The organism is Methanolobus psychrotolerans (assembly GCF_002243045.1).
Taxonomy (GTDB): domain Archaea; phylum Halobacteriota; class Methanosarcinia; order Methanosarcinales; family Methanosarcinaceae; genus Methanolobus; species Methanolobus psychrotolerans.
Genome location: NZ_MBKP01000006.1, coordinates 1 through 57391 on the forward strand (window position 1 = coordinate 1; position 57391 = coordinate 57391).

Annotated in this window: 63 protein-coding genes, 2 tRNA genes and 1 pseudogene (1 of these 66 cut by a window edge); 19 read left to right on the forward strand and 47 right to left on the reverse strand. The window is 42.4% G+C overall.

The window, feature by feature from the left end; all coding sequences use genetic code 11:
• Positions 1-310: 310 nt before the first annotated feature.
• From BB781_RS03070 to mutL, 5 genes are all read right to left on the reverse strand, one after another.
• Positions 311-604, reverse strand: a complete 294-nt coding sequence (locus tag BB781_RS03070; protein ID WP_094227043.1) for an energy-coupling factor ABC transporter substrate-binding protein — start codon at positions 602-604, stop codon at positions 311-313.
• Positions 601-1296, reverse strand: coding sequence for an energy-coupling factor ABC transporter permease (locus tag BB781_RS03075; RefSeq protein WP_094227044.1), 696 nt, complete (start codon positions 1294-1296; stop codon positions 601-603). The genes BB781_RS03070 and BB781_RS03075 overlap by 4 nt, the downstream gene beginning before the upstream one ends.
• Before the next feature lie 286 nt (positions 1297-1582).
• Positions 1583-2164, reverse strand: coding sequence for a cobalt-precorrin-7 (C(5))-methyltransferase (locus BB781_RS03080; protein WP_094227045.1), 582 nt, complete (start codon positions 2162-2164; stop codon positions 1583-1585).
• Complete coding sequence (locus BB781_RS03085) at positions 2161-3177, reverse strand: cobalt-precorrin-5B (C(1))-methyltransferase (protein ID WP_094227046.1); 1017 nt, start codon at positions 3175-3177, stop codon at positions 2161-2163. Before BB781_RS03085 ends, BB781_RS03080 begins: the two co-directional genes overlap by 4 nt.
• A gap of 41 nt (positions 3178-3218) precedes the next feature.
• Positions 3219-5114: a DNA mismatch repair endonuclease MutL gene (gene mutL / locus BB781_RS03090; RefSeq protein WP_094227167.1), complete on the reverse strand. Its 1896-nt coding sequence runs from the start codon at positions 5112-5114 to the stop codon at positions 3219-3221.
• 184 nt (positions 5115-5298) lie between these two features.
• On the opposite strand from mutL, the gene BB781_RS03095 reads away from it, so the two are divergent.
• Entirely contained in the window at positions 5299-6489 is a 1191-nt protein-coding gene (locus BB781_RS03095) for a multidrug effflux MFS transporter (RefSeq protein WP_094227047.1), read from the forward strand.
• A 54-nt stretch (positions 6490-6543) separates the two neighbouring features.
• Here BB781_RS03095 and mutS read toward each other — a convergent pair whose 3' ends face one another.
• Entirely contained in the window at positions 6544-9201 is a 2658-nt protein-coding gene (mutS, locus tag BB781_RS03100; protein ID WP_094227048.1) for a DNA mismatch repair protein MutS, read from the reverse strand.
• Positions 9202-9373: 172 nt separating this feature from the next.
• On the opposite strand from mutS, the gene BB781_RS03105 reads away from it, so the two are divergent.
• A complete protein-coding gene (locus BB781_RS03105; protein ID WP_207205230.1) occupies positions 9374-9706 on the forward strand; it encodes a TM2 domain-containing protein in 333 nt (110 codons plus the stop codon).
• Between the two features lie 31 nt (positions 9707-9737).
• A complete protein-coding gene (locus BB781_RS03110; RefSeq protein WP_094227049.1) occupies positions 9738-10211 on the forward strand; it encodes a DUF2085 domain-containing protein in 474 nt (157 codons plus the stop codon).
• Between the two features lie 17 nt (positions 10212-10228).
• Here BB781_RS03110 and BB781_RS03115 read toward each other — a convergent pair whose 3' ends face one another.
• Complete coding sequence (locus tag BB781_RS03115) at positions 10229-10912, reverse strand: SAM-dependent methyltransferase (protein WP_094227050.1); 684 nt, start codon at positions 10910-10912, stop codon at positions 10229-10231.
• A gap of 103 nt (positions 10913-11015) precedes the next feature.
• On the opposite strand from BB781_RS03115, the gene BB781_RS03120 reads away from it, so the two are divergent.
• Entirely contained in the window at positions 11016-11258 is a 243-nt protein-coding gene (locus BB781_RS03120; protein ID WP_094227051.1) for a type II toxin-antitoxin system HicB family antitoxin, read from the forward strand.
• On the forward strand, positions 11173-11373 hold the full coding sequence (locus BB781_RS16045) for a type II toxin-antitoxin system HicA family toxin (RefSeq protein WP_242492518.1): 201 nt from the start codon (positions 11173-11175) through the stop codon (positions 11371-11373). Before BB781_RS03120 ends, BB781_RS16045 begins: the two co-directional genes overlap by 86 nt.
• Before the next feature lie 135 nt (positions 11374-11508).
• On the opposite strand, the gene BB781_RS03130 is transcribed toward BB781_RS16045, so the two are convergent.
• The 7 genes from BB781_RS03130 to BB781_RS03160 form a co-directional block, all read right to left on the reverse strand.
• Entirely contained in the window at positions 11509-11895 is a 387-nt protein-coding gene (locus BB781_RS03130) for a hypothetical protein (protein WP_129582619.1), read from the reverse strand.
• Positions 11896-12024: 129 nt separating this feature from the next.
• Positions 12025-16248: an alpha-2-macroglobulin family protein gene (locus BB781_RS03135; protein ID WP_094227054.1), complete on the reverse strand. Its 4224-nt coding sequence runs from the start codon at positions 16246-16248 to the stop codon at positions 12025-12027.
• A gap of 141 nt (positions 16249-16389) precedes the next feature.
• Positions 16390-17667 carry a hypothetical protein gene (locus BB781_RS03140; RefSeq protein WP_094227055.1) on the reverse strand — a complete coding sequence of 426 codons (1278 nt, stop codon included), beginning with the start codon at positions 17665-17667 and terminating at the stop codon, positions 16390-16392.
• A 152-nt stretch (positions 17668-17819) separates the two neighbouring features.
• Positions 17820-18086, reverse strand: coding sequence for a hypothetical protein (locus BB781_RS03145; RefSeq protein WP_094227056.1), 267 nt, complete (start codon positions 18084-18086; stop codon positions 17820-17822).
• 286 nt (positions 18087-18372) lie between these two features.
• Complete coding sequence (locus BB781_RS03150) at positions 18373-18786, reverse strand: hypothetical protein (protein ID WP_094227057.1); 414 nt, start codon at positions 18784-18786, stop codon at positions 18373-18375.
• A 78-nt stretch (positions 18787-18864) separates the two neighbouring features.
• Positions 18865-19404 (reverse strand): hypothetical protein, encoded by a 540-nt coding sequence (locus tag BB781_RS03155; RefSeq protein ID WP_094227058.1) that lies wholly within the window; start codon positions 19402-19404, stop codon positions 18865-18867.
• 257 nt (positions 19405-19661) lie between these two features.
• Positions 19662-19955, reverse strand: a complete 294-nt coding sequence (locus tag BB781_RS03160; protein WP_094227059.1) for a hypothetical protein — start codon at positions 19953-19955, stop codon at positions 19662-19664.
• A gap of 298 nt (positions 19956-20253) precedes the next feature.
• Between BB781_RS03160 and BB781_RS03165 the strand changes: the two genes are divergently transcribed.
• The gene (locus BB781_RS03165; RefSeq protein WP_242492507.1) at positions 20254-20688 is read left to right on the forward strand and encodes a hypothetical protein; all 435 of its coding nucleotides are present in this window, start codon (positions 20254-20256) and stop codon (positions 20686-20688) included.
• Positions 20645-21433 carry a winged helix-turn-helix transcriptional regulator gene (locus BB781_RS03170; RefSeq protein WP_164997760.1) on the forward strand — a complete coding sequence of 263 codons (789 nt, stop codon included), beginning with the start codon at positions 20645-20647 and terminating at the stop codon, positions 21431-21433. Before BB781_RS03165 ends, BB781_RS03170 begins: the two co-directional genes overlap by 44 nt.
• 61 nt (positions 21434-21494) lie before the next feature.
• Here the strand turns inward: BB781_RS03170 and wrbA are convergent, their stop codons facing one another.
• Complete coding sequence (gene wrbA / locus BB781_RS03175) at positions 21495-22112, reverse strand: NAD(P)H:quinone oxidoreductase (protein ID WP_094227062.1); 618 nt, start codon at positions 22110-22112, stop codon at positions 21495-21497.
• A gap of 182 nt (positions 22113-22294) precedes the next feature.
• Here wrbA and BB781_RS03180 point away from each other — a divergent pair, with 182 nt between their 5' ends.
• The 4 genes from BB781_RS03180 (at position 22295) to BB781_RS03195 (ending at position 23805) form a co-directional block, all read left to right on the forward strand.
• Positions 22295-22690 (forward strand): hypothetical protein, encoded by a 396-nt coding sequence (locus BB781_RS03180; RefSeq protein WP_094227063.1) that lies wholly within the window; start codon positions 22295-22297, stop codon positions 22688-22690.
• 24 nt (positions 22691-22714) lie between these two features.
• Positions 22715-22921 carry a helix-turn-helix transcriptional regulator gene (locus tag BB781_RS03185; protein WP_094227064.1) on the forward strand — a complete coding sequence of 69 codons (207 nt, stop codon included), beginning with the start codon at positions 22715-22717 and terminating at the stop codon, positions 22919-22921.
• Between the two features lie 15 nt (positions 22922-22936).
• Positions 22937-23482 carry a TOBE domain-containing protein gene (locus tag BB781_RS03190; RefSeq protein ID WP_094227065.1) on the forward strand — a complete coding sequence of 182 codons (546 nt, stop codon included), beginning with the start codon at positions 22937-22939 and terminating at the stop codon, positions 23480-23482.
• A gap of 107 nt (positions 23483-23589) precedes the next feature.
• A complete protein-coding gene (locus tag BB781_RS03195; protein WP_094227066.1) occupies positions 23590-23805 on the forward strand; it encodes a hypothetical protein in 216 nt (71 codons plus the stop codon).
• A gap of 14 nt (positions 23806-23819) precedes the next feature.
• Here the strand turns inward: BB781_RS03195 and BB781_RS03200 are convergent, their stop codons facing one another.
• The 16 genes from BB781_RS03200 to BB781_RS03270 form a co-directional block, all read right to left on the reverse strand.
• A complete protein-coding gene (locus BB781_RS03200; protein ID WP_094227067.1) occupies positions 23820-24929 on the reverse strand; it encodes an SO_0444 family Cu/Zn efflux transporter in 1110 nt (369 codons plus the stop codon).
• A gap of 4 nt (positions 24930-24933) precedes the next feature.
• The gene (locus tag BB781_RS03205; RefSeq protein ID WP_340637506.1) at positions 24934-25182 is read right to left on the reverse strand and encodes an ArsR/SmtB family transcription factor; all 249 of its coding nucleotides are present in this window, start codon (positions 25180-25182) and stop codon (positions 24934-24936) included.
• A 138-nt stretch (positions 25183-25320) separates the two neighbouring features.
• On the reverse strand, positions 25321-26094 hold the full coding sequence (locus BB781_RS03210; protein ID WP_094227068.1) for an energy-coupling factor transporter transmembrane component T family protein: 774 nt from the start codon (positions 26092-26094) through the stop codon (positions 25321-25323).
• Positions 26087-26920: an ATP-binding cassette domain-containing protein gene (locus BB781_RS03215; RefSeq protein ID WP_094227069.1), complete on the reverse strand. Its 834-nt coding sequence runs from the start codon at positions 26918-26920 to the stop codon at positions 26087-26089. The genes BB781_RS03210 and BB781_RS03215 overlap by 8 nt, the downstream gene beginning before the upstream one ends.
• Positions 26905-27720, reverse strand: coding sequence for an energy-coupling factor transporter ATPase (locus tag BB781_RS03220; protein ID WP_094227070.1), 816 nt, complete (start codon positions 27718-27720; stop codon positions 26905-26907). Before BB781_RS03220 ends, BB781_RS03215 begins: the two co-directional genes overlap by 16 nt.
• A gap of 11 nt (positions 27721-27731) precedes the next feature.
• Positions 27732-28274: a biotin transporter BioY gene (locus BB781_RS03225; RefSeq protein ID WP_094227169.1), complete on the reverse strand. Its 543-nt coding sequence runs from the start codon at positions 28272-28274 to the stop codon at positions 27732-27734.
• A 195-nt stretch (positions 28275-28469) separates the two neighbouring features.
• The gene (gene thsA, locus BB781_RS03230; RefSeq protein ID WP_094227170.1) at positions 28470-30074 is read right to left on the reverse strand and encodes a thermosome subunit alpha; all 1605 of its coding nucleotides are present in this window, start codon (positions 30072-30074) and stop codon (positions 28470-28472) included.
• Between the two features lie 232 nt (positions 30075-30306).
• Positions 30307-30717 (reverse strand): hypothetical protein, encoded by a 411-nt coding sequence (locus BB781_RS03235; protein WP_094227071.1) that lies wholly within the window; start codon positions 30715-30717, stop codon positions 30307-30309.
• 159 nt (positions 30718-30876) lie between these two features.
• Complete coding sequence (locus BB781_RS15560) at positions 30877-31032, reverse strand: hypothetical protein (protein ID WP_164997761.1); 156 nt, start codon at positions 31030-31032, stop codon at positions 30877-30879.
• A gap of 184 nt (positions 31033-31216) precedes the next feature.
• Positions 31217-31489: a hypothetical protein gene (locus BB781_RS03240; protein WP_094227072.1), complete on the reverse strand. Its 273-nt coding sequence runs from the start codon at positions 31487-31489 to the stop codon at positions 31217-31219.
• 87 nt (positions 31490-31576) lie between these two features.
• On the reverse strand, positions 31577-33118 hold the full coding sequence (locus BB781_RS03245; protein WP_094227073.1) for a tetrathionate reductase family octaheme c-type cytochrome: 1542 nt from the start codon (positions 33116-33118) through the stop codon (positions 31577-31579).
• 377 nt (positions 33119-33495) lie between these two features.
• Positions 33496-33792 (reverse strand): DUF5658 family protein, encoded by a 297-nt coding sequence (locus BB781_RS03250; protein WP_094227074.1) that lies wholly within the window; start codon positions 33790-33792, stop codon positions 33496-33498.
• 299 nt (positions 33793-34091) lie between these two features.
• On the reverse strand, positions 34092-34901 hold the full coding sequence (locus tag BB781_RS03255) for a hypothetical protein (RefSeq protein ID WP_129582621.1): 810 nt from the start codon (positions 34899-34901) through the stop codon (positions 34092-34094).
• A 294-nt stretch (positions 34902-35195) separates the two neighbouring features.
• A complete protein-coding gene (locus BB781_RS03260) occupies positions 35196-36353 on the reverse strand; it encodes a Fic family protein (RefSeq protein ID WP_164997762.1) in 1158 nt (385 codons plus the stop codon).
• A gap of 308 nt (positions 36354-36661) precedes the next feature.
• Positions 36662-37570, reverse strand: a complete 909-nt coding sequence (locus BB781_RS03265) for a hypothetical protein (protein ID WP_094227077.1) — start codon at positions 37568-37570, stop codon at positions 36662-36664.
• A 92-nt stretch (positions 37571-37662) separates the two neighbouring features.
• A tRNA-Arg gene (locus tag BB781_RS03270) sits at positions 37663-37734 on the reverse strand.
• A gap of 131 nt (positions 37735-37865) precedes the next feature.
• On the opposite strand from BB781_RS03270, the gene BB781_RS03275 reads away from it, so the two are divergent.
• Positions 37866-39050 carry a redox-regulated ATPase YchF gene (locus BB781_RS03275; protein ID WP_094227078.1) on the forward strand — a complete coding sequence of 395 codons (1185 nt, stop codon included), beginning with the start codon at positions 37866-37868 and terminating at the stop codon, positions 39048-39050.
• Positions 39051-39078: 28 nt separating this feature from the next.
• Complete coding sequence (locus BB781_RS03280) at positions 39079-39738, forward strand: undecaprenyl diphosphate synthase family protein (RefSeq protein ID WP_094227079.1); 660 nt, start codon at positions 39079-39081, stop codon at positions 39736-39738.
• A gap of 1 nt (position 39739) precedes the next feature.
• Here the strand turns inward: BB781_RS03280 and BB781_RS03285 are convergent, their stop codons facing one another.
• On the reverse strand, positions 39740-40162 hold the full coding sequence (locus tag BB781_RS03285; protein WP_094227080.1) for a GNAT family N-acetyltransferase: 423 nt from the start codon (positions 40160-40162) through the stop codon (positions 39740-39742).
• Between the two features lie 75 nt (positions 40163-40237).
• Here BB781_RS03285 and BB781_RS03290 point away from each other — a divergent pair, with 75 nt between their 5' ends.
• The 3 genes from BB781_RS03290 (at position 40238) to BB781_RS03300 (ending at position 42931) form a co-directional block, all read left to right on the forward strand.
• Entirely contained in the window at positions 40238-40741 is a 504-nt protein-coding gene (locus BB781_RS03290; RefSeq protein WP_094227081.1) for a DUF5817 domain-containing protein, read from the forward strand.
• A gap of 156 nt (positions 40742-40897) precedes the next feature.
• Positions 40898-42169, forward strand: a complete 1272-nt coding sequence (locus BB781_RS03295; RefSeq protein WP_094227082.1) for an ATP-binding protein — start codon at positions 40898-40900, stop codon at positions 42167-42169.
• 18 nt (positions 42170-42187) lie between these two features.
• A complete protein-coding gene (locus tag BB781_RS03300; RefSeq protein WP_094227083.1) occupies positions 42188-42931 on the forward strand; it encodes an MBL fold metallo-hydrolase in 744 nt (247 codons plus the stop codon).
• Here the strand turns inward: BB781_RS03300 and BB781_RS03305 are convergent.
• The 3 genes from BB781_RS03305 to BB781_RS03315 form a co-directional block, all read right to left on the reverse strand.
• A complete protein-coding gene (locus BB781_RS03305; RefSeq protein WP_094227084.1) occupies positions 42928-43842 on the reverse strand; it encodes a hypothetical protein in 915 nt (304 codons plus the stop codon). The two genes, BB781_RS03300 and BB781_RS03305, sit on opposite strands and share 4 nt — an antisense overlap.
• 130 nt (positions 43843-43972) lie before the next feature.
• Positions 43973-44764 (reverse strand): ABC transporter permease, encoded by a 792-nt coding sequence (locus BB781_RS03310; protein ID WP_094227085.1) that lies wholly within the window; start codon positions 44762-44764, stop codon positions 43973-43975.
• Positions 44761-45654 (reverse strand): ABC transporter ATP-binding protein, encoded by an 894-nt coding sequence (locus BB781_RS03315; protein ID WP_242492509.1) that lies wholly within the window; start codon positions 45652-45654, stop codon positions 44761-44763. The genes BB781_RS03310 and BB781_RS03315 overlap by 4 nt, the downstream gene beginning before the upstream one ends.
• Positions 45655-45806: 152 nt before the next feature.
• On the opposite strand from BB781_RS03315, the gene BB781_RS03320 reads away from it, so the two are divergent.
• The gene (locus BB781_RS03320; protein WP_094227087.1) at positions 45807-46214 is read left to right on the forward strand and encodes a fasciclin domain-containing protein; all 408 of its coding nucleotides are present in this window, start codon (positions 45807-45809) and stop codon (positions 46212-46214) included.
• A 42-nt stretch (positions 46215-46256) separates the two neighbouring features.
• Here the strand turns inward: BB781_RS03320 and BB781_RS03325 are convergent.
• From BB781_RS03325 to BB781_RS03335, 3 genes are all read right to left on the reverse strand, one after another.
• Positions 46257-46334, reverse strand: a tRNA-Pro gene (locus BB781_RS03325).
• Positions 46335-46367: 33 nt separating this feature from the next.
• Positions 46368-47105, reverse strand: a complete 738-nt coding sequence (gene ribB / locus BB781_RS03330; protein ID WP_129582623.1) for a 3,4-dihydroxy-2-butanone-4-phosphate synthase — start codon at positions 47103-47105, stop codon at positions 46368-46370.
• Positions 47106-47130: 25 nt separating this feature from the next.
• The gene (locus BB781_RS03335; RefSeq protein WP_094227088.1) at positions 47131-47802 is read right to left on the reverse strand and encodes a winged helix-turn-helix domain-containing protein/riboflavin kinase; all 672 of its coding nucleotides are present in this window, start codon (positions 47800-47802) and stop codon (positions 47131-47133) included.
• Between the two features lie 170 nt (positions 47803-47972).
• On the opposite strand from BB781_RS03335, the gene BB781_RS03340 reads away from it, so the two are divergent.
• Positions 47973-49235, forward strand: coding sequence for an ABC transporter substrate-binding protein (locus BB781_RS03340; RefSeq protein WP_094227089.1), 1263 nt, complete (start codon positions 47973-47975; stop codon positions 49233-49235).
• A 176-nt stretch (positions 49236-49411) separates the two neighbouring features.
• Here the strand turns inward: BB781_RS03340 and BB781_RS03345 are convergent, their stop codons facing one another.
• On the reverse strand, positions 49412-49594 hold the full coding sequence (locus BB781_RS03345; protein ID WP_242492510.1) for a HepT-like ribonuclease domain-containing protein: 183 nt from the start codon (positions 49592-49594) through the stop codon (positions 49412-49414).
• Between the two features lie 137 nt (positions 49595-49731).
• The gene (locus BB781_RS03350; protein WP_094227090.1) at positions 49732-50034 is read right to left on the reverse strand and encodes a nucleotidyltransferase domain-containing protein; all 303 of its coding nucleotides are present in this window, start codon (positions 50032-50034) and stop codon (positions 49732-49734) included.
• Between the two features lie 138 nt (positions 50035-50172).
• Between BB781_RS03350 and BB781_RS16050 the strand changes: the two are divergent.
• Positions 50173-50331 (forward strand): annotated as a pseudogene (locus tag BB781_RS16050) (IS66 family transposase); the annotation flags it as partial.
• Between the two features lie 491 nt (positions 50332-50822).
• Here the strand turns inward: BB781_RS16050 and BB781_RS03355 are convergent.
• The 7 genes from BB781_RS03355 to BB781_RS03385 form a co-directional block, all read right to left on the reverse strand.
• The gene (locus BB781_RS03355; RefSeq protein WP_094227091.1) at positions 50823-51518 is read right to left on the reverse strand and encodes a fibrillarin-like rRNA/tRNA 2'-O-methyltransferase; all 696 of its coding nucleotides are present in this window, start codon (positions 51516-51518) and stop codon (positions 50823-50825) included.
• Positions 51518-52567 carry an NOP5/NOP56 family protein gene (locus BB781_RS03360; protein ID WP_340637505.1) on the reverse strand — a complete coding sequence of 350 codons (1050 nt, stop codon included), beginning with the start codon at positions 52565-52567 and terminating at the stop codon, positions 51518-51520. Before BB781_RS03360 ends, BB781_RS03355 begins: the two co-directional genes overlap by 1 nt.
• Before the next feature lies 1 nt (position 52568).
• Complete coding sequence (locus BB781_RS03365) at positions 52569-53528, reverse strand: beta-ribofuranosylaminobenzene 5'-phosphate synthase (RefSeq protein WP_094227092.1); 960 nt, start codon at positions 53526-53528, stop codon at positions 52569-52571.
• 27 nt (positions 53529-53555) lie between these two features.
• On the reverse strand, positions 53556-54230 hold the full coding sequence (locus BB781_RS03370; protein ID WP_094227093.1) for a DUF2953 domain-containing protein: 675 nt from the start codon (positions 54228-54230) through the stop codon (positions 53556-53558).
• A 39-nt stretch (positions 54231-54269) separates the two neighbouring features.
• Positions 54270-54686, reverse strand: a complete 417-nt coding sequence (locus BB781_RS03375; RefSeq protein WP_094227094.1) for a GerW family sporulation protein — start codon at positions 54684-54686, stop codon at positions 54270-54272.
• A gap of 164 nt (positions 54687-54850) precedes the next feature.
• Positions 54851-57028 (reverse strand): ATP-dependent DNA helicase, encoded by a 2178-nt coding sequence (locus BB781_RS03380; RefSeq protein ID WP_094227095.1) that lies wholly within the window; start codon positions 57026-57028, stop codon positions 54851-54853.
• Positions 57029-57079: 51 nt separating this feature from the next.
• Positions 57080-57391, reverse strand: partial view of a type IV pilin N-terminal domain-containing protein gene (locus BB781_RS03385; protein WP_164997764.1) — the 3' portion only. The gene runs 330 nt beyond the window's last position; the window shows 312 of its 642 coding nt (coding positions 331-642); its start codon lies off the right edge, out of view — the gene reads right to left on this strand; the stop codon is at positions 57080-57082.

Consider the following 57391-nt stretch of genomic DNA (forward strand, 5'->3'; position numbering starts at 1 on the left):
GAATGACGAAAGTACAACAGAAGATATCCGGTACCTTCCGTAGTGAACAAGGTGCGAGAAATTTCTGCCGGATAAGAGGATACGTTTCTACTGTTAGCAAGAATTCCATGTCTGTTATAGACTCGATTAATGCAATATTCTATGAGGGTTCACTTATTCCAATATTGCAGAATTGATCGTAGAGAGAGAAATCAGCTTGGTGGAAGGGAGCTAGGCTGAATAGTTACGAAAAATTAATTGATTTGAGAAAAGTAATAGACATACTATAAAAAGAGTTATGTGTGGGCCTTGGTGGGACACACACATTCTTTTAGTTACTCTTGCTTTTTCCCTTATAATAACCAATGGTGTATCCAATCACAATTGAACCAAAAGCTGCCTGAAGTGCAAAGAGAAGACTTTCAGTTTCCCCTCCAGGCGGCTCAAACATGTAATCAGCAAACCAAGGTTCCATAGGTTCGTATTCCGGATTGATTTCAGCAACAACATCCCCTGCTGCTCCGTCAGCACCACCGAACTCGGAGCCAGGATTTGCGGCCACTCCATAGAAGAACTGGGCGGCAAAGAGCAATACAATAATACCCACAATATACTCCAGTTTCATTGCATAGCCTCCTTGAGTTTTGTAACCGTCGCAGTAGTAAGAACATTAAGATCAACCAACACATCGCTCTTGATCTGGACCACATATTTCATAATAAGTGCTGTAAGGGCACCTTCCAGTATTGCAAGTGGTACCTGGGTTGTTGCAAATATCCCCGCAAATATCATGAACGAACCCAAAACGCCTCCTTCTGGCGTGGGGAACGCTAATGCCAGTTGGACAGAAGTTACTACATAAGTCACCCAATCTGCAATTGCGGTTGCAAGGAAAACATTCAGGTAGAAGTTCATTCCTGCCTTAGATGCTGCCTTATAGAACATGAAGGCAACCAAAGGACCTATTATTGCCATGGATGCAGCATTTGCGCCAAGCGTTGTTATACCCCCATGTGCCAGGAAAATTGCCTGATATAAAAGAACAATCACACCGAGAACTGCTGTAATTGCCGGGCCGAAAAGAATGGCTGCCATTCCGGTACCGGTCGGATGAGATGAACTTCCGGTAACTGATGGCAATTTAAGAGAGGAAAGAACGAATATAAATGCACCTGCAACCGCCAGTAAAGGTACAACCTCTCGCCTTTCACTTACCAGTTTATTCATTTTATACATACCATACAATATCACAGGGATAGAGAATACAAACCACGCCTGCCACCAGGGAGATGGTAGAAAGCCTTCGAATATGTGCATTAATTGTCACCTTCCATTTTTGATCACCAGACATAATCAACTAAATTTGATTTGAATATGGGATGTAATATGTTATGGTAGATAAACATAACGATTCTTGAAAACGATTAAGTTTGTTTCTATCAAAGATAACAAGTATATAAATAACATGGAACTACCTGTGTAGATAACAAAACGTACGTATCTGGATATAGTACATATACATATGAATGAATAAGAAGAAGGACAAAAATACAAAACAGAATAGATTGTGCAAATGCAACAATAAGATTTGCCTGAAAACAATCTAACGTACAACTATAATACAGTACATATCAGAATGATTCTCCGGCGGTTGGGCTACAGTACCACATACAGCACGCTCATGAGGATATCCTATGTCCTCATAGATACATATCCTTGCATCAAAATCCATTTCCTGAAGAACTGCAGCCACTTCCTTTGAACCAAAACTATCAGCTGGCAGCAGAAAAATGTTCTTACCCAGACCAACTTCCCTGATAAGAGCTTCTTTTGCAGGAGCAGGATCCCTGCCATGGGCAGTAATGAGAGCCATGTTTGACATCTCAACATGAAAACGGGCACATGCAGCCTGTATAGAGGATACCCCTGTAACAACCCTGTCGTTTTCCGTGGCGAATTTACCAAGGCCTGAGAACATTGGGTCCCCGGTAGATAATATAACAGCGTCAGCAGGTAAAAGATGAAGGTTCTTGTAATCCCTGATCAGATGAGCCTCACATCTGATGAACTCTTCTGCAAGTTCGATGGAGCGACTGGAACCATATATGACCGGAGCATTGCTAATGACATCTATGGCTTCCTGAGTCAGCATATTAGGCCCGACACCGACACCCACTATGATCATATTGATTCCCCGCTGTCCATCAACACAGTCCCATCCCTGTCAACAACAACAATACGAGCACCATTGCCTTTTTCCACAGCCATGTCAAAGGCCTGCTTCATGCGCTCGTTCTGCGGATCAAGCTCAAGCATCTCGACTACTGTGGCAAAACCACTGTCCTTCAGCATGTCGGGATTACCCCATTTTAACACAAGACCCGGCAGTCCGCAAATAACAACATCGCCGTGAGCAGCATTTACAGCTTCTGAAATACGACTTCCGGCAAGTATAACAGTGTGATCGGGGAAAAGCATCGTTGAATATCTTATGCCAATCCGTCCGGTAGTGAGTACAACCTTGTCGGAACACCTGATGAGATCTCCTTTCATTTCGCCGAGATGGTCGTTCCAGGGTTCTACAAAACCGGTTGTTCCAAGGATAGATATGCCATCTATTACACCTATACGGCTATTAAGAGTCTGCTTTGCAATCTCTTTGCCACGTGGAAGATAGATCGTCACCTCTGCGCCTTTCAGACCAAGTTCCTCAACAGCCTCGGCAATTGACGCCTGTATCTGTTCCATGGGACGTGGATTGATAGCAGGATGCCCTTTTTTGGATTCAAGACCACTGCGGGTGACAATCCCTATACCCTCACCTGCATAAACCGTGATGCCATCTGCCTCCCTGGCGTCGGCGGCAAATTCAAGACCCCGGGTAATATCAGATTCATGGTCATTATACATCTTTACCGCAACAGCATGCCCCTTACTACCAGTGACATCCAGTTCTGCCCGAAGGCCAACCGGTGTTGGTACTGAAACATGGGTCACATCTCCTGCAAGGGAGAGAACTGCTGCCTTTGCAGCCATTGCTGCAGTAGTCCCGGTAGTATAACCCCTCTTCAGTACAGAACCGTCGCTTAAAACAACAAGCATTCCGCTCTTTATACCTGCTTCCAGCTCTGCACGTGGCATTTTTGAGCGATCCAGCCACTCGTCTGGAATCTTGGATTTATTTACCGGGTCGATCATCTCAGGTCAATTGTAATTAATACTTTTAAAATCTACCGACTCTACCCGGTCCTTTTGAACATCTTAGCCAGTTCGTCCTTAGTAAAGGATATCATGGTAGGGCGCCCATGTGGACATGTATACGGATTGCTGCAGCGCATCAACTGACGGAGGAGAGCCTCCATCTGCCCCGTATTGCAGACTGCACCTGCCTTGATAGCTGCCCTGCATGCCATAGTACTGCAAAGGAGGTCATATCTTTCAGTATCCTCCTTCACCCGCCCCGTGGACAAGAGGTCAGAGATGATATCATGTATTACATCAGTATCCTCAAGTTTTCCGAAAATACTGGGAACTGTGGTCACTACATAGCTCTTTGGACCAAACTCTGAAATAGAGAAACCCATTTTCTCAAGCTGGGGAATAAAATCATCAATTATAGTTTTTTCCTTCTGGTTCAGGTCAAGCGTCACTGGAGTGATAAGCTCCTGCCAGGCCATGTCCTGCATCCTGAGTACCTGCTCATACATTATACGTTCATGGGCAGCATGCTGGTCTATGAGTATCAGCATGCCATCCATCTCGCTCAGTATATAAAGATCGGCATACTGCCCGTATACTTTCACATCGGATGGCTTGAAAGAAGTACTAAGCTCTGGCACCTCTTCCTGCGTAACGCTCATTTGCAGCCTCTCACTTTTCTTCAAACGCCTCTGGGTATCCTTTGCAGGATAGTGATAAGGTTCCTTATTCTCTTTGAGGACACCGCTTTGTGATGGAGTTTCCTGATATGCATCTGGAATTTGCGGCTTATCTACAACTTCCGGCACTTCTGACTCATCCAGCGTTTTACCATTTTCCCGGCTTTCTTTTATTTCAGGCTCCTGTAAAAATGAATGTAAAGGCATATCCTTTTTCTTAACCTGCACTTCAGGGATCAGTGATTCTTTTCCAAGTGCTTCCTCTACGGCAGAGATGAGCATGACCTCTATTTCTTTTTCATGGCTCAGCCTGACTTCCCTCTTTGCCGGATGAACATTTACATCCACATTCACCGGATCGATCATGAAATTCAGGAAGGCTGCCGGATAGCGACCTTTTGGAAGCAAAGTATAGTACCCAAGCCTTACAGCATTGCTTATCTGGTTTGAGAAGATAGACCTCCCATTGATAAAGAAGACCTGCAGGTCTTTTCCGCTCCTTGTGAGTTCCGGTTTTGAGATATAACCTGTAATAGTGATCAAATCAGATTCATATTCCACCGGAACAAGGGAACGTGCAACATCGGTACCATAAAGATGAACAATGCTATCCAGCATCTTAACCGAGGAAGGTGATCTTAGTGATACCTTACCATCTACCACAAGCGTGAATGAAACATCAGGATGTGAAAGTGAGTTTCTGGAAACTACATCAACAATATGAGCAAGTTCTGTCCTTGCACTCTTAAGATACTTCTTGCGGGCAGGTGTGCTGTAGAACAAATCGTTGACAAGTATGCTTGTTCCTACGGCAGTGCCTGCTGAAGTGATACTTCTGATACCGCTGGTGTCAACAACAACCTTCGTTCCCTCTATTTCACCTTCCTGTCGGGTGACAAGTTCCACCCTTGCAACCGAAGCAATGGAAGCCAGTGCCTCTCCCCTAAACCCCATAGTTATAATATGATTGAGGTCCTCGATAGTGTTTATTTTGCTGGTGGCGTGTTTCTTAAAGGCAAGGGACGCATCCATATGGCTCATTCCGGCACCATTGTCCACAACCAAAATGCTTTTCGTGCCATACCCCCCTATTTCCACTCGAACATCAGTTGCATGAGCATCAACAGAGTTCTCAATGAGCTCCTTCACCACAGAAGCTGGGCGCTCAATCACTTCTCCCGCTGCTATTTTATTGATGGTGGACTCGTCCAGTAATTTTATTCTGGAACCTTTAATATCACATGCTTTATCTGTCATCTGCCACTTCCTGTCCACGTACATTACCTGTATAGGATCTTTTACGGCAAAACTATCTGGTTGTTAGTATTTTTTTGTTTGCATTAGCGAATTGACAATTGATAAGTGAATATTGTAAAATGAAGTGCCAACACTCTTATATCAATTCATGCTTTTGGAAGCACATAAAATTTGAAGGTCTTACATGGACAATCCCGGTAAACTAAAAAACATAGTGCCTTTGCTAGCTCTTTTAACAGCCTTTCCGGCATTTTCCACAGACATGATACTGCCTGCAATCCCATCCCTTGCCATGATGTGGAATGAACCACTTGCAGTGGTCAATTTGATCCTCATTTGTTTTTTTGTCACCTATGGATTCTTCCTGCTTTTCTACGGTCCGATATCGGATAGATACGGCCGCCGGAAACCATTGATCATCGGAATTTCACTGTACATATTTGCCAGTATGCTGTGTGCTACGGCGAACAATGCAACCACATTAATAGCATTTCGCATACTGCAGGCTGCGGGAGCTGCCGCTGGTTCATCATTGTCCATGGCCATGACAAAAGACATCTTTTCAGGAAATGAAAGACAGAGGATACTTGCCTATATAGCCATAATCATGGCACTGGCCCCTATGTTTGCACCTATTGTAGGAGGATGGATGTTAGCATATCTTTCCTGGCATTGGATATTCGTTGCCCAAGGAGTAATGGGTCTCATCGGCCTCCTGGGTGTCCTGAGAACGCCAGAAACGTTGAAAGAAATGTCAGAAACACCTTTGTCAAAGGTCATGCATTCTTATGGCAGTCTGTTACTTAACAAAAATTATGTAATCATGGTCCTGCTGATGTCCGTGAGCCTTTTACCATTATACAGTTTCATTGCAGGCTCTTCATCATTATACATTAACGGATTTGGTCTGAGCGAGCAGAATTTCAGCTATTTCTTTGCCTTTAACGCCTTGGCCCTGATGGCGGGATCAATGTCATGCCTGAAACTGACAGATAGAATAAAACCCAAACACCTGATAACTGCCGGTTTTGCAGGAATAGCAGTAGGAGCTGCACTTATTTTAATAATCGGTCAGCATGGACCCTGGAGCTTTGCTATTCCCATGGCACTGGTCACATATTCCATTGGCATCAGCAGGCCTCCAAGCAACCATCTCGTGCTTGAGCAAGTCCACAAAGATGCTGGCTCTGCTTCTTCCCTATTGATATTCACATATTTCACCCTTGGAGCTGTGGGCATGTGGCTAGTGTCCCAGGACTGGATGGACAGAATGCAAATATTGGGTACCATCACTTTAAGCTGCGGTGTTCTTGTGTTGATCGCATGGATGATCTTACAGAAAAAAGGCATTGGTGCAAACCAACCCCTGGAATGAGGCGAATAAGCACATGAAGACCTCCAAATTGGAATTAGTTCTTTATTTTATTAGTTATTTATCTTTCTGAAGCCTGCTTTTGAGCTGGCTGAGCCGGTTCAGAGCTTCAATCGGCGTCATAGAGTTAACGTCCATTTTCTTAAGTTCCTCAACAACAGGATGTAGCCTGCCATCATCACCAGAAGCTGACTGATCGAACAGTATCAGCTGGGTATATTTGGCACTGCTGCGCTGCTTCTTCCTTCCCTTACGGTCGTCTTCACTGATAACACACTCATTCTCGATATCCTCGAGGATCTCCTTGGCCCGCGTGGTGACTGCATGCGGAACACCGGCTATTCTTGCAACATGGATACCATAACTCCGGTCAGTTGCGCCCGGCACGATCTTACGCAGGAACACGAGGTCATCACCATCTTCCTTTACAGCGATATGGTAATTCCTTACACGTTTTAGGTTGCCTGCAATATCTGTGAGCTGGTGGTAGTGTGTGGCGAAAAGTGACCTGACACCCACTCGCCCTTTGTTATGAATGTATTCCACTACAGCCTTTGCGATACTGTAACCGTCATAAGTACTGGTACCCCTGCCGATCTCATCCAGCAGCACCAGACTTTTAGGAGTTGCATTGTTCAGGATGTTTGCAAGCTCCACCATTTCAACCATGAAAGTACTCTGCCCGCTTGCAAGGTCATCAAAGGCTCCAACCCTTGTAAAAACCCTGTCCACAATACCGATGGAAGCGTGGGAAGAAGGTACGAAAGACCCTGCCTGCGCCATAATGACTATCATGGCAATCTGCCTCATGTATGTGGATTTACCGGCCATGTTCGGACCGGTTATAAGCTGGAACTGGTTCTCACTGCAATCCATTTCCGTATCATTTGGAACAAAACCACCCGGAACTGTGCTTTCTACGACCGGATGCCTGCCATCCCGGATAAGTAGACGACAGTCAGGTGTTATTGCAGGTCTTACGTAATTGTTGTTGGCGGCCACTTCACCAAGATTTGCCATTACATCCAGCATGCCAATGAAACCGGCAGTTTCCTGTAACTCCTTTGAGTGTGATGCGACTGTGGAATTGATCTCACAGAGCAGTTCATACTCAAGGGCTGTCATCTTCTCATCAGCAGAAAGAATGGCACTTTCACGTTCCTTGAGTTCAGGAGTGTAGAACCTCTCAGCATTGGTCATGGTCTGCTTCCTGATATAATCATCAGGAACCTGTGATACATTGGCCTTTGTGACCTCAAGATAATAACCGAATACCCTGTTGTAACCGACCTTCATGGACTTGATGCCTGTCCTGTCACGCTCCTTCTGCTGGAACTTTGCAACCCACTGCTTACCGTTCTTGGAGAGGTCTGCCAGCTCATCAAGCTGTTCATTGTACCCTGGCCTTATCATCCCGCCATCCCTGACACTCAGTGGTGGCTCTTCCACAATGGCCCTATCTATGAGTTTTGCAAGCTCATCCAGTTTCCCGAAAGAAGATAATTGTGATACGATATTCTCCAGCAGGTCAACACCTTTGCATTCCTGAAGAGATCCAATTAGAAGAGGAACAGATTCAAGTGACCTTTTTAATGCTACAAGGTCCCTTGCATTGGAATTGCCATACATTACCCTTCCTACAAGCCGTTCCATGTCCTTTACATAGGAAAGGTGGGCGCGGATGTCAAATCTAACGAATGTATTGTCCTGGAACCAGGCAACCGCATCCAGGCGGTCATTGATAGCATCAACCGAGATAAGAGGTTTCAGGAGCCATTTCTGGAGCAGTCTCTTTCCCATAGGAGTCTTTGTCTCATCGAGCACTCCGAGAAGAGAAGAATTATTTCCCTCTCCCCTTACATTCCTGACTATCTCGAGGTTCCTCAGGGTGATGGCATCCAGTACCATGAACTCGGAATCAAAATAAGTCTTCAGGGACTGCACCTGCGACAGTTCCCTCATCTGTGTATCCATTGCATACCGCAATGCTGCTCCTGCAGATGATACCGCACAAGGTAATTCACTGCAACCCATACCTTCGAGAGTTGAGACTTTAAAGTGCTCAGTGAGAACTTTTTCAGCCCTCTTGAAATCAAAAGCATCCTCATCGAACTCATGAACGATGATCCTCTGTTCTTTAATACGTTCTGTGAGATGTGGATCTTTAAGCATGGAGCGCGACATGATACATTCCGATGGCCCCATGCGTGCAGCCTCACTGGCAATCCTGTCGTACGGAGCATTGTCTGTAAGCTGCGTGGTCAGGAATTCCCCGGTAGAAATATCAAGGAACGAAATACCGTATTCATCTTTTTCACCATACACAGCCATAAGATAGTTGTTCGAGGAATCGGAGAACATGGAAGAATCCATAGCAGTCCCCGGTGTGACCACACGTACAACCCCTCTTTTCACAACGCCTTTTGCTTTCTTCGGGTCCTCAAGCTGTTCACATATAGCAACCTTGTACCCTTTTTTGATAAGCCGGGGAAGATAATTATCAATAGCATGATAAGGGATGCCTGCAAGCGGCATCTTCTCCCCGTCCCTTCCTTTCCCGCGGGTTGTCAGGGTAATCTCAAGTTCCTTTGCAATTGTTTTAGCATCCTCTCCGAAGGATTCGTAAAAATCCCCCATCCTGAAGAATATGAGGGCATCCTTATGCTCTTCCTTAGCCGAGTAGTACTGCTGCATGGCAGGGGTCATTTTTTCCATATTGACTCACAAAGAATTGGTGCTGCAAATTATCTGGCTGTTAGTATTTTTGTGTTTGCATTGGGAAGGGAAATAACAACCTATATTAATCAGACACCAGTTTTATAGAATTGGGAATAAAATTTATTCTTTGTCCGATCGAGTGGAATGTTTGGATCAAAGAGGTGATCTAGTGGAATCATACCTGAGTACTATTGACGATAATAAGAAATTTTGTACGAAATGCGGAGCTGTGATCTTAAAGGAAGCTGAGATCTGTCCGCGTTGTGGTGTCAGACAGCCCCATACCTATTCAGGAAGGGGGCGGAAAGATAAAACTGCAGCCGCTTTGCTTGCTATATTCCTTGGCGGACTGGGAGCACATAAGTTCTATTTGAATAATTCTGGCGCCGGACTCCTGTACCTGTGCTTTTTCTGGACTTACATCCCTTCTCTTTTGGGTTTGATAGAAGGGATAATCTACCTGACGATGTCAAATGAAGAGTTTGACAGAAAGTACAATTGAGATTAGAATGACACAAAGCCAGTGATCCATAATGAACTATATCGCTTCACTAAAACATGAGATCCTTTCGGGATTGAATGAAACGTCAAAGTACCTGCTATCGCATCACGAATACCAGGAGTATTATAAATGCCTGGAACTAAAATTTAGCGGAAAAAAGCATTACATATGTTCCAGATGTCTTGGAATATATACCGCTATTATATCGAATTTTCTGTATTATAGTTCCATTTCAGAGAAACACCTGCCATATGCAACGATTGCGCTTCTTCCAATGGCAGCACTTGTAGACTGGTCCGTCACAGCTTTTGGAATTCATAGAAGCAACAACTTATTTAGAATAATATCAGGTCTTCTTCTGGGAATTGCATATTTCAATGGATTGATATTGCTCTTCCAGAACCAAACTGATCATGTGATTCTTGCTATCGGAGCCTTCTATGCATCAATCTCCCTTTTGTTGCTCTATTTGAAGAAAATGTTAATGACGATTCCAAATTATTGACGAAAATTAATCTTCTATCAAGGATGTGCGATCACAAGCATCGTATTCCCGCCCTTCTGGAACTCATAGTTCACTTTCTTCTCATGAACAACAAACCCACGGGACAACAGAGAACCAATTACCTCATCAAGATGTATCGACTTCCTTGAATTGAGGTCCAGCAACGGGAATATCCTCACTTCACCCGCAATCCTCAGTAGTTCATCGATCGCACGAATGTGAAAATCAAATGATAGCTGCTCCGAGTACAAGAACAGTAGATGCGATACCAGTGCCAGATCAAATGCATTGTCGCTGAACGGCAATTCCGGCAGTTCGCCTGCAACGTAACGACCCTGTTTTTTGCCTTCCTCAAAATCCTCCAGAAATAGTTTCATGGAAGCCATGCGGATATTCCCCAGTTCCTCCACCGAAGAAATATTCCCCCATAAAAATTTATCCTGATTCGCACGGGTCTGCTCAAGCACTTCACTATAGGTTTCATTGATTCTTTGCTGGATAGTTTCCCTGTAAAAATTATAGACAGGATCCACGGAAATAACCGACTTCCCCTGCCTTGTCATCTCAAAGTTAAAACTTGCAGGACCATCCCCACATCCAATAATAGACCTGTTCATGTCTTTATCTGTAAGATCGAACATATCAACATATTCCTGAAACGAACGACCCCATGGGACTATGTTCTGGTACTGGATGGTCATGGAAAACACATTATTCCAATAGCAGATAAATCTGGTGTAAAATTTCGAATGATTAGAACTTCCCGCAAAAATGCTTAAATAAAGCCATCGCATACTTCAGCATATGCAACAATCATACAAGTTCTCTGCAGTCATTCATAAAGAGGGTGACTGGTATGTATCATGGTGCCCTGAGCTGGACATTGCAAGCCATGGTAAGAATGTAGAAGAAGCTGTTGCTAACCTTAAGGAAGCTGTGGAGCTTTATCTGGAAGATGAGGATGCTACTACAGCAGAAGTTAATTCAATCCTTACTACCACCTTTGAGGTCTCTTGTGACAACAATTCCCATTCTGTCAGTGCATGAGGTTATTAAAATCCTTGAAGCTGTTGGTTTTCAAATAGTGTCACAGAAGGAGAGCCATATTAAAATGAAAAAGAAAACTCCGGAGAAAACATTCATCACCATGTCCAAACTATGATGAAATCCCGATTGGTACACTAAGATCAATAATACGGCAATCGGGCATGACACCGGAAGAGTTCATGCAATTGTTCTCATTGTAGTTGGCCAGATATGCCATTGTGGATTGTTCCACGTTCTGGCAAACATCCACTTAATTCTTTTTTTGTACCAGAGCATACCCCATTCCTATAGTATAGATAGGCATACTCAGATATCGCATCCCGATATCTGTGAAGTACTGTCTAACTGTCATCTGGAAGAATCCTCCAAAAACCATTGAAAGGTCAAGCAAAAGATTCACTGCCAACCAGACAATTCCAAGAATAACACCCTCCCGGACATAATCCGTTTCAACATCCCTGAAATACCTTACAGCAAGAAACACACCTACAAGAGCACCTGTAACAATCATAATGGACTTAAAGAATGTTTCATCGATTGTGAAATTTCCCTGTCTGTCCACAAAGGCAAAGGATACGATAAAAGGCACCATCCATACCAATAGCCCGTAAAGGAACATTTTGAGATATTTATTCAATTTGAAAGTCCCCCTGGTTTAGTATTCTTTTGTGAGAAATATCTTTCACTGATAAATTATATGCTTTCTTGATTTCATGCTAATAGGATATAAACGTTAATGAAAAAGAGATGAGGGATAAATCCCTCTTCAAACCACAGTCACATTCATTCCCTTCACCTCAGCCACAACCTCCGGGTTATAGTATGAGTAAGCCTTGCTCTCTGAAACAATAGCCTTCACCGGGAACAGCGCCTTAACCTGCATACTGAGATTCAGTTCCTCACCCGGCTGCATGTCATCGATATAGAGAATAACTTTTCTGCCAGCTATTTCGTAGCGGGTTATCAGGGATTCATCCTTGAGAGCTTCAAGACTTGAAGATACCGGACTGAAACCTGTCGGAACCGCAAGGTCCACTATCATCATGCCACTGGAAGTTGTGCTGCCATCAATGCCACGGATGCCGTTGTACTTCACATGGGCATTCACGGTTACAATGTCGTTCACGGCTACATCAGTAGAATCATATTCCACGTCAAGCTCGATCTCATTCTGCTCGGTGACTTCAGGCAGTATCACATTGAAACGCCTGAGGAGCTGATAGTTCAGGTCTCCTGTGCCATCCATTTTTAGCTTCACATTCGATGTTCCGGCAGGGATCTCAATTATCTGCACCACATCGAAATTCTGCTGGTTCACTTTCACTGATCTTATCTCAGTGTCGTCTGCAATCACATGTACCGTAGCATCAATATCCCTTCCTGCTGATGCTGCTGCACTCATCAGTGCCCTGAAAGCCATGACAGTATCCTGTGTACTGGAAAATCCTCCGTTGGCATTACGCTGTGCTGAGATCCATTTCAGTGAAGAGATGGCAGTGGGGTTCTTTGCCTCGATCAGGGCAAGGGTCGCATATGCTGTTGTTTCCACGTTCTTGCTTGAGGGAACGATGAACCCATAACCACCGTAATCGTATGGCAATTCAACATTTCCGCCGCCATAGCCCCAGTAAGTGCCGGCATCATCCTGTTTTGCAATTGCCAGCAGGTCATTCAGAGCCTCATCAGCAAATGGGCTGTTGAGTTTCTGAAGGACCAGAGTTCCGATTGCCAGAGCATAGGGGTCATCCTGGCTGGCAAGGTTGTCCTCAAGGTACTTCTGTGCATTTGCAATGACAACAGGGCTTGCAGAACCATATTCATGCAGTGCAAGGGTCACATATGCCGTCATGGCATAGGTTCCGCTTACACCACCCATCATGTCCTGGTGTATCACAAAACCGACCTGTTCCCATGAACCATCTTCCTGCTGATGGGACTCTATCCAGTCTGCCGCCTCTGAGAGAATATTCTCATCGATGGTTGTCACATCCCTTGCACCACTGAACTGGGATAGTACGAAAGAGGTCAGCCAGAGACTTCCCTGGGCATCGCTCTCACCGAAGGCCGAGAAGGAGCCATCATTATGGCGGTAAGTCAATTGGCGTTGGTAGCCCGTAATGATAAACATCTCAGCCTTTGCCCTCACCTCCGGGTTATCCTGTCCGGTTGCCTTCAGGTAGCGCAATACTTCCACGTCAGTGGAGAAAAGCATCATGTTCTGCTCACCGCATCCGTAAGGCATACCCAGCAGGTCATCCACCCCGCTTATGCTCTGTGCAACAATGCTTGGAGTAAAGCTCACAAGCACTTTTTCAGAATCAGGAACTATGCCCTCCGGCAAGGTTGTGTCCAGTTCCACAGAACCGTTGCTGAGCACCCCGTTATCTACAATCTCACGGGTTGCACCTTCTGCCTCAACGATCATATCCTTCCTGACTGCATCAGCTCTTTTTGTAGTCTGTCCCATGATCTCGATAACCTGCTTTCCAACCTCGGTTGGACTTATCGTGAAACTGGTATATCCCACACCATTACCATCCACAGTTACGGTCTGCACATCATCACCAATGATATCGAACCAGTCAGCACCCGATAGTGTGAGTTTAACGTCCTGCTCTGTATCAAGATAATTGTATACCTGCACCTGAACAGGGAATGTCTCCCCCCTTGTAACGGAATATGGCAGGTCCGGATCAACGAAGAAATCCTGGAAAACTGTCAGACGGGATTCTGAGATGCCAATACCCTCCGGTCCGGAAGAAACAGCATGTAACCTCCATGTGGTTATGCTGTCCGGTGCTGTCAGGTCAAGACTTGCAAGACCTGCATCATCAGTGAGTAGTTCAGGCATCCAGATCCATGTCTCAGGGAAGAACTGGCGTACACGCTGTACCTCTGCAAGCTCCCCGCCTTCGTCACCACTGGAGGCTGTGGTTTCCTCTGTAGGTATCGCTTCATCCATGGCAGGCATCTCTGCAACCATTTCCTCCTCCACTACAAAGTCCATACCATCCACATCTGCGAAAAAACCTGCAAAATTATTCACTTCAAATTCCGCCTTATTCGGTGATTGTGGAACTTCAATAGCAGGTGAAGCCATCACTACCATACCGGCATTTTGCAGCACATCATAGGCACCTTCCACGTACCATGAAGGATGTGACTCTGCCATTGGCTCCATGAAGCGCTTTTCCAGCTCACTGAAGACCTGCATGAGATTGAGTCTGCCCTCACTTAGTGCATAAACGGACTCATCTACTATGGAAAAACCTATCATGGACCTGCTTCCTGCATCAAAATCAACTGTAACATTGTCCCCGGGCTCCACTGAATCACTGTCAAAGGAACTGGAAAGATCAACCTGTGTTGAGAATTCCACATCAAATGGAAGCACATCCGCAGACACCTCGCTGTTAGGGTTTATCATGTATGCCACTACTTTTGCCTGCGGGCTCATCTGTGGCGTCACAGGTATGCTTATGTCACTTTCATCACTGGTAGCTGAATATACGGTCCTGCCATTTGCGAACACATCATAGAACACAGTTCCCGGATTTGTGGAGTAGACACGGAAGGAGATCGTGTCCCCTACTTGCGGCACTCCCTCGCTTGTCTGGGAGATATGTATGAAACTGGCACTGGGCGAGTAGGCTGCATTCAGGGACACACTGGTCCATGCATCATTTCCACTGGCATCGATGAAAAGGTGGTTACTGTCTTCTGGCATCTCGTATTCAAGCATTGCAATACCATCCGTGGTAGTTACCGTTTCCTTGTCCTCAGTAATCTCGTAGGACTCATTCCTTATGCGAGTTTCCACGGTCACTTCAGCATCCACAGGATTGCCTCCGGGGTCCTTTGTTACCAGAAGCACCTGCAATGGCATTCCCGGTTTAATCGTATTGGACTCTGGAATAAGCTGGATTACAAGAGGAGACTCGGAAATTGTGAGCAATTTGTTAGTGGTCTCACTGTGGTTGCCGGTGTCTGTGACAGTCACGTCAAGCATGAGACTTGCCTGACCGCCTGCCCCATATGTTCCTGCTGCATATTCTACGGCAGGGAGTTCAAACTCAATTGAACCGTCCTCCAGCGTCCCGGAGAAGGTTGCGTATTGCTCCCATTCACCCACATAGCGCGAGGCTTCCACAAGCACATCTCCTTCAACCTCCTTGCCAAAGAAGTAGTTGACTGAAACCGTACCTGTTATCTCATCAGAGACAAGGAACCATTCCTGTGGTGTTTCCAGTGAAACGTCGAACTTCGGGAGCACATATTTGTCCACCTGGATATCAACATTGGAGGAAGAATCACCTGCTGTTGCGATTATCTTCCATGTGCCCAGATTCAGTTCGGATGCAAGTGGCAGGTCAAAGGAAGCAACACCGTATTCGTTGGAGTTTAGTTCTTCCTTGAAGACCTTGATGCCTTTGGCATCTGTGATCTCAATGGTAATGTTCTCCTGAACAGGTACAAGATTGTTGTTCAGAGAGAGAATTCTTCCATGTATCGTCTGCCCCGGTTTGTAGATCGGCTTGTCGGTCTCAATGAACAGTGGATTGCTCCTTACCACTTCCACAGTTGCCTTGAATTCTGTGTCAAAACCCGAAGGCTTCGCGGTCAGCACATAGCTACCCTCTTCAACATCAGGAACTTCAAAGGAAGCCACAACATTCCCTAAATCAGAGGTTGATGCCCGGACAAGTGTAATTTCATTATTGCCCTCATCAGTTAGTGTATATTCCACACACCGGGTCACCGGCTGGTTGTCAGAGAAAGCCGCCATTGTCACTGAACTTTCCCCACCTGCGAAAAGCATCTTCGGTGCAAGTATCAGGAACTCATCCCCTGAAGAGGACACCTGGCCGCTGCACGGACCGGCTATGTTGGATGATAGTTTATTATCATTCCCGATACATCCTGAAATTAAAACTGCAAACAACGATACTATTACTATGAAAGAACCTGCTTTTTTCCCTATTAATTTCACTTTTAACCACTCCAGACTAAGAGTATTTGTTTCTTAGTATAGAGTTTAGTAGTGGAACTGTATATACTTTGCTTAAACTTCAAAGATGTTTGAAGTTATAGGGAGTTGAGCAAAGTGGTTTTGAAAATAGAGAACGAAAAATTAAATTTCTGCTATTGTCCAGCGATCGTAGTGCTCAGTAATAACCACAGACACTCCATCACCCCTTACTGCTGCTGTATCGTTTATCATTGTGAATTTACCCTGATATCCACCTGTGACAATATTCCCATTCAGGAAAAGTAAGACATTTTCACCATACTCAAATGAAGGAGCATCTTCAACCCATATGGAATCTTCACCCACAGTACCCCCCTCAACTCTTATTACCCATTCCTGAGTGTCATAGGAACTTTTAAGATATTTGTTAACATGAATTCCAACATCAGTATAGATCATGTCTTCAGTTCCGATGTTCAGTTCACTATCAGGTTTATCCGGTCTTTGTCCGTCAGGAGTATTCCATCTTGACGGGTAAGCACCTGTGACGGTTCCTGCAATAATAAGGGATGAACGGGAGTCTAATTCTTCAATAGTTAGAGATTCAGTTATCCCTGAAACTTCCGCGTTCAAACCTTCATTGTCGGAAGCTGATTTTGAGTTAATGAACTCTTCGAACTCTGTCATATTAAGAGAAGAATTAACGACTTCATAGGGAACATTATCTATCTCTATTGACTTATTGTCCACAATGTAGACTCGTGAAACACCGCCGGAATAGTTGTAGAAATAAAGAAAATACCTGTATCCATTGGAAAAAGGTTCTTCCGGTTCTTCCATCTGGTAGCTGTCAAGATCAGAAAGTAGTTTTTTGATTGTGGTTATGTTCTCTGTGGTACCGGATTCCCTGCTCAGTCCATTTATGATTGACACTTTTGTCATTTCGTATGTACTAACCTTTATAAGAGAACTGATACTGTCGTTTCCTTCGCCCTTTCGTTGAACAGATACATCCAGAGGATTTACGAGTCCTCTCAATTCAGTCATATTGATCGGCGTATTGTTGACCTTATAATAAACTCCATTGATCTCCAGAAGGTCTTCCTGAATTATGCTTAAATTGTAGATTTCGGTTGAATCGTGGAAAAACTTAAAGGAATAATAAGTTCTGCTTGAAACTGACCCGAGCCCTATTTCTTCTAAATTGAGCGCATCAAGAACTTCGATCAGTTGATCTATAGTTTCTTCATCATCGATTGTGATAAGTTCACCATTTAATCCATTACGAGCAGACACACTGGTGATATTATAATCATCTATATCCGTTAGCACTGCAATTGTGTTGTTTTCAGTTTCGTTCTGCTCGGCTAAGCATCCTGAAAAAAAGAGCGTACCACACAAAAGAAGACATAAGATTAAATGGCTCATTATTTTGTTCATTCCAATATCACTACCAACGTTGAAAGAAAGCAAACCTTGTAGGTTAGATAATAATACAATCAAAATTTGATTATTATATAAAATAATTGTGGACATATATCCAACTGAAAAACAGATGGATAAAAACCTGTCAACAAATCACTGAAATATACCTATGACGATTCGATAATTTCTCCAAATGCTGCTATATCCACAGAAGAGTTATCAACTTCATAGTAAATTCCATCAACATTAATAATGCGCTCATCGACAATTGTTATTCTGGAAACTTTGCCTGAGCCACTGTAAAGATCCATGAAATAACGGCAGCCACCTATATCCACTTGATCGTCCATCATTTCAAGCGAATAACGGTCAAGCTGGATGATGAGTTTCTCTATTGTTGCTTTATCATCTATACTGCCAGATTCCCCGCTCATCCCATTAAAGACAGATATACTTGTAATAGTAAAGCCATCAATCTCAGCAAGTCCATGGCACTTCTGTTATTAGTAGACTCTACGAGGTAACCATCAGATGACTGTGCTATGCAACCTGAAAAGAATATGACGATGCATAAAAGAATGCAAACGCCAGGATAGTAAGGTATTCGGCTCATTGAACTCTGTACCAAGTAGGTGCACATAAGATATAAATGTGTGATACTCGTAAATAAAAACTACAAGTTGACCTTAATGGACCATACATCAAAATCAGGAGATTTGCCTACAGAACAGTGATCTTGTCAATTCTGGCAAAACGATACCTTGATATTTTGCATTCAATTGTATCACCAATCTTTATTTTGTTGAAATCTTCCATACTGACAAAATAAGTGACTGTGTCCCCTTCCTGAGCATCATTTGCAGGGTCATCAGAGATGAGCCTTATACCAACATAGTAATCAACGCGAGAATATTTCCTTTCCAGAAGCTCTTTTAGTGAATTGTTTATATAGAGATTCCTGTCTTCCTGAGAAAATAATTTTTCTACGTCGCTACTTTCTGCAAGTATCCACGGTCCGTCTGGATATGGTCGATTGAAGATGCTTTCACAAGTATTTCCATAATAGCCATTAATCACTTTGTGTTCAACAACACCCTCTACTTCAACAGGCATGAGCATATAGACTATTGGCATACAAATGCAAAAAATCAATATCAATAATTTTCTGTTCATTGTATCATTACAAAAAATATTGCTGGCACTGCCAGCAATTTAACTATAGCTAATATACGGAGATGATGTCGTACTCAAGGTCTTAGAATTAAGTATATCCTTTCTGAATACGCCTGAAGTACTGACATCTAATATTTTATAATTACCGGTACTGTGTTGGTTCCCACTGGCTGTACTTCCGGGATTTACAACCGACGTAGAAGTCTTAGCAACATTACTATTGCATGTCATTTTCCATTTTGCTATGTCAGTACTTGTGCTACTATAACAGATAGTAGATACATCTGGTTGAGAGTAGGTCCAAGATAGTGATGCAGACACACCACCTGACCCACCTGAAAGTGAAAAACCATTTGAATATTCGCCTGAGATAGACGAAGATGGCTTAAACTTAAATAATTGTTCATTTCCTAAATTCCCACTACTCCACTTTTGATAAGCATACCACAAATCATTTTTCCACAATGATATAGGATAAGCACAACAACCAGGCTCTAAACCTGATTCTTGGAGAATTGCAAACCAATCTAAGGTACTACTACCATCATTCATGAGGACATATAATTCATAGTTATTCATTACCCCCCCATATGGTGATTTGTAGTAATCATCATAGAAGTAGCATGGTTGACTCCATTCAGTTCCACTTTTAGAAGAGATTAAACCATCAATTGCTTGATTTGTAGTGCCTATAGATTCCTTTTTTTCAAAGGATAATACTTCGGCATTACACCATTCTTTGGCCCTCTCATGAATATTTGAGACCGATTCATTGTCCCCTGCAATTCCTACATATTGACTTGTTGTTCCATCATCATTAATCTTGAAGCAGTAAGCTATAATTTCTCACCTTCTGGGACTTCAGGTACTGAATAGATTATAGGGACCTCTGAAATTCCCTTTTCTTTTTTATACTCACTTACTACTTGTTCTCTGATAGTATCTAAATCTTTTAGTGAAAGTGGATTGGAAAAATCCTCCGATATGCTTGCATATTTTATATCCCCATATGATTTAACAACACAATCGTTCAGTTCCGTGGTTTCAGAACTGGTAGCTGTTGCTGGCAACATACTCACGGCCAGAAGAACAGCTAACACCAGACTATATAAAATAGTATTCTTCTTCATTATTTTACCTATTATTAGTTCTTTACTCCAAAGACAAGTCAACATAAGTTTTAAACCAAATCAAAGCCAACATCATCTATGTCTTCGGGCAGTTCAGGGTTTAACTCTTTTCTCACAAGTCTACAGTTGAACCCTGTAAATTCTCATACGTTATAAGTATAAATCTGTTATGTGCAAATCATCGAAATGATGGCCAGTCCCAACTTTACATATCAAAACAGGTTTAACCCTAACTCATTTCGATGATTTGCACAGAAAAGTTATATCCTAATAAAATTATTTGTAGCCCGGTGATTTGGTGAAGTTCTGGAAAACTATCTCGTTGGTTTTGGTTTTGGCTTTATTGTCGGTCTCTGCAGTCTCTGCAAAAGAAGAATATACTGTCTGTCCTTCTACTGAAGAGAACCAGTCCGTTTCAGTCAAAGTGTACAGCACAATAACACAGGGACAGACGAAAACATATACATCGAATGTCGGAACCGGGGTTCAGCGGCTGGAAGTAGATCTCAATTGGGGTGATTCCAGTGATTCACTGTCGGTTGCGATATACACACCCAGTGGGACATATGTCGGGAAATTCTATGAAAGTGCCGATGGAAATATTGATGGCAGAGTTCATCTTGATATAGTGCCGGGTCAGGGTTATGTGCAATCTGGAAAGTGGAAATTCAATATACGTGGGGAATCAGTTGCTGGTACGGAGAACTATAACTTCAATACATACTCTCACTAAAGCAGGAATTTTATTCCTTCTTTTTATTTTCATATTGTATACGCCTGTTGTAGTGGCTACTGAATACTATGTAACACCATGTCAGTATGATGAGCCAGGTGTATCTGTAGCAGGAGAACATGTTCAGGAAATAGATGTTGTTGAAATACCTTACTGGATGTTTTTGCTATTCCTAAGTGTAGCCCAAGTGAGTTCAATTCCTGAATTTCTGCTTCTAATTAAATTCGTGAAATTTGTTCCTGCCCTTGGAAGCATTAAAAGAATAAACAAATCAAATATGATGAAAAATTCATGTAGGGAAAATGTATTTAATACAATCAAATCTATGCCAGGCATATCTTTTAGCGAAATTGAGAGAGAGATCGACATCAATCGAGGCACTCTGAGATATCATATTAATATTATGGAAAAGGAAAAGTTAATAGAATCCCATAAAACCAAAGGAAAGGTCAGTTTCTTCAGAAACGACTCCACGTATAGTGAAAGGGAAAAAACACTGATATCCACATTCAAAAACGACATCAATTACAAAATTATTTCTGAAATATCGAAGTGCCATTCTCTTAACAACAATTCTCTTGCCGATAAGTTAGGAGTTACTGCTTCCACTGCAAGCTGGCATGTAAAAAATATCAAAGAATTTGGAATTATTGAAGTAAACAAAGAAGGAAAAAATAATGTTTACACCATTAATCCTGAATATCATAACATAATAGAAGACGCTTCATATAAATGTGAACCATAACATTGTTCTTTTTTATGATTGATTTTCACCAGTTATAGACAAGAAAATTAACATATTTAATTCACTCCCCAACTAACTTCTTCGTAATCTCCGCAACATGTCTTCCCTGAAACCTCGCAATTCCAAGCTCATTCTCACTTGGATGCCTTGTATTAGCACCGCTGCCGGCAATCGTTGAAGCACCGTAAGGACTGCCGCCTGTAATCTCAGTAAGAACAGATTGTCTTGTTTCTGAATACGGGACACCAACTATTATCATACCATGATGCAGCAGTGTTGTGTGGAAACTCAGTATCGTGGACTCCTGCCCACCATGCTGGGTGCTGCTGGATGTAAAGACACTTCCTACTTTCCCTATAAGCTCACCCTTTGTCCAGATGCCACCTGTCCTGTCAAGGAAGGCACGCATCTGTGCAGCCATCATGCCAAACCGTGTGGGTGTTCCGAAAATTATGGCATCTGCTTCGGTAAGATTGTCTATTGTTGCAACAGGGATGTGCTCAAAGCTCTTTTTGGACTCTGTTGCTCCCATCTTTTTAAGAATATCAGGCGTAAAGGTTTCCGGGACCTGGAACAACCCTACATCTGCACCTTCCACTTCCCTGGCACCTTCTGCAACGGCTTCAGCCATCTTGTAGTTATGCCCGTAGAGACTGTAAAAAATAACATTTATTATCATATTCCCACCTGTTTGAATAACTATGCTTGGTAGCTATTACAACCTGTTATATGGGAACTATACATAAATAATTTGCCAGTTGACCGGGTTGAAAGATTATTTTAAATACATGATGTTAGATATATATAACATAATAATAGTAATATCTAACATAATGTTATAAGTATACATCGGAGATTTGTATGAACAAACTACAAAAATACACCAAAATCAGTTATACACTGGCCTTTGCACTCATCATGATAGGAATAGCACTGGTTGCAATGTTTGAAGACTATCAACAGAGTGGTATCAGCCTGATAAACATCGGAGCTATCATTCTCTTTGTCACGTTCATTAGAGCAAGAAGGTATCGTAATGGCCCTGTAAAGGATGAGAGAACAATCAAGATCGGAGCTTACGGACTTTCATACTCCTGGCTGATCACATTTATTTTAATATCTCTGTTATTCTGGGTTGAGGAATTTGGTGTAGTTCAAATAACAGTCAAACAGATACTAGCGATACTTATGTTCACAATGATAGTCACCGCAAAGGGTATCCAGTGGTACCTCTTCAGAAAAGGGGATGTGGAATGATCCGAAAAACACTGGGATGATCAAATGAAGACGAGGATCAAGGAACTCAGGGCCAGATATGACATGACCCAGGAGAAACTTGCAAACAAAGTTGGCGTCAGGCGTGAAACCATTGGTTTTCTGGAAAAAGGGAAATACAATCCCTCACTAAAACTTGCATATAAGGTAGCAAAAACCCTTGGAACAACAATTGATGAATTATTCATATTTGATGAATCTGATATTGAGTGATAACGGGAGATAAGTATGGAAACAAAAACAAAAGTCTGGCTTGCAGAAGACGGAAAACCCATCATAGGTGCAGGCAAAGTTGCACTTCTCAAAGCCATAGATGAAGAACGATCACTTCTCAAAGCCTGCGAAAAAATGGATATCTCGTACAAGCATGCCTGGAATGTTTTAAATACCATCAATGAAAGGCTTGGAAGAGATGTGGTTACCACCACAAGGGGAGGAAAGAACCAGGGAACCTTCCTCACAGATGAAGGACGCAGACTCATCAAAGAATATGAAATGAACAGGAAGTTCATCAACAACACCATGGAAGATGAAGGTTCATGGGAAAATATAGGACTTGCCATATCTGCACGCAATAAGATTCCTGGAAAGGTAGTGGGCGTGGAAAAAGAAGGACTTGTCTCCAGGATCAGGTTAGAGATAGAGCCATCGGCACTTACATCCATAATAACTTCCGAAGCGGTCGAAAAGCTTGATATTAAAGAAGGAGACATGGTGTTTGCAATAATCAAGTCTACTGAAGTCCTTATTGGCAAAGAGAAAAAGAAAGAATAGACAACTCGTTTTGCAAATCTGCTGTTCAAAAACCGTATATACTTTTAAGAACCATATAAATTTGCTATATCTAGCAGTAATGTAAATCACTTGAATATGGGGACTTTATGCCTAATAAAGAAGATTTTTCATGGGAGAACAGTAAAATAAAAAACGGTAACACTCTTGGGAAAATAGTTAGTATACCTGCTCATGGAGATTCAGATATAGAACCATCTAAAGACATTAGATTAAATGTTGAGGATAGGAAAGACATAGTTGTCGATGAGTTCAAAGAGAAAATGGCAGAAATTCTCTCGAGAGAACTTCATCAAAACAAATAATGCTTATCCTTGTTTTAACACTTCTTTTGTTTGTAAATACCATGAACTATGAAAGGTATCAGCATTAGTGCAAACATTGTTTTTATCCATGGAGCCAGTATATCGCTTGCGCTGCCAACAATTGAACTGACCTCAATACCCAGTTTCAAATAGATGAAATCAAGAAGCAACCCAAATGCAAGTGAACATATAGCTATCATTGTAAGATAGAGAGTTGCACTTCTTTTCCCGAGGAATTTTGCAACCATCGTAATAGTTGCTGCATTTGTGGCAGGACCAGCCAGCAAGAACACAAAAGCAGTTCCCGGACTCATTCCCTTTACTATCAGGGCAGCTGCAAGTGGTGTTGAAGCTGTTGCACATATATAGAGAGGAATACCCACAACCAGCATTATGAGCATTGAGAAAATACCGCCTCCAAGATAATCACCAACCAGTTCATCGGGTATCACATATGAGATTATCCCGGCAAGCAGGATACCTACCATCAACCATCCAGAAATGTCTCCCAGAAGTTCAACGAAAGAGTACCTGAAAGCTTCAAGAAACTTACGAGGAGCTGAAGCATCTCGTCCCATGGTTGCACTCGTGTTGCAGGAACAGGATGATTCGCTGCATTCTGCCATTGGCTGTATCCTCGGAATGGTTGTCTTTTGGGCTAGAATATCCATTTTTTGAGCGCTTTTTTCACCCATGATATTTTCTGCAATTCCTGTTAGCAGGGCAGTAATCAGACTGGCAACCGGCCGAAATACGGTCATTATGGGATCCAGTAATGCATATGTGATGGCTATAGAATCCACTCCTGTTTCCGGAGTCGATATAAGGAAGGAAAGGGTTGCACCTTTCGTAGCACCCCTGTTTTTCAATGAAAGGGCAGCCGGAACTACGCCACATGAACATAATGGCAGAGGAATACCTAACAGGGATGCATTCAGAGCTGACCTGAACTTTCCTGCAGATCTGCCCAGATACTTCACTATTTGTTCATCCGGGACGAGTACATGTAAAAGACCTGCAACTGCAAATCCCAGGAATAGATAAGGAGCTGCCTCTTGAAACAGGTGCCATGATTCTGTTGCAACTCCTATGATGACTGATAGCATTGAATGGAACAAAGTCATTATTTCATTTCCTCCACATGTTCCCTGCACATAGACATGAATAGTTCAACATGTTCGTCAGCCAGATAGTACATGCGAACCTGCCTTCTTTTTTGACCCTTACAATGTCAAGCTGCCTGAGATTTTTCAGGCTATGGGATATTGAAGACTGGGAAATTCCAAGTGCATCTTCGATACCTTTCACACACATGCCTCCCTGTAACAGCAGGAACAGTATCTTAAGACGTGTACCACATTGGAGAGCATAAAATATCTAACACATAGAAGAAATTGACTCTTCAGACGACAACTTTTTAACTTTTTCATAGAGGAGTTTTTATCTGAACAAATGTGGTCTATAGGATTATTATTATATGAGCATATGTTCATATATCAATATATCTCACTGTTATCAGTACGCAATACAAAAGAGAATGAGAAGTATGTACAAAAACAAACAGATATAGTCGTTTTTTTTGAGTCCCATCATATGCACAGATGTACGCCCTGTACTTTTATAGCAGCGACTTTCAATTGCAAGAGCTACATCTTCTGCTGCACGCACAGAAATGCTGACAAGAGGTACAGAAAGAGCGATTATGGCTTTGACAGGATCTTTTTTAATATTCAGCCCGCGGGAAAGCTGGGCATCTTTGAGATTTCGGAAATTATCATACATCATTGGCACAAAATAGATTGACATGGACATCATCATGGCAAGGTCATGAGAAGATATCCCCATATACTTCAATGGCAGGGGACGAAGAAACTTTTCAATGCCTGCAGTTATTTTTGAAGGAGAGGTGGTTGTCGTAAGCAATGCTGCAAAGAGCAGCAGAAAAATGAATCGCAGGGTGAGGATAGTACCGAGCACCAGTCCTTCATAACTGATAGTTATCCATTTAGAACTGAAAATTGGCTTCCCTTCTGTAAAAAGTAATTGCATTAGGAATAGTATGACAAAAAAAAGAATCATTGGGCGAGCTGAGTGAACAAAGTGCTTCAACGGCAATTTGCATACCAAAATAAGAATTACAAAAACAAGAGCAATCAATGCTATCCATTCAAAAGATGAAGCATAAAAGATACATATGCTTGCAAGCATAAGGCCAAGGATCTTTGTCCTCGGATCAAGCCTGTGAATTATTGAATCCCCGGGGACAAATGACATAAAAAGACTATCCATTCTGCTTTGCCCCCCTTGATCTCAGAGCATTGCTTATTTCCAGAAATGCATCATCTACAGTCAAAATATCATCACGCACGTTGAAGCCTTCCAGACGTAAATCTTTCATCAAAGACGTGATCTCCGGCAGTGGGGATGATACTGACATCAAGTACTCCTTAGGAGTTCCAATGAAATCAATGCATCCATTTTTAAGAATAATAACTTTTTCTGCATGTGGCAAAAGTTCACATATCTGATGCGAAACAACAACAATGGAAATTCCGGAACTGTGAAGCTTGCTCAGTGTCGAAAGAAGCAAATAACGATTTTCCGGGTCAAGACCTGAAGTTGGTTCATCCATAACAAGATACTCTGGATTCATGGCCAGTACTCCTGCCAGTGCCACAAGTCTCATCTGCCCGCCGCTGAGACTGAAAGGTGAAAGAGCAGAAACACCTTCATCAAGACCCACTAATTTTAAGGCATCTCTGACCTGCTTAGCCAGGGCATCGCCTTTTAAACCAAAATTAGACGGTCCAAAGCAGATATCTTCATAAACGGTCTTTCCGAACAGTTGTTTTTGTGGATATTGCATTAACAGGCTCACTTTTGACCTAACTCCCTTATTTCGGACATCCATACCGTTTACTGTTATTGAGCCAGACTGCGGTTTAATAAGACCATTTAAATGCCTGATGAGAGTGGATTTGCCTGAGCCGACCTCCCCCCCGATAAGAACGAACTCACCTTTTTCGATGGAGAAACTGACATTTTCAAGTGCATGTTTTTCAAGGGAGGTTCCCCTATTGTAGAAAAAACTTACATTTCTTACATCAATTGACATAAAACCTCCCTGAGTTCCTCCACAGACAAGGGAAAAAAGGCCGGGGTAATCAAACCAGAATCACAGAGCCTTCTTGAAAGCTCTATTACCGGCGGGAGTTCAATGCCTAAATTTAAAGGATTCCCCTGACGCAAAATGATACGTGGATTCCCGTCATGAATGACACGACCTTTATCCATTACTACAAGGCGATCTGCATAAACAAGTTCTTCCAGATGATGAGTTACATACACAACAGTAGTTTTGTTTTCATGCAATTGTTTAACGTGAAGCAGAATATCATTCCGGGACATACTGTCAAGCATGGAAGTAACCTCGTCAAATAGTATTACCTCCGGCTCCATTGCAAGGACAGATGCTAGCGCCACTTTCTGTTTCTGACCACCACTTAATGTACGGGGAGTGTGATTTTTTTGCCCCATCATACCCATAATGTTAAGAGAACTGTCAACACGGTTTTGTATTTCTTCAGGAGGAAGACCCAGATTCTCCGGACCGAATGCAACGTCTTCCTCTACGGTCATTCCAATGAACTGCGACTCCGGATCCTGAAAGACCATCCCTGCCACACGCCGTATATCCTGGATATGCGATGTGTCGGATGTGTCCATTCCCTTAACAACAACATAACCTTCACATGGTACCAGGAGACCATTTATATGGCGCAGAAGGGTGGATTTACCACATCCATTCTTTCCTGCTATGGCTATGAACTCGCCTTTACGGATGTGCAGATCAACTGAATCCAGTGCCAGTGTTCCGTTTGGGTAGCGATAACTCAGGTTGTTTATGAAAATCATGGGACAACCTTTCAAATAGAGTATCTGGATGCAATGACTGCAGAAGTCAGCAACTTAAGGAAAGCCCCTGGAATAAATGGAATCAAGCCAATTGCTACGGCCTCTTGGAGAGAAAGACTTGCAACGTTCATGAGTTGCAAGACACCAAAGAGATAGATTACAGAGAGTCCTGCAAGCATGAACAGAGCATTGAAATGGACTTTTTCCCTGCCATATCTGTCACATAAAAGTCCGATTATAAAAGCGCCAAATACGAAACCTGCAAGATAACCGCCTGTCGGACCGAACAGCATACCCAGACCGGAACTACCACCTGAAAATACAGGAAGACCTGCAATACCCAGGAGAAGATAGACTATCACACTTATCGTTCCCCATCTGGCACCCAGCATTGCTCCTGCCAATAATATGAATAAAGTCTGCAGTGTAACAGGAACAGGACTTACCGGCACAGGAATCTTAATGTAAGCACCAACTGCCATCATGGCGGCAAATAGAGATGCATAGACCATTTTTCGGATGTTGCTGTTATGAATGTATACTTTGTCTGCCATATCGTCACCAATCTTTTGGAAAATACCTGCGTGGACTCCGGATATCGAGTGTCCGTAATCATGCAAATATGTAAACCTGCCGAGAACAGAAGAGTTTACAAACTATATAATCCTTATGCAAATGACTTAATAAATAAAAAGTGACAAAATAAAATAGAATGGACGTGCAGGAAGAACCTGCACAAAAAAGGAATTTTACATATCCATATCAGGCTGTGGCATTCCTGGTGGCATTGCACCGCCCTTGTGACTTGCAGCTACGACATCATCGATCCTTAGGATCATTACTGTTGCTTCTGTTGCTGCGTTGATTGCCTGGGTTTTTATCCTGAGTGGTTCAAGGACATTGTTCTCGTACATGTCTACTACCTTACCGGTGTAAACATCAAGACCCATGTTCTTGTTACCCTGTTCATGCTGTGAGCGCAGGTCAATGAGTTTGTCTATTGGATCAAGACCAGCATTCTCTGCAAGGGTCTGAGGAATAATTTCGAATGCTTCTGCAAACTTGCCGACAGCAAGTTGCTCTCTGCCCTTAAGTGTCGCTGCGTATTCCCTGAGCCTCAGTGCAATTTCGATCTCCGGGGAACCGCCGCCTGCAACAATCTTTTTATCTTCCAGTGCCACACCGATAACACAGAGTGCATCATTCAGTGCGCGCTTAAGACTGTCTACTATGTGTGACGTGCCGCCGTGAAGAATGAGTGACGCTGTCTTCTCTTCCCTGCATCCAAGGAGGAAGGTCATCTTTGAACCGTGGAGGTCCCTTTCTTCTACAACTTCAGCAGAACCAAGGTCTTCAGTCCTGATATCAGTTACATCCTGGAACAGTGTTGCACCGGTTGCCTTTGCAAGCTTCTGGAGATCGCTCTTTGTGATCCTTCTGCAGGCATAGATTCCAGCTTTCTCAAGATAGTACTGTGCAAGATCATCAATGGCCTTCTGACAGAATACCACATTTGCACCACTTGCAATGATCCTGTCAACCATGTCCTTGACCATTTTCTCTTCCTGTTCAACGAAGAGCTGCATCTGGTCAGGAGATGTTATCTTGATCTCTGCTCCCTTCTCGATCTTCTGGAACTCGATAGCAAAGCTTGCAAGGAGGATCTTCGCGTTCTCAATCTTTTTTGGCATGTTTGGCCTGACCCTTTCCTTGTCGATGATAAGACCGGTGACAAGTTCAGAGTCAAGGATGCTACCACCTTCACGCTTCTCGATAGTGATATCGCTAACATCGACCTTGATACCGTCGTCAGTCTCTTCTACAACTGAAAGCACTGCGTCAAGAGCAATATCTGCAAGGAAGTCCTTGTATTCTCCTGCAGCTTTTCCTGTCAGGGCTGTCTTTGCCAGCTTCTTAAGTGTTTCCCTGTCGTCTATGGATACATCGATCGTAATGGTCTGTAAGATCTCAATAGCTTTCTTTGCTGCGTGCCTGTAACCAGATGCAATGATAGTTGGATGAACTCCCTTATCCATAAGCTCTTCTGCTTTTGCAAGAAGTTCACCGGTTAGTACTGCTGCTGTTGTTGTGCCGTCACCGACCTCGTCATCCTGGGCTTTTGAAACCTCAACTACCATCTTTGCAGCCGGGTGTTCAATGTCCATTTCCCTGAGAATGGTTGCACCATCGTTTGTGATGACTATGTCTCCCAGTGAGTCAACAAGCATTTTGTCCATACCTTTGGGACCAAGAGTGGTCCTTACTGCTCTTGCAACTGCTTTTCCTGCAAGGATATTAATGCTTTGAGCATCCTTCGCACGGTTCCTGCTGGATCTGTTCCCTAAAGCGTACATAGGCTGTCCTGCCAATTTTTAACCTCCTAATAATCATAACATTCTATAATAGAAGTAATATTAGTCACAATTGAGTAATGTGTTACTCTTACTGTGCAATCTAAATGCAGGCAGTTCTATATAAAGCTAACTAGTGAACTTTAGTTAGTTATAATAAAAAATATTAATCCTCATATCAAAATCCATCACATAAATTAACAGCGCCTTGCATGGAAAATACGTGAAACAGTAACTATTGCTTGTTATAAATCGTGTTAAGGTGTTCCCGTAGCATACAATAAATGTAATCCCTGTAACATCCTGCATCAGGTATATCGAAAATGGCCATGCCTCCTGCATTCCATGAAACATTTGATATGATTTTTTTTTGCTCCATTTCATCCATTATATGTTTGAGCATGGAAAAATCATCAACTACTTGCCTCCAATCACCTGCATGCACTCCGGAAGAAACATTTCCTGCGAGAAGTTCCAGTTGCTGCAGAGCAAATGTATATACCTGGAACAGGCGGATATCATCCTTGGCAAACTCAATTGAACCATTTTTTGCATCTTGATGCAAGACTTTCATGATAAGTGGAACATCAGACGAAAGAAATGCATTCTTCGCTATTTTTTCAAGATATATATTGATTTCCTGCATATTTTCACACCCGGGACATTAACCCATATTCAAGATGTCCTTTTATGCAAATAAGTATTGCTAAGGAAAGATGAAAAGAAGAATACAAAAGAACAAATGCGATGACCAGTGTTTCACATGTTAACAAGGCCTTTTGAAACTGCATGCGTAGTTACAGGCCTAACATGACATCAGTGACTGGATGCAGGCGCTTTTAATAAAGTTGATCATGTCGCACCTGAGTTCGAATTCCTGTTCAGAAAGTTCGTCTGTTTCAATATATCTGCAGAACATTTCCCTGAATTCATCGAATCTCTTTTCATCTTGTTCCTTCATAGATTCCCCTCTAATTTTGTGATATTGCATAAATTAGATATATATTCAACCGTATTATATAAAAATATTATGTTGCTGATTCCTCTCAAAAAGCACAATCTATAGATTAATTTAGAAAAATAGGGAGAAATATTCTGAGATTTCAACCATGAACTTCTGAAAATTAAAAAAAGAGAGAAGCTATTTACTCACTGCCACCTATATTGATACTGTATTCAAAGTTATCTGTGTTGCCGGAGAAAATACTTATTTCCCATTCCCCTATGACACCAGTTGCCTCATAGACCTCGGAGTAGGTTGTGGAATATTGCTGGTATGCAGATGACACAGATGAATACAATACCAGATTATTGCTTCCGAAATTCACAGAGCCTTTGCTCACTGCCTTTACCAGTTTAAGTTCAACTTCTTTGTCACAATTCATCAACACATGGTCAAAGGATGGCTGGCATTGCATGAAGGGAAAATAGCCGCAACTAACATCACAATGTGAAACAAAGATCAAAAAAGGATGTGGTGTGATCTATTACACACCACACAGACCTTACTTGCGTTTTTTGATAATCACTGCAGCAAGTAGACCGAATAATCCCACGAAAAATTCAAATCCAGGGCTTGATTCTACTGACCCTGATTCTGCATATTCTGAGGTTGTACCCATTGATTCGATCTCTTTGAGCTCTTTACCACTGATAGCTCTCTCACCAAATATCATAGGGTCACCTTCGTAACCCAGAGCAGCAAAGTCCATTTTTCCGCCATCAAGATGGCAATCTATGCATCCAAGAGCATCTTCTTTCGGGGCCACTTCATGGTTTATACTTTCATACAGCGATGTTTCCACAAACTCATATTGACCGCTGTAGGGCATGTCAACATAATCCATTCCAGCCCGGGATGCCCTGTCCCAATCATAGCTGGCCCAGTAAGAGTCTTCCCCTCCAAACAGATCAGGTATGATCAGATAATTGTATTTTGCATCACTTATCTGTTTTGCAAGATGGATCTTGAACGGATATATTTTAGAATTCACATCATAACGATCACCCAATGGAGCAGAGAGAACGGTCACACCCTCCGAAGCAACCTCGTCCCCCAGGAAATATTTATCGAAGCTTCCATTGAACCAAGTATATGTAGGGGTTACGTTCATACCCCATACGAATTCGCCCTTCATCATGTTATAGGTGGCCTGCCCATATTCATCGGTTGGTATGTTATCAATGTCCTGTCCTGCTTTGGACCAGTCCCAATACATCTTTGTTGGTACCTCACGGGCAAATGCCGGTATGTGACATGTTTGACAGGCAATGGAATCCGAGTGATCATTGATACGATCCTTATATTCACCCTGATGAGGTGTGTCACCATGACAATCGGAACACAACACTCTACATTCAGACCCGGGAACACCGGCAAAGCGGCCTGCTACATTGTGTGCAGTTGTTTTGTGACAATTCTGGCACTGGAAATCCATTCCACCCATATGAACGTCAAGTTCCCTTGAAGGATCAAGCAATGCAGATGACATGTCACCATGCTTTACGTTGTCACCACCACCACCATAGAAGTGACAATTGCCACCACATGTGTCCCGTGTGGGACTTCCCACACTTTGGGCCACAGCTGCAAGGTCAACTGATGGGTCGACTGCTCCTGCAGCCGTAGGTATTTTCTTGTAGGTTCCTGTGGTCTCATGGCACACTACACAATCTATGTTCGATTCATTGGTGAAGTCAAAGGTGTTATCCTCCCAGCCGTAACCGGTGTGGCAGGAAGTACAGCGAGGCTCATTGGATGCGACTGCAACGCAAAAATTATTGATCACTGTCCGCTTGCCTTCTCCTTGAAATTTTTCTTCTTCACATCCGCACTCTGCACATGTTGTCCAGAGCCAGTGAGTTGAATTCAACATGTCTGTAGCCTGTTCAGAATGGCATGAGATGCACTCAGCGGTCACATCCTGTCCTACCTCGTAAGAACCATCAAGGAATGAATGGTTCAGATACGCTGCAGAGGATGGTAAAGACAATGCCACCACGCAAGCCAGCAAACAACAGAACAAAATATAATTATTATGTTTCATTTTACACTCCATTAATAAAGACTATCCAGCTTAATTTAGTACTAACAAAGTTGAAAAGTGCTTCTATTTAAATATGAGGGAAAGCTGCTGAAAGTTTACGAGTACACAGCGTTAACTGTATGCATTCTAGATACTGGAGGAAGAGCGACGAGTCTAAAAACAGGAGTTGAACACGAATAGAGAACAAAGGAAAAATCAAAACACAAATGCTCTCCGTTCAAGGTGTTAATATGAGCTGCCGCAGCTTTCACCACTACCCTGCTGCTTTCCATGGATGCCAAAAAACTTACGTTCTTGATTGTCAGGCCCATTGCCTTACCCCGGATTCGATATACAGGTGCCTTCAAAAGTTATTGGATCCATGCCCAGCTTTTGATTTAGCCATGAAGGATCACCATAGTATTACTGACAGTTGCAAGAAGGCCAATGCCGGATACTGCATATCTTGTGATGTTCCAGTAGTAGCGGTCTGCATTCCTGTAGACATGGTATAACAGGAAGATAAAGCCTATTTTGAGAGGAATAAGCGAAATATATCCATATATTGTGAAGATATAGAACATAACAGGATTACCTTCATAGAACAGACCTGTCCCTAATGCATAAAATGTTGTTATGGTATCTCCTAAAATGTATAGGAGCAATACAAGCTTTATATCCCCTACAAAAGACATGTGAAACCCACTCTTGTTCTAATACTGGAAAGTGTATACCTGCAAACGATACCCTTAGCTATCGGATAAATTTTGTTGTCTGAATATACCGGATAGACCCCTATCGGTAAACTCCATTAATACTCTATAGCGTAAGAAGTGTTAAATCTTACTATATATTTTTATGATGTTTTGAAGATAAAATAGAAAATATAATTGTCCGAATGTGACTTTAGAGGTTATAAATCAACCTCATGCACCCACCCTGATCACGAATGCATGAATAGCAATGGTTAGTGATGCTTTGGAATTATACTGGTTTAACAAAAAGCCAGAAAAGTCAGTTCTCTCACCCTGTCAATCAATTCCCTGACCCCATCTTCCTGCAGCTCTTCACCTTCAGCAACATTGACACATTTATCCCTTAAAGCTACAAAATGCTCTATAATCCCAGACATCTCCAGACCAAAATCATATGCCTTATTCGATTCATGAAGTTTCTGTGCCATTGCAAACATTGTATCCCCGGATTCCAATTCAACACCACCAACTTCACATAACATCTTCAGGCATCTTTCAAGAGCATTTCCGGCGATAATACATGCATGACGAACGGATCCTTGCTCATACAGACTTTCAGCTTCTTCCAACTCGCCATTCACCAGCTCTGCCATAACAAGCATCTTGCGACTGTTCTTTGACGATACGATAATATGCCCTATTGTGCGCAGCATATTTACCTGAGTATCAAAACAGGATATGAATTCCTTTTTTAAATGCCTTTTCTCATTCGAATTCGTGGTGGGGTCCTTCAAATTCATCAGACTTACTATCTTTTCATAGAGTACCGTGAAATCCCCATGTTTTGAACTCATGCCCTTGCGTGAATATTCCTGAACAAAATCCCTGCAGGCTTCATACCACCCCTCATACTTTAGGATAAGGGCATTCTGCAGAAGCTCGTTCTTGGAATTTATCACACAAATCTTATATTCAACATTTTGTAACCCGGTAGAACCATCATCTACACACTTCATCCTTCTTTGAGTCGTACCTTCCAGCAGATCCATATACATTTTTTCGATAACTTCAGCTTCTTCGATGTATGTGTCAATGTCTGGAGTTGCCATAATAGTAGAATGGGAAAAATTGTATTTAAATGAGAGGATGAAAGTAAGGGTTTTTAAGGGTAGGATGTTCTGGAAAAAATAAGATTTCAGCCCAACCCCATACATCTATCCAGATTTTGAGTATGAATGGCAAAGGCTATTGCGTCCGTGTTCTTCATACTGGTATGAATTTACTTTCAGCCATACACAGGAATTCAGGTTTACATTGGTTTGATGTATAAAGTGGAGAAATTGGGGCGCATATATAATTGTGGGGGGTCGAGGTGAAGAAGATCGATAAATGATATATAAAATCTAACTGCTTCCTGATGATATTTTTTTCAATACTTCATCGAATCGGTCTGATCGATAATAAAGGATCTTTTTCTTATCAACTTTATTTTTTCCCAGCAGACCAAGTTCTTCCAAATTCATTATATCGTTCCTAGCTGTTTGATAAACAACAGATAACCTATTTTCCATTTCTTTTATCGTAAAAGTCATTTTGGGATCATCTGACAACCACTTTAAGATATAAGATTGTCTTTCATTTATCCGGGGAATCTTCTTAAAGTCATACAATTGTTTCTTTTCTTCAATTTTCATTGAGATGTATTTTTTCAGACTTTTGAAGGCATTATCCATTGTCTTCAACTGATAATTTAGAAAATACGTAACATCATTATCATCAAGTTCAGTGTAAATATACGCTTGCGAATATTGAGCAGGGGAGTCTTTTATCATCCGTGAAATTGACATATACTCAATCAGCCAGTAGTTATTCGAAAGTAAATACCAGTAAAATATCGCTCTTGCCGTTCTTCCGTTCCCGTCGACAAATGGATGAATATACCCTATTAAGAAATGTAAAATCGTAGCTTTAATGATGGGGTGAATGAAATCATCATCATGTTTTTCATTTGCAAAATCACATAAATTCTGCATTACTTTTGCGATGTGAATGTGCTTTAAAGGTGTATGGACTATCTCACCACTCATGTTGTCAATGACATAAATATCATCGGATCTCCGAAATACGCCCACATTATCTGGATCATCCAGTGTATTTTCAGTCATGCTTGCATGAATTGACAGGATAGACTCAATCATCAGCTTTTCATTTTTCATTGAAGACAGTTTTTTAATTGTTTTATAATTATTGAAGATCATCTGTTCCGATTTATCCCTGGGCTCCCTTTCCTGCATCAACATTTTTTTAGCTTCTTTCCGGGTGGTACTTGCACCTTCCAGTTGACTTGATGCAATTGCCTCTTCCATGACCGAGTTTATCAGATATTGCTGCTGATGGTCTTTTCCAATAATATTATGACTTTCAAGGGTTCCACCTAAATTCAGATCAAAGTTATGTAATTTTTCCTGAATATATGGGGTCAGATAATAAGTAAGCTCAATGCTGGGAATTTCACTTATTTTCAATTGCTCCGAACCTAAACCCCTGCTAAGTTTGAGCAAGAACCACAATTGTTCATGCGTAACAATACCAGGAATCGGCCGGTGTTTTAACTCAGACCAATATAAGTATCTGGCATTGAATTCTTTCGTAGCCTTGTTCACTTCAGCATTATTAAGATACTGCAAAATATCCTGCAAAGCCGATTCATTCGGTTTTGGTGGTGCCTCTGGAATCTTCATTTTTGAACCTGTGATAGGTAATTACTAATTTAGTAAATATTAGTAATTAATGATAATTAAAGGTAATTACTAAATTAGTAAATATTAGTAATTGATGACTTTTAGAAAGGATATTTCAAATTCTATAATCAATACATTATCTTTTTTCTGTGAGATAATACATTTGTAATAGTAGAGAGGACTAAAGGCATAAAAACACCAAAAAAGTAACCTGCATAGTGAGCAAGTGAATTAACAACAGCACCATTGTGTATAATGTTCTGAGGAACTAAAGAAGGAAGAATAAAAACAGAAACTAAAGTGACCGCTATCAATATAATAAAATATACTTGCTGAAAAATAGATAGATTTCTCAACCAGGTCAAAATCTTAAACCTTTTATTTATTGCCTCATTAATAACATCTTTTTGCATATAGACCAACCACAGAGCAATTATTAATATCAACCCATAATGAAATCTTTCAGAAGGAATGTTTCCAAGAACCATAAAAAGGTTCAGAATAACAATTAAGTAAAGAAAAGTGATAGTTATATTATTAAAGCAGTATTTTTTTAGATGCTTATACAGTGCATACAATAAATAACCAAAAAGAGAACTAACTAACCCAGAAAATCCTTGATATGTTGTTTGCAAACCAATCATGCTTACAGAAATTATTGATATTATCCAAGGCAAAATTAGAAACATGAAGATTGAGTATGCGTAAAAATCACGTTTCTTGATTTCAAAATTAAAAATTAAAAAACAAGCAGCAAAATAAGAATATAAATTTTCTGAAAAGTGTTGTGAACTGCTGTGCACATAATTTGAGAGGAAAAAGGAATAAATTGTTGTTTTTGATGAATCTAAAATGAAATATGTTTCTTTTAAGCCAACTGGAAGTTCAAAAACTATGAAAAGAAATACTGGTATTGCTACAAAATAAAATAACCAATCATATATTTTCCAGTTTGCAGTAAACAAATGAATTGAAAACAGGGACTCAATAGAACATAGTATATGTTTTAACATTTGAGAAGATATTTTGTTAAACATAATATTCCAGATATTCCTTTCTTGTACCAATTCTATCTTCAGCTATCCAAGACAAACATTAATTCAAAACCCAATGCCAAAAAAGAAAGTTACGTCCCGACCGAGGATCGAACTCGGATCTAAGGCTCCGCAGGCCTTAAGGATATCCATTACCCTACCGGGACATTGAGGTTCATGCTCTAATGTCGTTCTCTGATATAAAGATTGTTGGTCGTGGAATTGGATGTGGTTTTCTTACTATCATGATATGTGCACAATCAATAAAAGTTAAATGCTGCAAGAATGATTACTAAGCATGTCGATGACAATAGGGCTTGCAGGAAAACCCAACGCAGGGAAATCCACATTCTTTAAGGCTGCAACACTGGCAGACGTTGAAATTGCAAATTATCCATTCACAACAATCCATGCAAACAAAGGAGTAACATACGTAAGGGCACAGTGCCCCTGCGTGACACGTGACAAGCGTTGTGGCAACTGTTCTGACGGAATACGTTACGTACCTATTGAACTCATAGACGTTGCCGGTCTTGTACCTGATGCGCATCTGGGACGCGGACTTGGTAACTCATTTCTCGATGACCTTCGCCAGGCACACGCAATAATCCATGTGATTGATGCATCCGGTGGCACTGACATCGAAGGCAATCCCGTGGATATCGGTGACCATAACCCGCTTGATGATATTGATTTTCTCAATCGTGAACTCACCATGTGGATGTTTAGCATCCTCAAGCGCAACTGGGAAAAGCTTGCACGCAAGATACAGGGAGAAGGACTGAAAGTAGAACATGTGCTCGCAGATCAGCTTGCCGGAACAGGAGTAGACGACACCCAGGTCAGTTGTGCCCTTAACGAATGCAAACTGGACAGGAGCCATCATACCAAATGGACCGATGATGATCTCATCCACCTCTGTGATATTATCCGCACCTTGAGCAAACCAATGATAATCGCCGCCAATAAGGCAGATGTGGCACCTGCAGAAAACATCACTAACCTCATGGCACTTGACCAGATGGTAGTACCCACAAGTGCGGCAGGAGAACTCGCCCTGAGATCCGCTGCCAAAAGCCACGCCATAAAATACGAGCCCGGAGACAAAGATTTCACGATTATTTCAGATAAGCTCAATGAAGCCCAGAAAAGAGGACTTGAGCATGTGCGTACCCTCATACAAAAAATGGATGGCACCGGTATACAAAAGTGCATCAACCAGGCAGTTTTTGAACTTCTCGACCTCATAATAGTATATCCGGTAGAAGACGAAGGTAAGTGGACCGACAAGAACGGAAGGATGCTTCCCGATGCATTCCTTATGAAAAAAGGCTCAAATGCCCACGACTTTGCCTACAAGATCCACTCAGATATCGGTGACAGATTCCTCTATGCAGTGGACGCTAAGACAAAAATGCGACTCGGTGAAAAACACGAACTCAACAATGGCGATGTGGTAAAAATAGTCTCCACTGCAAAATAAACAAAAACTGAATGCACCGAGACCACATATGAACTTTGTAGCTGCCCTTTATGAAAAACACCTGCTTCAGCAAATTGGGAAGTATCCCATACCGAAGCACGTATCTCTGGTACTCTCCGAAACCGACCTTATACAAAAAGACGGTTTCAAAAGACTCAGGGAGTATATCCTTTGGTGCAGACAGCTTGGGATTAAGATAACAAGCATCTACATAGACGTTTTGGACACCGAAGAAACACTCAAATCCGAAATGATAGAAAAACTGATCGGAAAGATCAACGAAACCCTTTCAAAAACATCAGGTGACATCAGTTACAGTTTATTCTCGGAGAACGGGGAAACCTGCTCTAAAAGAGAGGGAAAAGGGTTTCAAATATATGTTTCTGTGGGTTTTGGCGGACGCAAGGAAGTTACAAAAGCAGTGAGATCAATACTTCAAAGCGTAAAAGAGGGTAGAATAAAACCAGAAGATATAGATGAATCAACCATCGAATCACGTCTGGTTCTGAGAAACGAACCTGACCTCTTCATTCGCTCAGGTGGAAAACACCTGTCCGATTTTTTGATATGGCAATCAGTATATTCTGAATATTACTTCACCGATGTCAACTGGTACAATATAAGGAAACTGGACATCATTAGGGTAATAAGGGATTTCCAGAAACGTCAGAGAAGGTTTGGGAAATAGATCATATATCCCTTCCCATTACAATAGCATTGTCATCAAAATAGTATCTTTCTATTTTACCCTCGACCCTGAAGCCGTTCTTAAAGTAGAAAAGCTGGCCAGCAATGTTCATTTCCCTCACCTCAAGCATTATTTTGTTGAATCCATACAGCTTTACAAGGTCTATACACCATTCTAGCAGCTTGCTGGCAATTCCCTGTCGCAGATGGTCCCTGTGAACAGCAATGCTCTGCAGATGGGCTTTCCTTTTATCATCGCATACGCTGACTATTGCATATCCAAGCACCCCCCCTTCCACATAAACAAGAAAACCTGGATTATTAAGGTGTGCCTTGAAAAGAAAATCGGGCCATGGAACATTAAATGAACAATTTTCTATCTCAACTATTTCTGAGATATCCGAAATCACTGCTCTTCGTATCATCGTATCATTGGATTTGTTTGAGTTTACGCTTCTATGAGGCTTACTATTTATAGGATACATACTAAAAAGTTGCCGATGACATACGTAGTCATTGTATGCACAAAGTGCAGGAAGAATGCACAAATAATTGAGATAGGGAATTCAAAGACTACCCGCTGCCAGAAATGTAATGCAAACCTAATAGTCCGAAAGTTACGTGTATTCTTTTCATCAGAGAAGCTTGAAGAGGCTATTTCAATCAGAACGCAGATACAGGCCACGATAGCAGAAAATGGAACATTCACCCTTAAAACAGATGGAGAGAACAGCTCGGAAACAGAATATCAGGTCTTTGGCGATAAGATGGATGCTAAGACGGCCTGCTTTGTTGACACCAGAAAAGAACAGAAAAAGAAAAAAACAGATGAACTGATAATAGGAATACTCCAGTCCAACAATAAACAGATGCATTATGCGGAACTGAAAAATTCAGCAATTGCCCTCGATATAGATGAAAAACGATTTGATGAGATCCTGAAGAAAATGCTGCGGGCAGGAGAGATATACTCACCTTCAAAAGATATCATCAGAACTGTTTAAGTTCTCCGTGAATCCACAATTAAACCAGATTCTGCTGTTTTGCATAAAGATAACAAATTCAATTGAAGTATACACAAAATATATCTAAAAAGATGTATAATATGTAATGTCTGAACGGTTTACTTCCGATCAAAAATGATTTGACCAGGTATGAATATGTCCGATATAACCCTTGACATCGTGGAACTGCTACTCACAGCACAAATATATAACAAATATCCTGAAATGGATGTAAGTGATCTACCTAAGGATATACGCAAATATTATTGGAGCAGAGATCAGAAAACAGTTCCAAAACCCATCAGGGTTACAGTTAATGATATTGAAAAGATGTTTGCTGCTGAGAATATCGGTAACAAATTAAAACCACTTCCGTTTGTTAATCTCGATGAAATTGATTTTTCTGCGAAAATTACCGCTCTTGAAATCGGAGCAGAATGGTTCCAGAAGAAAGATGAAAACAGGGATAGGATATCACAAAATCCTGCTCTTGCATTCTATTTTGAGAAAAAGAAAACAAACGGCGCAGATTACAATACTGCAAAATCAAAAGTAAGGCCAAAAGAAGTTGATAGGGAATGGATAGAATCCCTGATAGCAGATATTGAAAAAGAAGAAGGTGGCCCCGATATGCTTAAACTGGTGCACGTCAACGCACCGGAAGACATTCGCCAGACCATGAAAGACTTTGTCCTCACAACTGAACAGGAAGAGGAAACAAAGAAGATCGTCAAGGCAATACAGTACAGGGATTATCTTAAACATATTGGCCTTTATGACGTTGGAAAAATACTCATGGTCGGACCGCCAGGAACAGGAAAGACATCGCTTGCAAGGGCAATGTCAGGACATCTTGCAATTCCTTTTGTAGAGGTCAGGCTTTCAATGATAACAGACCAGTATCTTGGAGAAACTGCAAAGAACATAGACAGGGTATTTGCACTTGCCAAGAAACTGAGCCCATGTATCCTCTTTATCGATGAATTCGATTTTGTAGCAAAGACACGCTCATCCGATGAGCATGCAGCTCTTAAGAGAGCCGTGAACACCTTGCTCAAGGCTATTGATGACATTAGCCTAACAACAGATGGCGTACTCCTCCTTGCTGCAACAAACCACCCCAAGATGCTCGATTCTGCAGCATGGCGCCGTTTTGATGAAATAATGAAATTCCCTCTTCCTGATGTTGACATGCGTAAGAAGATACTCGACATTGTCACAAAAGAGATCAAAGGTGACTTTGATACAGCTGAAATAGCAGCCCTGACACATGGCTATAGTGGTTCAGACCTGCGTATGGTTATTCGCGAAGGCGTGCTAAGTGCACTTGTCACAGAGAGGACAGAACTTACGCAAAAAGACATGCTCAATGCAGTAGCAACATTCGATGAAAGGGCAGTCATCAAGACAAATGAATATGAAGATTGAAGGCAGACCGGGCAATTCATGAAGATCACACTTCTTGGAACAGGAGATGCTACCGGAACTCCTGTTATTGGCTGCAATTGTCCTACGTGCCAGGATGCCCGCATGGGCGGGAAAAGCCAGCGAACCAGGTTTGCAATCCTTGTGGAATCATCCCGGGGAAGCGTGCTGGTGGACACAGGACCTGATCTTCGATACCAGTTACTCAAGCAGGGCACAAAACACATTGATGGAGTGATATGGACACACGGTCATTACGATCATTTTGCAGGCTTTGCTGAGTTCCACAGGATCCAGTACAATGTTGATGTTTACGGACTGCCTGAAACACTTGAATATATTCTTAGCTACCTGCAATTCCTTCATCCTAAAAAGCATCCAAGGAAACTGTATGAACCTTTTGAGCTTATAGGTCTGGAGTTCACTCTTTTTGAGGTAATACACCCACCCGTGAAAAAATCTGTTGGCGTGATGATACGGGATGGTAATACTAAAGTTGTTATTACAGGGGACACACAGAGAGATATCCCGAAAACAAGTATTGACATTATCATGGAACCGGACCTGTTAATTGCTGATGCCATTGTGCCGCCCACAATTGAGGTCAAAAAACACATGAACACAGAAGAAGCCATGGACCTGGCACATGAAATAAAAGCAAAAAAAGTGGTATTCACACATCTCAGCCATTTCTTCAAGCCCCATGAGGAGGCAGTTAAAGAATACCCACTGGGATATGACGGAATGGTTTTCGAATACCTTTAGTCCTTTCCTTTCTTTTTGGGAACTACTACCTGCTTCTCAATCTCATTGCGCAACATTTCCAGCGTCTTCTTTTGAAGCTTATACCTGAAATATACAAAAAGAGCAATCAGACCGAGAATAGTGCCAGCAATTGCCAGTCCTCTTGGTGCTGAACTTGTGTAGAACTTAATGCTGATGAGTTTTGGAATTGGCTCAATTTCCGTCTGGTTGACCTGAGAATATCTACTCAGCATCCCCATAAAACCACTGGGTGTTACTTCGTTGTACCACACATAATTCTCACGCCCGGATGCATCATCATAAACCACATCTGGCAATGGTCTGGCCTTGCCTATGAACGGATTGCCGGTAGTGTATCCTTCAGGTAATACATAACGAACTACAGAAGGTGGCGTTGTGATGTAAATGAAATTCTGGCCTAAAGAGTTTGACATCGTATAAGCTACAAAGCCTGTCACTGGTCCTTCAAATTCGATGAATATATGCTTTTGCCCACGAATAACATCTTCTGATATTGTATAATTGATCTTAGAGGCTTCTTCCATCATAGCGAATTTAGCAAGTGTTTCCGGTGTTGCATTGGTATTGTTGGAAAAATTCCCAAGTACAACAATATTGCTTACAATTTCACTATCTGAAGAGCGTATGTCTTCAAGAGGGATGATATCAATAACAGATTCATTATCAACTAATGAAACAACCTTTGCAGAGCCATTCTTTGAAAGATAGAACGTATGTGTCGGGATTAATTTTCCATTATCGTAACTATAATTCAGGAAAAACTCAAATTCGTATGCTGATAACTCCTGCTGAGCATCTTCTTTGTTTACAGGCACAAGATCATCGATGCAGCCACCTGCAAGGAGAGACAGAACAAGAAGACACAATGCCAGGAAAAAATATTTTTTCATTGCTACACCAATTGATGATTTATTTTATCAACCTATCGCTACACATTCTTTGATTATTAGATATTTACGAGATATATATTCATAATACTCTGCAAAATAATATTTTAACTCTTTTAACCATTCCGTTTGGTCAGACAATCAGTTTTTTCTTCATGAGATTAATCGAAAGTATCAGCAGAATTACACTTACAAACAGAACCCATGCAATATCAAACAACAAAGAGAACTCCAGTATCCCAAATGAAAGGGACCTTATAACATTTACAATATGCGTCAGTGGTAAAAAAGCAATTGCAAAATACTGGATTGGCAAAGGAAGAGCACTCAATGGGAAGAAAGTACCGCTGAAGAGGAACATTGGGGTTATGAACAACAATACCGGATAATTGAGGGACATTATATTGGGAGTCAAAGCAGTAAAACACATACCAATGGCTGCAAATAGAAGTCCCCCAAGTAATGCGAACAAAATTATAAGAAGAGAATATTTCATATCGATAAGACCAAAAAGAGCTATCACAGGTATCATTACAGTTGCGTTTATCACGCTCCGTGTGGCTCCCCATAGAAGCTCGCCTGCTATCACATCCTCGATGGTCAGAGGTGTTGCTATGATCGCATCAAAGGTCTTCTGGTAGTACATCCTTACATAGGAACTGTAACTGCACTCAAAAAAAGAGGCATACATGACTGAAACAGCTATCAACGCAGGAGCGATGAATCTGGCATAAGGGATACCATCTATACTCTCTACGAATTTACCGAGGCCAAAACCCAATGCTATCAGATATAATATTGGTTCGAGAAAAGGAGGAAGGAAATTCAGCTTTATGTCCTTCATGAAAACGTCCTTGTTTCTCTGCCATACCTTAAACGATCTGGAACTTATGCCAGGAACCCTGAAATAATCCACCAGTTTCATTCCCGAAGCCTCCTGCCAGTGAGTTTCAGGAATACATCCTCAAGTGTTGCGGGTCTTGCACTTATCTTTGAAAGGGAACATTCCATGAGAAGATATTCGGACAATTCCCTTGCATTATCGGCATAAATGTGAACTATATCACCAATAACTTCGTAGCTGGCTTCTTTTTTCTCAAGGCATTCCAGAAGTTTAGGGTTATTTTCTGCCTCGACAATATCCGAACCTATGAACTCCTCTATCACCCCTGCGGGACTGCCTTCCACCAGTATCCTTCCATAATCCATTACCACCAGCCTGTCGCAGAGTTTTTCCACCTCGTCAAGGTAATGGGAAGTCAGAACGATTGTTACTCCCTGTTTTTTAAGCCCGCGGAGCTTTTCCCATATGAGATGGCGTGCCTGTGGGTCCAATCCGACAGTGGGCTCATCAAGGATCAAAAGCCGGGGTCGGTTTATAAGCGCCCGTGCCAGGACCAGCCTGCGTTTCATTCCACCTGACAGGCTTTCTGTCATCACATCCCTTTTTTCCTGAAGATGCACAAAGTCAAGCAATTCCTCTATCCTTTTTTCTGCTTCTTCCCGCGGAATGTCAAAGTACCTGGAATAGACCAGCAGGTTCTCATAGACAGTAAAATCCCCGTCCAGATTGTTCTCCTGGGGAACAACACCCATGAAGGATTTTATTTCCCTCTGTTGAGTGTTTACATCCATTCCCATAACCTCAAGCTTGCCTGCAGTTACTGGAGAAACACATTGTATCATCCGCATGATGGTGGTCTTACCTGCACCGTTTGGTCCAAGAAAGCCAAACATCTCACCTTCATCAATACTAAAATTGATGCTATTCACAGCTGTGAGGTCTTTAAATGACTTTTGCAGGTCTTTTGCCACAATTATAGAGACTATAGGTTACCACCTTTTAATGAGTTGGAGCGACTTAGTATTAATTATTTCGATTGAGAGTTTTTTCCAACGTTAGGTATGCGCTCAAACCTTTTTTGAATAATAAAGAACATAGGTAAGAGCAAATAAGAGGATTGGAAATGACTGAACTGAAGAACCTGATAACAACAGCAAAAGAGAAGGGATCTTTTTCGACCCTCATGAAAGCCGCTGAGAAACTTAACCTCATTAATAAGTACAGCAATGAAGGACCATTCACCATCTTTGCACCGGTAGAGGCAGCGTTTGAGCCCATACCTGATGAGGTCATTGATGAATCCTTTGATGACCACGGATACCTTCTTGGAATAATCAATTATCACATAATCGAAGGAAAATATACCACCGCAGACCTTGCAAAGCTCACAGAGCTTGAAACGATAAGCGGAAACAAGCTGAAAATCACCGTCAAAGACGGAATAAAGGTGGACACCGCAAAGATAATAGTAGGAAATATCGAGTGTAGCAACGGAATTATTCATGCTATTGATGAGATTCTGGTTCCATGAAACTGACGATATTCTTTCTTTTTTTGATATCAAATAATTAAATGGTGGGGCCGCGGAGATTTGAACTCCGGTCGCAAGACCCCCAGCCTTGCAGGATGGACCAGTCTACCCTACGGCCCCGCAGGATTGTAACTAGATATACATTACAGTATTTTAGGTTTTCCGAGACTGAGAGGTTAACCACATATCATAAGCCTCAACGACTTCCTCACCTTCTACAAAAACAAGGTTGTGAGCTTCACCATACTGCTTTGCATCATTTTTTGCAAGAGCCCTGCCATTTTGGTCATCCAACATCTCGCAGACTACCATTGCAGGAGTTATGCCGGCAATCTTTGCAAGAGCAATGGAGAGTTCAGTCTGCCCCATACGTTCATGAACAAGTCCTTTTGCAGCACGCAGAGTTGCAACATGTCCCGGTGTTCTGAATTCACTGCCGAAATGGACCTCTTCCCCGTTGAATGTCCTGTCAACGATCTCGCCAAGTTTGTTGATGGTCAGTGCCCTGTCATTATCAGGAATTCCAGTACGTGTGTCTCTGTGGTTGACCCAGATTGAGAATGATGAACGTGAATCGTATTTGAGATCGCCGCCTTTTTCCACGATCTTGCTTAGTGCTGTACTGCACTGGTTGGCTTCTCTCACAATATCAGCCATGAATGGAAGACCAAGTTCCTCTGAGGCTTCGGAATCAAGAGCAACACAGATGAGACCGCCTGCATCCTTGCGCATCCACCTGACATCAGCAGGAGTTACAGCATTTGCGGCAATGGTGAAATCTGTTTCAGCCTCACGTCCATCCATATCGAAAAGGAGGATCATTTCACCATTCTGAAGAGCGGTTATAGCTCTCTGTATATTCTCACTGTATTTTTGTGCACCTGAATCCATTATTATCACTCACACTTTTTAATTATCATTTGCATTTTTGGGGGTTCTTTACAACTATCTTAACTTCGTCACCGTCGCTTATCCTGAGTACTTCACGCAGTTTTACAGGTGCGATTATCTCAAGGAGGTCTGCTGGATAGTGAGTCCTGTCGGGTATGATGACAGCACTTTTTATGCCGTCTATCTCTATGGGATAGCATTTCCCTCCACCGAAACTACGCTCACCGTCACTGAATCCGTTAATGATGAGAGGCTGCATAAGATCCATGTTGTCACGCATCTGCGCACTCTGGTCGTTGAGTCTCACATTAAGAGTTCCGGGGAATGGTTTGAAGTCTAGTTTGTCCCTGAACTGGGACATGTATCCGTCCTTTGCAATGTAGTACTGTCCTTCTCCAAGACCTGTTATGACCTCACCATAGAGCTCAAGATCAGCATGAACCTTACAGAATATCTGCTGGTAATCTGCATACTCCTTTTTGAGAAGTGTGACGCCTGATTCTGTAAGCTGGACCATCTGCCCCCCTGCAACAAGTTGCCTGGAAATGTAACCGTCTTCTTCAAGTTGTTTAAGTACCCTTGCAGCAGTCTTGGAACTGGCGGAGATGTAGTGCATGAACTCACTTGAAGATATTTTCACAGGTTTCTCAATAGCACCAAGCAGTGCCAGTCTTTTCAGGGACGTTATTCCGTACATTGCCTTACCACATGAATCTCACATTTGAGTAGAATCTCATTTATGAGAAGAGAGTAGATAAAGGTTTTGACATATGAACTTACCACCAATAATGAAACGTTCGATTAATATAAATGCAAACAATCGAAATATATAAATGCTGTTTGTGCATATTGAATTAATGTGATCTAATGAAAAGAACAACGAGTATTTTGATAGGCATATTGCTTATCGCAACTCTATGGTCAGGTTGCATTGAATCGACCGGAGATGCCACCAGTGAATCAGAGGATATACTTATAGGAGCACTTTTACCACTTACAGGAAATCTTGCCTCTATCGGAGAAGCAAGCCAGGCAGCACTTGAAGTATCAACTGGGGATATCAACGGTTATTTCTCAGGACTTGGTTCCGGAAAGAACGTAGAAGTGATTGTGAAGGATACAGAAAGCAATCCGGAAAAGGCTCTGGAACAGCTCAAGGAACTTGATGAAATGGGAATAACGCTGGTTATCGGCCCGCAGGCAAGTAATGAGGTAGAAGCTGTTCTGGATTATGCAAACGAGAATGGCATCATCCTTCTGAGTACTGCATCAACAGCTCCATCTTTAGCGATCCCTGACGATAACCTGTTCAGGCTCGTACCTGAAGACACAAACCAGGGAATGGCACTGGCGACATTCATGCAGGAAGATGAGATCAGTGTCGTTATCCCGATGTACAGGAATGATGTGTGGGGTACCGGACTCGTTGATGAGATTGAAAAGAGTTTTGCGGCTCTTGATGGCACAGTACTTGAAGGAGTTATATATGAAACAGATAACGTAGACCTTTCCGCAGAAGTAGAGTCGCTCAATGAAAAAGTAGTAGCAGCTACTTCACAATACGATAAGGGATCCGTAGCTGTAGTTCTTTGTTCCTATGGAGAGGTAACAGAGATCTTTGCTTTAGCACAGACCTATCCTGCCCTTTCAGAGGTCGACTGGTATGGTACCGACGGCATAGCACTGAACAAGGGACTGATCAACGATGATGATGCGGCCGGTTTTGCTGCAACAATCAATCTCAAGGCACCGATGTACGGATACGTGAGCGCGAATGACAGATATCAGGAGATTGCACCCCGGATCGAAGAACAACTTGGAAGAATTCCTGAGTCTTACGCATTGACCACATATGACGCTTGCTGGATAGCTACATTTGTTGACCTGGATGCCCTTCCGGATGACGAAGAAAGTATCAAAATGGCAATGGACACCATTACAGAGACATATTATGGAATTAGTGGATGGACAATACTCAATGAGAATGGAGACAGAGAATACTGGAACTATGACATCTGGACAGTCACTGAAGCAGATGGAAGTTACCAGTGGGAACTTTACGGCAAGATACTTCTCCCGGTCAAGGATAACATGATTATCATGCGTGGCGAAGAACTAAGATTTGCTTAATAAATGTTGGTGTATTCACACCACCATTTACATTTTTATTCTCTCTTTTTTGATTCTGCAGATAATTTCTCGGAATTTGCATCATTCTGCTCTATTACAACTACAAATTCGGTGATAATATCAGCCACAATTATCTTCCTGTTGTGCATTATGAATTCAATTCATTCAACAAATACTCAATTACAGGTTTTGCTAGGGATGCCTTCTTTTACACTAAGCCAGACCACTTCAATATCTACACCAAAATAAGCGTGAATTAATTTGTCCCTTATGCCTGCCAGATCTTTCCATGGAACAGCAGGATACTTTAGTCTTATGTCCTCAGGAACGTTCTTTGCTGCTTCACCAATTATTTCCAATGCTCTGATGACAGCATACTGAGTCTTGATGTCCTCGGTGAAATCCTCAAAGTAGAGTCATTTACAAAGCCCTCTGCTGCTTCCATGGCATTATAGATATCCTGTACATAATCTTTTATGTCCCTAATCCTAACACCTCAAACAGCTTCGACCTCGTTCAGTATGTATTTCCCTATATTCGGCTTCAGTGCATTCTTCATGACCAGATCAACTTTTACTCCAAGAGAATCTGAAAGGTAGTTCTCGAGATGAACAAACCTGAAAATGGTCGGAGTCCTGCTAAACTCCGCCAGCACATCAAGATCACTTTCCAGAGTGTGCTCTCCACGCACATAGGAACCGAATAACCCTATGTAACTGACATTGTATTCTTCTTCCAGCTCCGGCAGCATTTCATGGAGCTTTCTTCTGTAAGTTTCAATATTATTTTTAGCTGGCATTTTCATCTCAAAAACTGTTTTTCAGTTATATGTTATTTTTAAGTAACTATTCAGCCATCCTTCCAGCAATAAGGTAAAAATCAATATACTATGACCTCATTCTAACGTTCAGAAAAAATATTCTATTGATCTGAGGGGATTCATATAGAACGAGAAGAAATACTTGCGGTTTATGAAGCTGGTCCAGAAGCAGTAGTAGAACTTGTGACCCGATTACTTGGAATAATTGAACAACAAGCTATAATCATCGAACAACAGGCTCTTAAAATTGCACAACTTGAGGAACGGGTCAAGCTTTTTTCTTTGCAGCACCTCAAACTCAATGTCAAAGTCGCTTTCCAATTTGCGGACCTCTTCTTAGAATAGCTATTTCCAAACAACTACGGCCCATACTATTAGACCTGATATCAGTCGGAAACAACAGCTACAGACATATTTGGTCTGATAGGCCAAATAATCTGGACGTTATTTGGTTTAGCAAACCAAATAGATGTACTAAAAATAACATACTATTGCTAATTGAGAAAACTTTTAACTTAAAAAACAATATTAAAACAAAAATGACTGACAATTACACAAACAAGCTTCGTGGCTTGCACAAAGAAATCTGGGAAAATGTCGATTCAGAAGAGTTTCTGAAAAAGGAAAGGCAATCCTGGGAAAAACATGCTGATAAATGAAGAGAGTTAGGAGATAGGCACATATTCAATGTAATATCTGGAACATGCCGCCTGCGGCGGATGGTTGCACTGGCTCTGATCCTGAAAAACTTATTCCTTTAAGTTCCTTCAGTCCTCATCATCCACAAACATCCGTGCCACCAGACCTAAATGGTCCTCGTGGAACGGGTCAAGCTCTTTTCTTTGCAGAACCTCGAATTCAATGTCAAAGTCGCTTTCCAGTTTTCGGACCTCTTCCTTAAATACCTTTTTTGGGCTGGCTACGGTGTCGATGCTCCTTGACTTGATGGAGAGCATCAGGTGGCCGTGTTCTTCTAAGAAGTATTTTGAGTTGATGGCTGCTATCTCGGCCTGATTGGGCTGGGCAACGTCCTGGAAGATGACATCCACTTTTTCCACGATGTGAGCGTAGGACTGGGGTTTATTGGCATCTGCAAGTATAGGGATAATGTTTGGGCGCTGGTCGCAGAGCTGGATAAGGTCACGCATGGTGCGTGGGGAGAATTCGACTGCGTAGACAAGACCGTCTGTCAGCATGTCGGATACATGGCTTACTGTTGTCCCGGAAGCAGCGCCAAGATAGAGTACTGTGGAATCCGGTTCAAGAGGAATCTCGAAATTCTTAAGCACCATGGCTCCGAGTTTGCTTCTGCTGGGTTCCCACTGGCGATATTCTGTACCGTCATCAACAATGAGGCGCTCACCGTAGACACTCAGGCCGGGCATGATATTCCTGGTTGCAAGCATCTTCCTGTCATCTAAATTCAGTTCATAGATACCACGGGATAACTCTTTAACTGACATTAGCGCTTACCTCCCTTCCTCTTACCTCTATGTGTTTTCTTACCGCCTTTCCCCTGCGGCTGGGCTTTTGGCTCTCTCTTTGGCGGATTTGGGTTCGCCTGCCTGATACTGTCCAGTTTCTTATCAAGGGCCTCCTTAATGGATGGACTAAGTTCACCGGAATAGAAATCAGTCCTTGCAGCCAGGCTTATCTTGGCGGCAAGTGCCCTTGCAAGCTTGCCTCTCTGCCACCAGGGCGCATTCTTGATTACCGGATTGTTAAAGATGGTACCATGTTTTGGGGACGGTGCACGGGAACGCAGATGCTTGAAAAGCGCCCTGCTTGCACCGATCACCTGAACTGTGCTGGAGGGGAAGGCTGCAAGTTTCTGCAGGCTTCCGGCCATGCTTATAAGACGGGCACCAATGGATGCACCTGTAATGTTGCAAAGGTTCGGTGCAACCGAGCCCATGCTTGTATTAATGTAATTCTCGATATACCTGCGGGTGTCATACAGACTGCAGATATTGTTAGCAAGAGCCCTCAAAAGCTCTTCATCGGCAAATGAAAGTTCAGCACCCATGGACTGTGACGCCTTCTCAGATAACGCATGTCCTTCAGGAACATTTGCCCGGGAACCATAAGCAGAAATAAATCTTGCAAGCTCCTCGCCTGTCATTTCAAGTTCCGGGAAATACCTTCCGTACCACTCGAAAAGACGCTCGCTCAGCTCATTGACATTCTTATCAATATCATCCAGCGCCTGAACAGCCTGGATAATCCTTGAATCATCAGTATCTGTCTGGGATATCTGGCTCTTTGCAGCCCTGATGCACACATCCCTCAGGAGTACGTCATAATCCTCATCAAGTTCCACAAAACAAGACTCAAGGGCAACCTCACGCAGGTCCGGCCTTTGCAGAGGGACATCCTGCACATTCCCATGTAGCTCAACAACCAGTCCAGCCAGTTTTTCAGGGTCTTTATCGAAGAGGCTGCAATCCTCAAGTTCACCGGCATCGCCTAATTTCAGTTTCCCAAACCACGCTGTAAATTCCATATCCGCCATATCAGACCCTCCTGATCTCTGCACCAGTATTGTTCGCCTTTGTAACTATGACCCTGCCGCCTATTGTCCTGTCAAGGAGGTCCTGCACATCCTCCTGCAGATAAGCAGCATCCTCATTATTGTCAACGATACCATAAACAGCCGGTCCGAATGAGCTCATACCGGCACCATAGGCACCATTATCCTGCATCAGTACCATAACATCCCTCACAACCTGATGCTGAAGCTGTACCTCACGCTTCTTAAAACCAATATTCTGTATGTGATTAATGCAATAACCAAAAGCCTCGATGTCCTGCTCGATTATGGCAGGCATCATTTTCATAAGAACGATATGGGACAGTTCCTGCACTTCACTAACAGGAATAGGACATTCCTTCTGGAATATATTGACCTCTTTTGCATCATATGCACCCTGGGTGTCAGGAAGTGCAAGCACTATATCCCAGTCCGGGAAATCATGCCTGAAAAGCACCGGCGCCGGGTCAGCCTTGCTTGCGGATGAAGGGGAAAATGAACCTTTGTCGCTGAACCTGTGGCCTCCATCAACAATGAAGCCGCCCATCTCAAATGACGCGACCCCTATTCCGGAAGTGCCTCCGCGTCCCACTGCAATGGCAAGCTTCCTTACACTCATACCCAGACCATACAACTCATTCACAGCCGCAGCCGCAGATAACGCTGCCTGGGTACCGGAGCCAAAACCGACGTGTGCCAGCATATCCTCTTCTATCTTGATGCGAATACCTTCACTCTCGGGAAGGACCTGCTTAACAGCATTCTCCATCCTTTCCACAAGGAACGAGTCACCCACCACTTCAACAATATCTGACTTCTCTGCTGAGACCACAACATGGGGCGATGCCAGAGAAATTCCTGCACCTCCGTCCACTCTGCCAAGCTGTGCATTCATATCGATAAGAGTAAGATGAAGCCTTGATGGAGACTTAATTGTAATCATGCCATGGAGTATCAGTGCCACATACTATTAAAGATTAACACTTGGCTTTTTAGAAGCTCTTTTCATGATACTTTTCCTGAGAAAATGCCATGAAAAACGCAACACATTCCCGTCAAGGATAAAGAGCAGGATCACAGGAATAAAACGGTACAACCTTATCCTGACCTTGCCTGACATGTCAAGGTCAAGCCTGCGGTCTACGAAATGAGGCACCAGTTTAATTTTGAGGGTCTCTGAGTGGCAGGCAAGATAACCAGTCAGTGCCCAGGCATAACCGTATGCCATTCCTGTGTATGCCGGATCAACAAAACCAAACACAATGTTTACCTTTGCATACGGTATCCTGACAGCATGAATTATCCCATCCAGTAACCGGAGGACAGGAGCTTTCAGTTGTTTAAATAACTGCACTATCTCTGAAAAAGATATTTTTTTTATCTTTTTTTGCTTTTTTGGCTTCTGAAACTGTCTGGTTACCTGTTCACTTACAAACTTATTTGCATTCTCAACTTCTACAGGAATATCATCATCCTCTTTCGCAGGACTAACTAACCGGGAAAAAACTAGCCAATGTACAGTAACACTATGTTCAATAGAGAGCCCGGACCCCTTCGCCTCAAAAACAATATCAATTGCAGCAAATAAGACTAAGAGGACCGCAAGTACTATAAGAAGCAGTATCACCGTTAAAACAGATAGCATAGCTGCTCCCGGGCAGGAACGTAAATGAAAAAAGGATGATCAGTCTTCAGAAGACTCAGCATTCTCTTTGCATGGCTCTGATTCATCCTGACAGCTGTCACCTTTCTTTGATTTCTTCTTCATTGACCTGACTTTCTCGATAAGTCCTGGAACAGATTCAAGTATTTTACCGAAATCACTCTGGCCGGACAGAGTCATCAGACGTGTACCTTCAGGTGATATTACGATGAATCCCACAGGCTCTATCTTTGCGCCTGCACCGCCACCGCCGCCAAAGCCTTCTTCTTCGCCTTTCTTCTTACCCTCGCCGCCACCGCTTCCAAATCCAAAGGAAACCTTAGTGACAGGAATAATGGTTGTCTCACCTACAACCATGGCCTCCCCGACAACGGTCTTGGTGCTCACAAGTCTTTCAAGCTCTGCGGATACTTCCTTCATAAGATCTTCAAGTGCCATACTAAAACCCCTTTAGAATAATGGATACTTATCAGTAATATTACTTATGATAAAGAAAGAGTCCACAGAATATAAAGAAGTAACCCCTGGGAAATATAGAGAACATATCACAACTATAGTACCACAACTATAGTACCACAACTATAGTACTATAATTACCGGCACTATGCATTGTCCTGGAAGAAATTCATCAGGGAGTATTTTACCTTCTCAGGTTCCACGTTAATGAACTCTTCCCTCTCTTCAGGAGGGAATATCTCAAATACAGAGAATTTGCCAAATTTTTTAGGAGCATCTGTTGTAAAACGTCCGTCTAGGAGAATCCTCACACCGTAGTCAGTTGGAGAACGCACAACCCTGCCCATGGCCTGGCGTATCTTACGGATGGCTGGCACCTGTACGGCATATTCCCATCCTGCACCGTAACCGAATGTGTGATCGTAGGCTGACTCTACTGCATTCATCCTGTCATTAAGAGCCGGATATCCCACACCTACTATTATAACTGTCCTGCCCCTTCCATCACGATAATCGATACCCTCACTAAGTGTGCCCCACAAATATGAAACAAGTACAGCCTTACCACCGGACTCGCCTATCCTGAAGAAATCCTCCCTTACCTCCTGGGACGAAACACCTACTTCGTCAAGGAAAACAGGCACATTCACATGGGATTCCAGTTTTCCATAGTACCTTCTGGCCTCAAATGAGCTCTGAAAAAATATGATTACGTTGCCCTCAGTATATTCCACAGCATCAAATATGACCTCTTCAAGAACCTTCAGGGTATGCGAGTCATCCCTTGTCTTTGCAAACAAAGGTGGAACGGACACCGAGAGAGTAAGACGTTTGTCTTCAGGGAAAGATGTGGCATAAGAGAGGTCGCAGGTTGGCCTTCCAATTCCCAGTGTGGCCTTTATCATATCGAAAGGACGCAGCGTGGCTGACATAAGCACCGCGGAAAAAACCGAGTCAAACAGCGGTTCTGTTACATTCTTTGGAATACATGTGAAAAGCTCGATGCGGCCATATATCTCATCATTGAGGTCGCGCCTGACATTAAGAATAGGATAGTAGTTCAGATTATTGGAGAGTACAAGATACGATGAGAGGAAATCCGCAGCGTACCGTATATGTGATCGCTTCAGAATTCCACTCAAACCTTTTTTGTACTGCTCACGATAATTTTCATCCAGCATCGCACCGAATGCACTTGCCTCCATGAGTACTTTCTGTATATCTGGCTCATCACCAAAACCTGCATCCTTTGCAAGCTTAAGGAACTTTCCGCAAACCATATCGTTGCGCTCGTAAGGATCACTTATACGCATGTCATACCAGTGCTTTCCAACCCTCTCCCGCTCACCGAACTTGAAGCGGGAGTTATAGATATCCTGCATAATGCTTTGAAGCATTTTGAAAAGGTTGTGAGCACCCCCATCGGGCATCTGGTCAATATTCGCCTCAATTTCCGCGATTGCTTTTTCCAGCGTGTGCTCTGTGATAGTGATAGATGAATGCGATCTTGCTGCAGACTCTATATTATGTGCCTCGTCAAAGATGACGATAACATCCTGGGGTTCCTTTTCGATCCAGTTAAGCACCGTTGAGAATATCTCAGAATTTAATACATGATGGAAATTGCAGATCACCAGTTCTGCATTCTTAAGCTCACGTTTCAGCAATTCATAGCCGCACATGCCTTTCTGGAAAGCATAGTCGTTTACCTCTTCAGGGGTACGCACATCTTCAAACAGCCATTGCCTGAAAGCTTCACCGTCATATAGTAAAACTTCATAAAGATAATTGCAGGACCTTTTTCGAAGCTCTTTTGACTTTTCCTCGGCAACATCCAGCTCCTTTGAAAGAGCATCACGAAGTGCCACAAGCGCAGGATCCTTTGAACGTTTGTAATTCTCAAATGCAGACTTCATTTCCTGTTTTTTAAGGACAAGCTCCCTTTCGGTTTCCATGAGTTCAAAAGTGTTCTCGCGTTTGAGCCTGCATTCCTCATAGTCAGTCTCATTCGGGCACATTGCAGTCTTACCCTTTACAACTGCAACTTTCAGGTCGTTCGTCTGCTTTATTTCACGTGCCTCATTGATGAACTGGACCATCTGCTGATGAACATTGGTAGCTATGATCACCGTTTTCTGGAGCTGTTTCCCTACATTCAGGGAAGGTGCCAGGGCACTGAGAGTCTTACCTGTACCGCATGCTCCTTCAAAAAGTATGATCTCTTTGTTTATGAGGGAAGAATGGATCTTATCCATTGCATCCTGCTGATTTGGATAACAGGTCTCTTTCGGGAAATATCTCATGTATCCGCTTTTGCCGCTCATCGCTACCCCTATGACCTCACATTACTTAAACGATATTGATACTCCAAATTATCATTCGGCCAGGCAGACCAAGCATTCAGATTCGGAGATAATGCGCTGAGTTTCCTTATCGAATACCTTAATAGTTATCCAGCGGTCCTCTTTCAAACCATAATTATCAGAAGTATTTGTCATACCGTTGACTGCAACATGCACTGAAGAAGGAACATTTCCATCAGGACTGTCATGTCCATTCAAAACGAGTTTCTCCCCTGCAGACCAGACGCCATCCAATATGTCAGGATTATTTGAAGCATACGGCGAGTCTTTTCCATTAATAGTGAGATCATCATAACTGATGAACAATTCACCATAGAGAAACGA

Bases quoted from the DNA above. Each gene is read 5' to 3' on its own strand.
- BB781_RS03160 (WP_094227059.1), bottom strand. From the start codon at position 19,955: ATGAAGAAGAATACTATTTTATATAGTCTGGTGTTAGCTGTTCTTCTG.
- BB781_RS03080 (WP_094227045.1), bottom strand. From the start codon at position 2,164: ATGATCATAGTGGGTGTCGGTGTCGGGCCTAATATGCTGACTCAGGAA.
- BB781_RS03240 (WP_094227072.1), bottom strand. From the start codon at position 31,489: ATGCAATGCCAGCCATCCTTTGACCATGTGTTGATGAATTGTGACAAA.
- mutL (WP_094227167.1), bottom strand. From the start codon at position 5,114: ATGACAGATAAAGCATGTGATATTAAAGGTTCCAGAATAAAATTACTG.
- BB781_RS03335 (WP_094227088.1), bottom strand. From the start codon at position 47,802: ATGTACGGAATAACGTCCCTGAAAAGACTGGCACTGCTTGGTGCTATT.
- BB781_RS03360 (WP_340637505.1), bottom strand. From the start codon at position 52,567: ATGGCGGATATGGAATTTACAGCGTGGTTTGGGAAACTGAAATTAGGC.
- BB781_RS03295 (WP_094227082.1), top strand. From the start codon at position 40,898: ATGTCCGATATAACCCTTGACATCGTGGAACTGCTACTCACAGCACAA.
- BB781_RS03120 (WP_094227051.1), top strand. From the start codon at position 11,016: ATGCAACAATCATACAAGTTCTCTGCAGTCATTCATAAAGAGGGTGAC.
- BB781_RS03375 (WP_094227094.1), bottom strand. From the start codon at position 54,686: ATGGCACTTGAAGATCTTATGAAGGAAGTATCCGCAGAGCTTGAAAGA.
- BB781_RS15560 (WP_164997761.1), bottom strand. From the start codon at position 31,032: ATGAAGGAACAAGATGAAAAGAGATTCGATGAATTCAGGGAAATGTTC.
- BB781_RS03075 (WP_094227044.1), bottom strand. From the start codon at position 1,296: ATGCACATATTCGAAGGCTTTCTACCATCTCCCTGGTGGCAGGCGTGG.
- wrbA (WP_094227062.1), bottom strand. From the start codon at position 22,112: ATGATAATAAATGTTATTTTTTACAGTCTCTACGGGCATAACTACAAG.
- BB781_RS03255 (WP_129582621.1), bottom strand. From the start codon at position 34,901: ATGGCAACTCCAGACATTGACACATACATCGAAGAAGCTGAAGTTATC.
- BB781_RS03350 (WP_094227090.1), bottom strand. From the start codon at position 50,034: ATGCCAGCTAAAAATAATATTGAAACTTACAGAAGAAAGCTCCATGAA.
- BB781_RS03220 (WP_094227070.1), bottom strand. From the start codon at position 27,720: ATGATTTTCATAAACAACCTGAGTTATCGCTACCCAAACGGAACACTG.
- BB781_RS03250 (WP_094227074.1), bottom strand. From the start codon at position 33,792: ATGTCTTTTGTAGGGGATATAAAGCTTGTATTGCTCCTATACATTTTA.
- BB781_RS03235 (WP_094227071.1), bottom strand. From the start codon at position 30,717: ATGCAGGAAATCAATATATATCTTGAAAAAATAGCGAAGAATGCATTT.
- mutS (WP_094227048.1), bottom strand. From the start codon at position 9,201: ATGGAAAAAATGACCCCTGCCATGCAGCAGTACTACTCGGCTAAGGAA.
- BB781_RS03285 (WP_094227080.1), bottom strand. From the start codon at position 40,162: ATGATACGAAGAGCAGTGATTTCGGATATCTCAGAAATAGTTGAGATA.
- BB781_RS03210 (WP_094227068.1), bottom strand. From the start codon at position 26,094: ATGGATAGTCTTTTTATGTCATTTGTCCCCGGGGATTCAATAATTCAC.
- BB781_RS03340 (WP_094227089.1), top strand. From the start codon at position 47,973: ATGAAAAGAACAACGAGTATTTTGATAGGCATATTGCTTATCGCAACT.
- BB781_RS03110 (WP_094227049.1), top strand. From the start codon at position 9,738: ATGAACTATATCGCTTCACTAAAACATGAGATCCTTTCGGGATTGAAT.
- BB781_RS03115 (WP_094227050.1), bottom strand. From the start codon at position 10,912: ATGACCATCCAGTACCAGAACATAGTCCCATGGGGTCGTTCGTTTCAG.
- BB781_RS03305 (WP_094227084.1), bottom strand. From the start codon at position 43,842: ATGAAAAAATATTTTTTCCTGGCATTGTGTCTTCTTGTTCTGTCTCTC.
- BB781_RS03290 (WP_094227081.1), top strand. From the start codon at position 40,238: ATGACATACGTAGTCATTGTATGCACAAAGTGCAGGAAGAATGCACAA.
- BB781_RS03140 (WP_094227055.1), bottom strand. From the start codon at position 17,667: ATGAACAAAATAATGAGCCATTTAATCTTATGTCTTCTTTTGTGTGGT.
- BB781_RS03195 (WP_094227066.1), top strand. From the start codon at position 23,590: ATGCCTAATAAAGAAGATTTTTCATGGGAGAACAGTAAAATAAAAAAC.
- BB781_RS03070 (WP_094227043.1), bottom strand. From the start codon at position 604: ATGAAACTGGAGTATATTGTGGGTATTATTGTATTGCTCTTTGCCGCC.
- BB781_RS03185 (WP_094227064.1), top strand. From the start codon at position 22,715: ATGAAGACGAGGATCAAGGAACTCAGGGCCAGATATGACATGACCCAG.
- BB781_RS03145 (WP_094227056.1), bottom strand. From the start codon at position 18,086: ATGAGCGGGGAATCTGGCAGTATAGATGATAAAGCAACAATAGAGAAA.
- BB781_RS03215 (WP_094227069.1), bottom strand. From the start codon at position 26,920: ATGTCAATTGATGTAAGAAATGTAAGTTTTTTCTACAATAGGGGAACC.
- BB781_RS03180 (WP_094227063.1), top strand. From the start codon at position 22,295: ATGAACAAACTACAAAAATACACCAAAATCAGTTATACACTGGCCTTT.
- BB781_RS03300 (WP_094227083.1), top strand. From the start codon at position 42,188: ATGAAGATCACACTTCTTGGAACAGGAGATGCTACCGGAACTCCTGTT.
- BB781_RS03380 (WP_094227095.1), bottom strand. From the start codon at position 57,028: ATGAGCGGCAAAAGCGGATACATGAGATATTTCCCGAAAGAGACCTGT.
- BB781_RS03365 (WP_094227092.1), bottom strand. From the start codon at position 53,528: ATGATTACAATTAAGTCTCCATCAAGGCTTCATCTTACTCTTATCGAT.
- BB781_RS03095 (WP_094227047.1), top strand. From the start codon at position 5,299: ATGGACAATCCCGGTAAACTAAAAAACATAGTGCCTTTGCTAGCTCTT.
- BB781_RS03320 (WP_094227087.1), top strand. From the start codon at position 45,807: ATGACTGAACTGAAGAACCTGATAACAACAGCAAAAGAGAAGGGATCT.
- BB781_RS03275 (WP_094227078.1), top strand. From the start codon at position 37,866: ATGTCGATGACAATAGGGCTTGCAGGAAAACCCAACGCAGGGAAATCC.
- BB781_RS03155 (WP_094227058.1), bottom strand. From the start codon at position 19,404: ATGAATAACTATGAATTATATGTCCTCATGAATGATGGTAGTAGTACC.
- BB781_RS03225 (WP_094227169.1), bottom strand. From the start codon at position 28,274: ATGGCAGACAAAGTATACATTCATAACAGCAACATCCGAAAAATGGTC.
- BB781_RS16045 (WP_242492518.1), top strand. From the start codon at position 11,173: ATGCTACTACAGCAGAAGTTAATTCAATCCTTACTACCACCTTTGAGG.
- BB781_RS03200 (WP_094227067.1), bottom strand. From the start codon at position 24,929: ATGACTTTGTTCCATTCAATGCTATCAGTCATCATAGGAGTTGCAACA.
- thsA (WP_094227170.1), bottom strand. From the start codon at position 30,074: ATGTACGCTTTAGGGAACAGATCCAGCAGGAACCGTGCGAAGGATGCT.
- BB781_RS03265 (WP_094227077.1), bottom strand. From the start codon at position 37,570: ATGTTTAACAAAATATCTTCTCAAATGTTAAAACATATACTATGTTCT.
- BB781_RS03310 (WP_094227085.1), bottom strand. From the start codon at position 44,764: ATGAAACTGGTGGATTATTTCAGGGTTCCTGGCATAAGTTCCAGATCG.
- ribB (WP_129582623.1), bottom strand. From the start codon at position 47,105: ATGGATTCAGGTGCACAAAAATACAGTGAGAATATACAGAGAGCTATA.
- BB781_RS03370 (WP_094227093.1), bottom strand. From the start codon at position 54,230: ATGCTATCTGTTTTAACGGTGATACTGCTTCTTATAGTACTTGCGGTC.
- BB781_RS03280 (WP_094227079.1), top strand. From the start codon at position 39,079: ATGAACTTTGTAGCTGCCCTTTATGAAAAACACCTGCTTCAGCAAATT.
- BB781_RS03085 (WP_094227046.1), bottom strand. From the start codon at position 3,177: ATGATCGACCCGGTAAATAAATCCAAGATTCCAGACGAGTGGCTGGAT.
- BB781_RS03190 (WP_094227065.1), top strand. From the start codon at position 22,937: ATGGAAACAAAAACAAAAGTCTGGCTTGCAGAAGACGGAAAACCCATC.
- BB781_RS03245 (WP_094227073.1), bottom strand. From the start codon at position 33,118: ATGAAACATAATAATTATATTTTGTTCTGTTGTTTGCTGGCTTGCGTG.
- BB781_RS03150 (WP_094227057.1), bottom strand. From the start codon at position 18,786: ATGCCAATAGTCTATATGCTCATGCCTGTTGAAGTAGAGGGTGTTGTT.
- BB781_RS03355 (WP_094227091.1), bottom strand. From the start codon at position 51,518: ATGTCAGTTAAAGAGTTATCCCGTGGTATCTATGAACTGAATTTAGAT.